Source organism: Rhodoplanes elegans (genome assembly GCF_016653355.1).
GTDB classification, from domain to species: domain Bacteria; phylum Pseudomonadota; class Alphaproteobacteria; order Rhizobiales; family Xanthobacteraceae; genus Rhodoplanes; species Rhodoplanes elegans.
The window spans coordinates 1-46,183 of record NZ_NHSK01000149.1; the positions used below are offsets into that span (position 1 = coordinate 1).

Consider the following 46,183-nt stretch of genomic DNA (forward strand, 5'->3'; position numbering starts at 1 on the left):
CGCGGAAACCATCTTGGCCAGCGGCCGCGAGTGGCCGCACCGACAGGCCGAACATATGGACGCAAGCGATCCGATCCGTTCTGAAAATCTCTTGCTGCACGGGGGCCGTCCACATATGGGTCCCGGGCTCGGCGCTTGCGCGCCGCCCCGGGACGACGGCCGTTGCGGAGTGGCGCTGCCTACCGCGGCCTTACGGCCGAGCGTACCGGCGTCGGCACGGCGCGGCCGTCGCCCTTCGCCGCCGCGCCGGCCGGCGTGTCGCGATACAGATCCGCCCGGGTCGGCGGCAGGCCGGAGGGGCCGCGGCGGCGTTTTGAGGCGAGCGTCTGATAGAGGCCGACCGTGTTGCGCTCGAAGGCGATCGCGCAGGCCGCCAGATAGGCGATCCACATCCGGGTCTTGACCTCGCCGACCTCGGCGACCGCGGCCGCCTCGTTGGCGACCAGGCGGTCGTGCCAGAGCTTGCAGGTCTTCCAGTAGTGCTCGCGCAGCTGCTCGACGTCGTGCACCTCGAAGCCGTGCCGCTCCAGCATCGTCACCGTGTTGCCGATGTGGTCGAGCTCGCCGCCCGGGAAGATGTACTTGGTCAGCAGCGCGAACTCGGCGCGCTTCTTGCGGAACGTCTTGTCGTCGCGCTTGGCCGGACGGGTGATGGCGTGGTGCAGGAACAGCCCGCCCGGGACCAGCACCCGGTTCACGGTGTCGTAATAGGTCGGGTAGTTGTCGATCCCGATATGCTCCTGGATGCCGATCGCCGCGACCTTGTCGTACTGGCCGTCGACCGTCGAATAGTCGCGCAGCTCGATCTTGACCCGGTCCTCGAGCCCGAGGCGGCGGACCTTCTCCTGGCCCCAGGCGACCTGCTGCTCGGACAGCGTGACGCCGTGCGCGATCACGCCGTAGTGCTGCGCCGCGTAGCAGGAGAGCGCGCCCCAGCCGCAGCCGACGTCCAGGAGCCGCTCGCCCGGCTTCAGCCGCAGCTTGCGGCAGATGTGCTCCAGCTTGTCGCGCTGGATGGTGTCGACGTCGTTGTCCCAGTCGGTGCAGTAGCCGCAGGTGTAGACCATCTCGCGGTCGAGCCAGAGCGCGTAGAAGGCGTTCGAGACGTCGTAGTGATAGGCGATGTTCTTCTTGTTCTCGGATGGCGCGCCGCTGCTCGGCGCCTCGTCGGGCGTCTCCTCGAGCGGCCACGGGCCGCCGCGCGACACGGTGAAGAAGCGCGCCGCGGTCGTCAGCGTCAGCGTCTTGTCGAGGGTCTTCAGGAAGTCCTTGGTGCGCACCTTGGGGCGCTGCTTGACGAGATCGAAGATCGTCCCGTTGACGAGCGCGATGCGCCCCGCCGCCCACAGGTTGGCGAGCGTCTCCAGGTTCGGCCGGCGCACCAGCGCGGCGACGACGCCCTCGTCGGCGATCCTGACCGCCAGCGCCTCGGGGGCGAGCTCGGCCGGCACCCGGACGCCGTCCCAGAGCACGAAGCCGATGTCGAGCGCAAGCCGCTCGCGCGCATGGGCGAGGAGCTTTCCGAAGCTGTCGAGGCGCCGTGCGGCCGCGTCCATGAACCCTACTCCCACGCCATCGCCCGGCGGCTCCGGGCGGGGGGATATTGCAGAACCGCGGCCGCCATGGAATAGCCTGCCGGCCCGACGGCGGCCCCCGGCGCCCCGAGGCTCGTGCAACGGGTTGACGAACAAGACATGATCATCGCCATCGACGGGCCGGCGGCGTCCGGCAAGGGGACGCTCGGCAAGCGCCTCGCCCGCCACTACGGGCTGCGCCATCTCGACACCGGGCTCCTCTACAGGGCCGTCGCCCACGCGGTGCTGGCCGCCGGCCACGCCCCGGACGACCGGGCGACGGCGGCGGCGGCCGCGCAGGCGCTCGACCCGACCGGCTTCGACGAGACGGTGCTGAAGAGCCAGGCGGTCGGCGAGGCGTCGTCGATCGTCTCGGCGATCCCGGAGGTGCGGGCGGCCCTGTTCAACTTCCAGCAGGAGTTCGCGGCGACGCCGCCCGGCGCCGTGCTCGACGGCCGCGACATCGGCACGGTGATCTGCCCGCATGCCGACGTGAAGATCTTCGTCACCGCCTCACCCGAAGCGCGCGCGCGTCGCCGCTGGCTGGAGTTTTCCGCGCGGGGGCAGGCCATCGCGGAGGCCGAGGTGCTGGCCGACATCCGCCGTCGCGACGAGCGCGACTCGGGCCGCGCCGTCGCCCCGCTGGTCGCCGCCGCCGACGCGCATGTCCTCGACACGACCGAACTCGACGTGGAAGCCGCCGTGGCCGCCGCGATCGCGCTGGTCGAGGCGAGGCGGAGCTGACCGCGCCGCCTGTTCCCTCTCCCCGCTGCGCGGGGAGAGGGTGGCTCGCCGCGAAGCGGCGAGTCGGGTGAGGGGGCGCCTCCGTAAAGCTCAGACTCGCGGATACGCCCCCTCACCCGACATCCGCGCTGAACGCACGAATGTCGACCTCTCCCCGCACGCGGGGAGAGGTGATCCTCGGTGTCCTCACTCCACCTCGTCGGTGATCACCGTGAAGTTGGCGAGATCGGCCCGGCCGAACGAGGTCGAGATCGCGACGTCGGTCGCATCGCGACCCCGGGCGACGAGAATCCGGCCGATGCGCGGCACGTTGTGGCGGGCGTCGAACGTGTACCAGCGGCCGCCCAGATAGGCCTCGAACCAGGCGGAAAAATCCATCGGCTGCGGGTCCTTCGGCACCCCGATGTCGCCCAGATAGCCGGTGCAGTAGCGCGCCGGGATGTTCATGCAGCGGCAGAACGTGATGGCGAGATGGGCGAAGTCGCGGCACACGCCGAGCCGCTCGGAATGGCCTTCGGCGGCCGTGCGGGTCGAGCGCGCCTGCATGTAGTCGAAGGTCAGGTGGTCGTGGACGTAGTCGCAGATCGCCTGCACCCGGGCCCAGCCCGGCGGCGTCCCGGCGAACAGCGACCACGCCTGCTCGGCGAGATGCTCGGTGTCGCAGTAGCGGCTGCCGAGCAGGTAGACGAGCGTGTCGTCGGGCAGGTCCTGGACGGCGACCTGCGGCGCGTCGGGGACGACCTCGTCGGGCCGGCCGGTGTCGCTCACCAGGAAGTCCGCCGCGAACCGCACCCGGCCGGCGGGCGCGACGATGCGGGTGCAGGCATTGCCGAACGGGTCCTCGTAGGTGCGGGTCGGCAGCGGCGGGTCGAAGGTGATGTGCTGCGGGCTCAAGAGGTCGCCGATGCGCGAGGCGTGCACCGACACCAGCAGGATCATCGGGGTGGGCTGCGGACAGTCGAAGGCGATGTCGTAGCCGGCACGGATTTTCACGCGAAGGGCACTCCGGTTGCGGGGCACGGTCGTCTCGACGAGAAAAATGCAAGCGGGGTGCCAACGCCGAGCCCGCGGCTGCCCCCTCCCTGTCCCTCCCCCGCAAGCGGGAGAGGGGACGCTGGAGCCGCTACGCCGTGGCGATGCGGAAAGTTCCGATTGTTTCGGGCCTAGCCGTGCCGCGGGCGGCTCCCTCCCCCGCTTGCGGGGGAGGGTCGGGGAGGGGGCGCCCCGAGCACGGCACCGGCGCGAGCGGGCATGCCTCCCCGAAATTTCCGCCCCCGTGTCGGGATCGGCTAGGCTCGGCCGTCCTCGGATCACGGAGGGAGCCCCCGGATGCTGTACGCCATTCTCTGCTACCATCAGGAAGACGTCGTCTGCTCCTGGAGCAAGGAGGAGGACGACGCCGTGATGGCGCGCCTCGCGCCGATCCAGGAGCGGCTGGCGCGCCAGGGCAAGCTCGGCCCGGTCGCGCGGCTGATGCCGACCACGGCGGCGACGACGCTGCGCAAGGATCGCGATCCGCCGCTCGTCATCGACGGACCGTTCGCCGAGACGAAAGAGCAGCTTCTCGGCTTCTACATCGTCGATTGCGCGTCGCTCGACGAGGCCCTGGAGATCGCCCGCGAGCTGGGCGCGGCCAATCCGGGCGGCGCCTACGAGCTGCGGCCAGTCGCGCTGTTTCATCCCGCCACGTCTCCGCCGAGCGCGTCTCCGCCCGCCACGTCTCCTCCCGCGAAGGTCACGGCCTGATGGATGTCGACTGGATTGGCGCGACCCTTCATGCGGCGCGGCCGCAGGTGCTCGCCGCGCTGACCCGTGCGTTCCGGGATCTCGACCTCGCCGAGGAGGCGCTGCAGGAGGCGTCGCTGCGCGCGCTCAAGACCTGGCCGAAGAACGGCCCGCCGCGCGACGCCGCGGCGTGGCTGGTCATGGTCGGCCGCAACGCCGCGATCGACGCGGTGCGGCGCAAGCGCCGCGAGGCGCCGCTGCCCGACGAGGAGGTCTTGTCCGAGCGCGACGACGCCGAGGCGGCGCTGGCCGAGGAGCTCGACGAGAGCCACTATCGCGACGACATTCTGAGACTGCTGTTCGTCTGCTGCCATCCCGACCTGCCGGCGACCCAGCAGATCGCGCTGGCGCTGCGCATCGTCTCGGGCCTGTCGGTCGGCGAGATCGCGCGGGCGTTCCTCGTCAGCGAGGCCGCCATGGAGCAGCGCATCACCCGCGCCAAGCGACGGGTGGCGAGCGCGAACGTGCCGTTCGAGGCGCCGAGCCCGCCGGAGCGCGCCGCCCGCGTCGCCACCGTGGCGGCGACCATCTATCTCCTGTTCAACGAGGGCTATGCGGCGAGCGGCGGCGAGGCGCATGTGCGCCACGGCCTGTGCGACGAGGCGATCCGGCTGGCGCGCCTGCTGCTCCGCCTGTTCCCGACCGAGCCCGAGATCATGGGCCTGACGGCGCTGATGCTGCTCCAGCATTCGCGCGCCGCGGCACGGCTCGACGCCGATGGTGACATCGTGCTGCTCGACGATCAGGACCGCAGCCGCTGGGACCGGCGGCTGATCGACGAGGGGCTCGCGCTGCTCGACAAGGCGATGCGGCATCGAGCCCCGGGACCATATCAGGTCCAGGCGGCGATCGCGGCCCTGCACGCGCGCGCCGCCCGGCCGCAGGATACCGACTGGGCCCAGATCGAGATTCTCTACGGCGTGCTCGAGCGGCTGACGCCCTCGCCGGTGGTGTCCTTGAACCGCGCCGTGGCGACCTGGAAGCTGCGCGGCGCCGAGGCGGCGCTCGCCGTGATCGGGCCGCTGGAGGCGGATCTCGCCGGCTACTTCTACTTCTTCGGCCTGAAGGGTGCGCTGCTCGACGCGCTCGGGCGCACCGGCGAGGCGCGCACCGCCTTCGACCGCGCCATCGCGCTCGCCCACTCGCCGGCCGAGGCCGCGCATATCCGCCGTCAGCTCGATCGCCTCGCCACGGCGCCCGTGACGACTGCGACGTCCTCCTGAAATTACCTCCCGCAAAAAAAGATTCGCGTCACTGTCGGGGTCCCGCCGCGCCGTCCGTCTTCAGGGCGTGACGGGAGACGAGACAGGAGAGGAGGACCCCCGATGGAGATGCTGGGCAAGTATGTCGACGGCTATGTGCTGCCGGTGCCGACCGCGAAGCTCGATGCCTATCGCGCGATGGCCCGGGAGGCCGGCCGGGTGTGGCGCGATCACGGCGCGCTCGCCTTCGTCGAATGCGTCGCCGAGGACGTGAAGCCCGGCACCCACACGTCGTTCCCGCAGGCCGTCAAGCTCGAGCCGGACGAGACCGTGATCTTCTCGTGGATCGTCTTCGCCTCGCGGGCCGAGCGCGACCGTATCAACGCCGCCGTGATGGAGGACGAGCGCATCAAGCAGTGGCACGAGCGCGAGCCGGTGTTCGACGGCAAGCGGATGTTCTGGGGCGGCTTCGACGTTCTGGTCGAAGCCTGATCCGACATCCAAACAAAGAGGGAAGATCATCATGAAGGTCATGGTTCTGGTCAAGGCGAGCCAGGCGTCGGAAGCCGGCGAGATGCCGTCCACCGCGCTGTTCGAGGCGATGGGCAAGTACAACGAGGCGCTGGTCGAGGCCGGCATCATGCTGGCCGGCGAGGGCCTGCATCCGACCTCGAAGGGCAAGCGCGTGCGCTTCGACGGCGCGAGCCGCACCGTCATCGACGGCCCCTTCGCCGAGACCAAGGAGCTGGTCGCCGGCTACTGGCTGTGGAACGTCGCCTCGATGGAGGAGGCGGTCGAGTGGCTGAAGCGCTGCCCCAACCCGCACGAGGAGGCCGGCGAGGTCGAGATCCGCCAGGTCTTCGAGATGGAGGATTTCGGCGAGGCCTTCACGCCCGAGCTGCGTGACCGCGAGGCGCGCATGCAGGAGCGCATCCGCGAGAAGACCGGCGGGTGACGACAGGCTCCGCAGCGGACGGCGTCCGTGTCCCGGGCGCGGCGCGCCGCGCCGTGACCCGGGACCCAGGGGCGACGGGACGATGCGCTCGTCGAGCCGCTCGTCGTGCGGCTCCTGGGCCCCGGCTCTGCGGCGCATCGGGCCGTTGGCCCGACGCGCCGCAGAGCCGGGGCACGAGCGAAGCAACACGCCGGACCTGATCATAATCTCGCAAAGGAACCCCCGATGAGCACCATGGTCTTCCTCAACCTGCCGGTCGCCGATCTGCCGCGATCGATGCGGTTCTTCGAGACGCTCGGCTGGACGTTCAACCCGCAGTTCACCGACGACACGGCGGCCTGCCTCGTCATCTCCGACACCATTTACGCGATGCTGCTGACCCACGAGAAATTCCGGCAGTTCACCGACAAGGCGATCGCCGACAGCCGCACCACGGTGGAGGTGATGACCTGCCTGTCGGCGGAGAGCCGCGAAAAGGTCGACGCGCTGGTCGACACCGCCGTCAAGGCCGGCGCCGCCGAGCCGCGTCCGGCGAGCGACTACGGCTTCATGTACTACCGGGCGTTCGACGATCTCGACGGCCACACCTGGGAGATCATGTGGATGGATCCGGCGCATGTGCAGACGGCGCCGGCCGAAGCGGGTGCGGCCGCCTAGGTCATGCCCCGCGTCGTCTTCACCCAGAACATCCAGCGCCACGTCGCCTGCCCGGAGATCGAGGTCTCCGGCTCCACCGTGCGCGAGGCGCTGGACGCGGTGTTCGCGGAGAACCCGCAGGCGCGCGGCTACGTGCTCGACGATCAGGGCGCGCTGCGTCGCCACATGAGCGTGTTCGTCGACGGCACCTTGGTGCGCGACCGCACGCGGCTCGCCGAGCCGGTCGGCCCGGCGAGCACCATCCATGTCTTCCAAGCACTCTCCGGAGGCTGATCAGATGAGCGACGTGATTCTCGTGTCCACGCGAAAAGGTCTGTTCACGGTCGCCCGCAACGGTGGCGGCTGGGAAATCGCCGACGTGGCCTTCCTCGGCGACAACGTGACGCTCGCGATGACGGACCCGCGCGACGGTCGCCGCTACGCGGCGCTCGATCACGGCCACTTCGGCGTCAAGCTGCACGCCGCGCTCCCGGGCGGTGCCTACACCGAGATCGCGACGCCGACCTATCCGGAGAAGCCGGAGGGCCACGAGGAGCTCGACATGTGGGGCCGGCCGCTGCCGTGGAGCACGGTGCGGATCTGGGCGCTGGCGCCGGGCGGCGCCGACGAGCCGGGCACGCTGTGGTGCGGCACCCTGCCGGGCGGCCTGTTCAAGTCGACCGACCACGGCGCGAGCTGGTCGCTGGTGCGGTCGCTGTGGGATCACCCGCTGCGGCAGAAATGGATGGGCGGCGGCGCGGATCTTCCCGGCCTGCATTCGATCTGCGTCGATCCGCGCAACTCCCGCCACGTCTCGATCGCGGTGTCGACCGGCGGCGTGTGGGCCACCGAGGACGGCGGCGACACCTGGACGCTGCGCGGCGAGGGCATGCGGGCCGAGTACGCCCCGCCCGAGCAGGCGCACGAGCCGCTCGGCCAGGACGTCCATTGCCTGGTGCAGTGCCGCGGCGCGCCGGAGCGCATGTGGGTGCAGCATCACAACGGCATTTTCGTCTCCTCCGACGGCGGCCGCCGCTTCGCCGAGATCGAGAAGGCCGGCCCGTCGACCTTCGGGTTCGCCGTGGCGGTGCATCCGAAGGAGCCCGACACCGCGTGGTTCGTGCCGGAGATCAAGGACGAGAAGCGCATCCCCTGCGACGGCCGCCTGGTCGTCACCCGCACCCGCGACGGCGGCCGCTCGTTCGACGTGCTGACCGAAGGGCTGCCCCAAAAGCACGCCTACGACGTCGTCTACCGCCACGCGCTGGCGCTCGACGACACAGGCGAGCGCCTCGCCTTCGGCTCGACCACGGGCGGCCTGTGGGTGAGCGAAGACCAGGGCGACCGCTGGACCTGCATCAGTCACACGCTGCCGCCCGTCTACGCGGTGCGGTTCGGCTGACCGGAGAGACGCGATGACCCGCCCGACCACCCCGAGCACCGTCGTCCCGACGCTGCGCTATCGCGACGCGCCCGCCATGATCGACTGGCTGTGCGCCGTCCTCGGCTTCACGCGGCACGCCGTCTACGAGGACGGGGCGGGCGGCATCGCCCATGCCCAGCTCACGCTCGGCGGCGGCATGGTGATGCTCGGCTCCGCCCGCGACGACGACTTCGGCCGCCTGCAGGCGACGCCCGCGGTGCTCGGCGGCTGCAGCCAGAGTCCCTATGTGGTGGTGGCCGACGCCGACGCGGTGCATGCCCGCGCGGTCGCGCACGGGGCCGAGATCGTGATGCCGCTGCGCGACGAGAGCCACGGCGGCCGCGGCGTCTCGTTCCGCGATCCCGAAGGGCATCTGTGGAACGTCGGCACCTACGATCCGTGGGCGACGAGCTGAACCGGGACGCGTTGATCTGAGCGACGAACCGTCAGCACGGCACGGCCTGCTCTCTCCCCCACAAGGGGGGAGGGAACGCTGGAACCGCAAGCTCCCGACGTGGGGCACGGCTCCACGAAAAAGTATCGAGCATGCAGTGCCGAGCCGCGGCGCCCGGCGGTGGCGGCGCCCCCGGCAGCGGGGCGCGGGCGAGCCCGCCCCGCTGCCGCCATCGTCTGTGCTATGGTGCCGGCCGAAGGGCGGCACATCCGAGGGCACGGCATGACGATGCGGGATCCGGAACGGCGGCCGATCCATTACGCGAACGGTACCGACGGGAACGGCATGCAGCAACGCTCTTCCGGCAACCTCGAACGGTTTCTCGGCGGCTCGCCCGGTGCGGTCGCCGTGCGGCTCGTCCTCCTGTCGATCCTGGTCGGCGTCGTCCTCTCCGCGGTCGGCCTCGATCCGCTCAACATCATCCACTCGATCGAGCGGCTCCTGCGCAGCGTCTGGGACATGGGCTTCGACGCGATCGTCTGGCTGTGGCGCTACTTCCTGCTCGGCGCCGTGCTGGTGATCCCGATCTGGCTGATCATCCGGCTCGGCAAGGGCGGCCGCTGAGGCCGCTCCCGGGCCGCGACCCGGCGTCGCCGGTCGGCCCCGCGGCGCCCCGTGCGCATTCCGCTTGGCAGACCCAGGCTAAAATTCCTATACTGCTCCGAATCCACCGTGGCCCCGGCGTTCCGCAGGAGGTCCCATGCTGACCCATGCCCAGATCTGGACGGCGATCGACCGGCTGGCGGCGCGCGCCGGCCTGTCCGCGTCCGGGCTCGCCAAGCGCGCCGGCCTCGATCCGACCACCTTCAACAAGTCGAAGCGCATCACCCCGGACGGGCGTGCCCGCTGGCCGTCGACCGAGTCGGTGGCGAAGTCGCTCGCCGCGACGGGCGTGACGATCGACGACTTCGTCAAGCTGATCACCGACGACGGCAGCAATGCCGAGCAGGCGGTGCCGCTGATCGGCTTCGCCGAGGCCGGCACGGGCGGCTATTTCGACGACGGCGGCTTCCCGGTCGGCAAGGGCTGGGACGAGATCCCGTTCCCGGCCGTCGAGGACGAGCACGCCTATGCGCTCGAGATCTCGGGCGACTCGATGCAGCCGGCCTACCGGGACGGCACCGTGATCATCGTGTCGCCGCTGGCGCCGATCCGGCGCGGCGACCGTGTCGTGGTGAAGACCCGCGAGGGGGAGGTGATGGCCAAGGAGCTGCGCCGCAAGACGGCGAAGACGCTCGAGCTGCGCTCGCTCAACCCCGAGCACCAGGACCGCGTGCTCGCCGCCGAGGAGGTGCTGTGGGTCGCCCGCATCGTCTGGGCGAGCCAGTAGGCCGTTCCGGATAAAAGCCTCCGGGTCGCCGGAAACGATTTCTCGACCGTGCTTCGTGGCTCACGGCGTGGTGTCTTGCGACCGTCGCCGGCCTCCCGGTAAGAGCGAACCGTCAATCTGGAGCGAGGGATTCGCGCGCCGCGGCACGGGTCGCGCCCGCCCCTTGCCGCATTGCACGGAGGCGTCATGAAGCTCGATCGGCGTAACACCCTCAAGGCCCTCGCGGGCCTCGCGCTCTGCCCGCTCTGCGCCCCCTCGGGCTTCGCGGCCGAGACCGGGCATCCCCACTGGGGCTACGAGGGCGCCGGCGGCCCGTCGCACTGGGGCGATCTCGATGCCGCCAGCAAGGTCTGCTCGGTCGGGGCGCAGCAGTCGCCGATCGACGTCGACCACACGATCCGGGCCGAGCTGTCGCCGCTCGACATCCAGTGGGGACGCGACGTCGCCGCGATCGTCAACAACGGCCACACCATCCAGGTCAACGTGGCGCCGGGCTCGATCCTGACGCTCGACGGCAAGCCCTACAAGCTCCTGCAGTATCACTTCCACCGGCCGAGCGAGCACACGGTGGGCGGCAAGAGCTTCCCGATGGAGGTGCACTTCGTCCATCAGAACGACGCCGGCGGCCTCGCCGTGGTCGGCGTGCTGATGGCCGAAGGGGCCGCCAATTCGGCGTTCTCGCACGTGGTCGCCGGCATGCCGCAGCACGAGGGGCCGCCCGTCCCGGTGTCAGGCTCCTGGCCGTGGAAGACCGCGACCGCGCCCGGGATGGATCCCAACGCCTTTCTGCCGAAGGGTCGCAGCTACTATCGCTACACTGGCTCGCTGACCACGCCGCCGTGCAGCGAGACGGTCGAGTGGCTGCTGATGGCCGAGCCGGTCGAGGTTGCGGCCGCCGACGTCGCCGCCTTCGCCAAGCTCTACGCCATGAATGCCCGGCCCGTGCAGAATCTGAACCGAAGGTTCATTCTTCGCGCCGGGTGAGGCGAAATTCGAATAAATCACGTCGCGGGTCATTCCGGGTTCGCGGCTTCGCCGCGCCCCGGAATGACGAGGCTCATCGCACCGGCGGGCCGCCGCGGCAGGCGGCGTAGCCCCAGGTCGGAATATCGCATTTCGAGCAGCCGGCGAGCCCGAGACCCAGGCCGACCACCAACAGAATCGCCACGGTACGCATAGCCTCGCAAACCCCTGCGAACCCGATCCGTGTCCCCCGCCGAAGACTAGGCGGGGCCTAGTCCGCTGCGCCAGAGGTCTTTACGCTCCGTTTACAATCCGTCGAAGGAGTGTGGCCGCGGCGCCGCACCGCGCGCCGGTACCGCTCATCGCGTCGGCGGCCTGCGACTAGCATTCTTGCTCCGCAGCTCTCACGGTCCGTCTTGGCCGGGCTCGTCCCGGCCATCCACGGTCTTGTGCTGGCATTGTCTCGAAGGTCGTGGATGCCCGCGACGAGCGCGGGCATGACGGAGCGAGGCGCAAAAGGCTTCGTGAGATGCGTGCGAAAAATCAGCCGCCGAGCACCAGCGCGCTGCCGCGGGCCAGGTAGACCACGCCGATGGCGAGAATGATCCAGCGCGTCCAGGCGCGGAACCCGTGGTCGGTCATCCGCTCGAGCACCAGCACGGCGAGCGACGTGCCGGCGATGCTGAGCAGGAAGGCCGGCGCCAGCGCCCACCACGGATCGATCTGGGCGGCGCCCGCGAAGGAGGCGAAATAGGTCGCCCGCAGCACGTGGCTGAAGGTCTGGCTCACCGCCTTGGTGGCGACCGTGGTCTTGCGGTCGATCATGCTCTTCTGGAAGAACATGTCGAGGAACAGCCCGCCGACGCCGGACAAGAGCTGCACCACGGTCGTGATCAGGCCGGCCAGGAACGGCATGCCGCGCCACTCGATATTGGGCCGCGCGGACTTCGGCAGCAGCTCGACCAGGAACGGCATGGCGCCGAGCGCCAGATAGACGGTCGCCTTGTCGGGGATGAAGGCGACGAGCCGCATCGCGCCGAAGGCGGCGAGCGCGCCGAGAGCGTACCACCAGAAGATCGGCCAGCGCACATGCGCCCGCCACATCACGGCGCGCCAGCCGTTCGCCGCGAACTGGATGATCGAGAACAGCACCATGGCGGTGGCGACGTCGTAGAGCGTCAGCAGCACGCCGAGCAGGATCATCCCGCCCGCCATCCCGAAGATGCCGGAGACGAAGGACGAGCCGACGATGGTGACGCCGATCAGGGCGTAGGCGGCGAGAGTCATGCGAGGGGGCTTATATAACGAGCGGGCCGGCGCCGTCATCGGCCGCCCCGCTGTTCCGAGTCATGCCGCGACGGATCGCAGTGACTCGCCCCTCATGGTGAGGAGCGATCCGGGCGCTCGCGCCCGGATCGCGTCTCGAACCATGCGGCCCCGGGTCGACGCGGCGGCGGCGCAGTCTGTGGCCGCCCTCGCCCTTCGAGACGCGGCCTTCGGCCGCTCCTCAGGGTGAGGGCGGAACGAGAGACTCGCCCCGCGGTGACACGAACCCGGTCGTCGTCAGGCCGAGCGCGCCAGCGCGCCGTCGATCATGTCGACCGTGTTCTTCAGTCCGTAGATGGCGACGAACGAGCCGAAGCGCGGGCCCTTCTCCTGGCCGAGCAGCACCTGATAGAGCAGGTTGAACCAGTCGAGCGAGACGCCCGGCTTGCCGTCCTTGCCCTTCTTCTTCTCGTCCAGGAAGGGCGGCCGGCGGCCGACCTCGTAGACGACCTCCTGGATCGCCTCGGCGGTCGCGTCGTCGGCGAGCTGCGAGAGCGCGTCGCGCAGATCCATCAGGGCCGCGCGCTCACCGTCGGTCGGCTCGCGGAAGCGCTTCGCGGGCAGCACGAAGTCGCGGAAATAATGGATCGCGTATTCGACCTCGCGCTGCAGCCGCGGGTGCGACTGCGGCGTCACGCCCGGCCAGTAGCGGCCGATGAAGCCCCACAGCGTCTCGGCGTTCTCGGCGTTCGACGCCGAGACGAGGTTGAGCAGCATCGTGAACGAGATCGGCACGCTCGTGTCGGGCGGCGTGCCCGCATGGATGTGCCACACCGGATTGGTCAGGCGCTGCTTGCCGTCCTGCCGCTTGTAGCCGTCGAGGAACTGGGCGTACTCGTCGACGTTGCGCGGGATCACGTCGAAGTACAGCCGCTTCGCCGCCTTCGGCTCGCGATACATGAACAGCGACAGGCTCTCCGGGCTCGCATAGCGCAGCCATTCGTCGATGGTGAGCCCGTTGCCCTTCGACTTCGAGATCTTCTGGCCCTTGTCGTCGAGGAACAATTCGTAGGTGAAGCCCTCGGGCGGGCGGCCGCCGAGCACCCGGCAGATCTCGCCGGAGAGCTTGACCGAGTCGATCAGATCCTTGCCGGCCATCTCGTAGTCGATGCCGAGCGCCGTCCAGCGCATCGCCCAGTCGGCCTTCCACTGGCACTTGACCATGCCCTTGGTGACCGCGGTGGTGACGCGCTCGCCGGTCTCCGGATGCTCGTACGTGACGGTGCCGCGCTTGGCGTCGCGGGCGACCATCGGCACCTGGAGGACGACGCCGGTGCGGATGTCGACGGGCAGGAACGGCGAGTAGGTGGCGCGCCGCTCCGGCCCGAGCGTCGGCAGGATGATCTCCATCACGGCGTCGTAGTGCTCGAGCATCGCGAGCAGCGTCGCGTCGAAGCGGCCCGACTTGTAGTACTCGGTCGACGAGGCGAACTCGTAGTCGAAGCCGAAGGCGTCGAGAAACGCGCGCAGCCGCGCATTGTTGTGCTCGCCGAAGCTCGGATGCGTGCCGAACGGGTCGGGCACCCGGGTCAGCGGCTTGCCGAGATGGGCCGCCACCAGCTCCTTGTTGGGGATGTTGTCGGGCACCTTGCGCAGCCCGTCCATGTCGTCCGAGAAGGCGATCAGGCGGGTCTTGATCCTGTCGTCGGTCAGCACCCGGAAGGCGTGGCGCACCATCGTGGTGCGCGCCACCTCGCCGAAGGTGCCGATATGCGGCAGGCCGGAGGGGCCGTAGCCGGTCTCGAACAGCACCTCGTCCTTCGGATGCTGCTTCAGCCGCGCGACGATCTTTCTCGCCTCCTCGAACGGCCAGGCCGTGGAGGTTTCGGCGAGCGCCCGCAGGGCGGCGGGATCGAGGGCGGCGGCGGGATCGGACATGCGTGGTCTCCGGCAGGGCCGGGGCGCGCAAGCCGCGTCGGGGCGGCGCAGCGGAAAGCCCGGCCCGCCTCGTCTAAGGACCGGGGCGCCCGGGGTCAATTTCTTTGCCCGGCAGGGGCGCCCGCCGAGGCGCGGCGGCGCGGTGCCTCAAAACGGATTGATCGGGAAGTATTTCAGCCAGAGGTCGGCGAACTTGCCCTTCTCCCACAGCCGGAACAGCGCCCAGTTCATCGCCATGCGGAGCTGGTCGTTGCCCTTCTTCACCGCGATGCCGACGCCCTCGCCGAAATAGCGGCTCTCGACGAACGGGCCGCCGACGAACGTGCAGCAGCCGCCCGCGTCGGCGCCGTTGAGCCAGAAGGCGAGGCCGTAGCCGTCGCCGAACAGGAGGTCGACCTCGCCCTTCTGCAAAGCCGCCCGGGCGTCCTCCGCGGTCGGGTAGGGCTTCAGCTCGGCCTCGGTGAACAAGGCCTTCAGATACGCCTCGTGCGCCGTGCCGGCGACGACCGCGATCTTCTTGCCCTCCACCCGCTCGGGCAGGACCGTGTCGAGCCCCGCGCCGCGCCGCGCCGCGAAGCGCGCCACCGGCCGGTAATAGGGATCGGAAAAGTCGATCTTCTTGCGGGTCTCCGGCATCACCGCGATCGACGCGATGGCGGCGTCGCCGCGGTTCTCGGTGAGCGACTCGACCAGGGTGTCGAAGCGGCGCATCTGGATCGTGCAGGCGATCTTCAGCTCGTCGCAGATGGCACGGGCGAGATCGATGTTGAAGCCCGCCGGGTTGCCGTCCGGCCCCGCATAGTTGAACGGCGGGTAGTCGACCTCGCTCATGAAGCGGATCAGGGTGAGGCGCAGGTCGGGACGCTCGGGACGGCGCTTCGGGTCCCAGAAGCCGGGGATCGGCAGGCCGGGCGACGCCGTCTGGGCGTGCGCCGTGGCGGGTGCGAGCGGGCCGGGGCCGCCAATCGCGCCGACCAGCCCGGCCGCGAGCCCGGCGAGCAGCGCAATCTTGACGCGCTTTTGATCGAGCGTTCGTGCAATCTGTCGCAACCTTGACGTGCTTTGGCTAGTCTGTCGTCGCATCCGGCCGTCCGGGGATTGAGCGCGCGAGGATCGCGGGCCGCCCTTATAGACGAAGTTCCGGGCCGGAGCAGCGTCGAAGTCGCAGAAGAAGTCGAACGTGCAGCCTCGGTTTAAGTGGCGTGCCGGACCGGCCGGCCCGGAGGCGTGATGCTCGATCGCGGCGAGGACCCGCGGCCGCGGGAGGGGGGTCTTGGACGGGCCGGGGCTGTCGTGCCGCGGCCTGCGGCCGCCGAGTCCCGGCTCGACCCGTCCCGGTTCGGCGACCCCGGCCTGGTCCGGCTGGCGAACGGCGTGCCGCGGCCGACGCTGCGCCGAGCCCGGAGTGCCTGCCCGGAGCTCGACTGCGTCCGTGACCGCCTGTCGCCCGGCGATCTCGCCTTCGCCGAGCGGCGCGCCCGCGCGATCGGCACCACGGCGGACCGGGTGCTGGTCGCCGCCGGCCTGCTCGGCGACGACGACTATGTCCGGGCGCTGGCGCGCCATCTCCGCGTGCCGTTCGAGCCGCTCGACGAGATCCCGCGCGCCGCCGTTCCGGTCGACGACGACGCCCTGATCGCCGCGGCGGCGGGCGGGATGCTGCCGCTCGACACCGGGCTGCGCCGCGAGACCGTGGTGGCGCCGCAGGGGGCGGCGGCCCGCCGCCTCGCCGAGCTCGCCGGGTCGCCCGACGCTCCGCGCGGCATCCGGCTCACCACCGAAGCCCGCCTGCGCCGCTTCGTGGCCCGCGCGGCCGACACGGCGCTCGGCCGCCGAGCGGCCTTCGGGCTCGCGGCCGCGCATCCGGACCTCTCGGCGGCGCCGCGCCGGCTGGCACCGGCCCGCGCCATCACCGCGATGGCGGCCGCGATCCTGGTCGGCGTGACGTGGCCCGGGGCGAGCGCCATCGCGCTCGGCGTCGTCCTGGCCGTGCTGTTCCTCGCCTGGACGGCCTTGCGGCTCCTCGCCGTCGCGACCCCGCCCCAGCGCCCGCCGTTTCCCCCGTCGCGCGACGCGGACGAGACGCTGCCCGTCACCACGATCGTGGTCGCGCTCTATCGCGAGGCGGCGACCGTGCCGCAGCTCGTCGCCGCCCTCGACGCGCTCGACTGGCCGCCCGAGAAGCTGCAGATCATCGTCGCGCTGGAGGCCGACGATGCCGCGACACGGCAGGCCTTCGCAGCCGAGCGCCTAAAACCCCATTGGGAGCTGCTGACCGTTCCGCTCACTGGTCCGCGTACAAAGCCGAAGGCGCTTAACGCCGCCCTGCCGTTCGCCCGCGGTGAATTTCTCGCGGTGTTCGACGCCGAGGACCGGCCCGAGCCCGACCAGCTCCGCCGCGCCGCCGCGGCCTTCGCGCGCGGCCCCGAGCGGCTCGCCTGCGTGCAGGCGCGCCTCGCCATCGACAACACGCGGGACAGCCTGCTCACCGCGCTGTTCACGGCCGAGTATGCCGGACTGTTCGACGTGTTCCTGCCCGTGCTGGCGAAGCTGCGGCTGCCGCTGCCGCTCGGCGGATCGTCGAATCACTTCCGCACCGCGGCGCTGCGCGCGGTCGGCGGCTGGGATGCGTTCAATCTGACCGAGGACGCGGATCTCGGCGTGCGGCTCGCCCGCTTCGGCTTCGCGACCGACGTGATCACGTCGACCACGCTGGAGGAGGCGCCGGCGAGGCTCGGCCCCTGGCTGAGGCAGCGCCGGCGCTGGTTCCAGGGCTGGATCCAGACCTTCGTCGTGCACATGCGTGCGCCGCGTAGCGCGCTGCGCGATCTCGGAGCGTCTGGCTTCGCGACGCTGCATCTCGTGGTCGGCGGCACCGTGCTGGCGGCGCTCGTCCATCCGGTGTTCACGACCACGCTCGTCGTGAAGCTGGTGCGCGAGCGCGGGCTCGTGCTCGACGATCCGGCCGCGCTCGCGCTCGCCGGGCTGTTCGGCCTCACCGCGGTGGCCGGCTGGGCCGCCTCGCTACTGCTCGGTCTCGTCGGCCTGATGCGCCGCGGCCTGCTCCGTTTCGCCTGGGTGCTGGCCCTGGTGCCGGTGCACTGGATCCTGCTGTCGGTCGCGGCCTGGCTGGCGCTGATCAAGGTGTTTCGCGATCCGTATCGCTGGGACAAGACCGAGCACGGGCTGGCCAAGACCTCGCGCAGCGGCGCGCGCACGGCGGCGCGTTCTGCCGTTCAGCGCGGCGCCGTCTCGGCGGTCGGCGGATCGGCCGGGCGGCTGCGCCACGGCTTGAAGAAGCCCGATGTCGTGCCGGCGACCAGCCAGTAGGCGAGGCCGGCCGCGATTCCGGCGGCGACCAGACTGATCGGTGTGGAGAGCATGCGCATGCCGCCCTCGGTCGCCGCCAGCGACCAGCCGACCGCGGCCGCGAGCCCGCCGTTCGCGGCATGGAAGACGAACGAGCGCACCGCGAACACCTCGGCGATCAGCACGCCGACCGTGGCGACGGCGAGCGCATAGGTCGCGGTCGCGGCCAGCATCATCATCAGTTCGGGGGCGGCGCTCACGAAGGCGACGAAGAAGTCGCCCTGCTGCTCGGGTGCTGCGGCGGCGAGTGTCTGCACGGCGTTCCAGTTCGCCGCGACCACCACGGCGATCGCGACCAGGAGCGCGACCAGGGCGCCGAGCGGGACCAGGAGAAAGCGCAGGACCAGGCGGCCGACATCGTCCATGGGGCAATCCTATAGCGCGACGCCTGGCAGAGACCCAGGTCCTCATCCTGAGGTGCCCGGCGCAGCCGGGCCTCGAAGGATGTGGCCCGGGCGCTCGGATCGCTCTCGGGCCGTCGCCCTTCGAGGGCCGCGCATCGCGCGGCCACCTCAGGGTGACGGTCGAGGAGACGTGGCCCGCCTTACTCCGTCATCGCCATGGCGCGCAGCGCCATGCGCTCGCGCGCCGAGAGTTTTTCGGTCGCGCTCTTGAGCTGGCCGCAGGCGGCGAAGATGTCGCGGCCGCGCGGCGTGCGCACCGGCGAAGAGTAGCCGGCGTCGAACACGAACTCGGAGAACTTCTCGATCTGATCCCAGTCCGAGCACTCGTATTTGGTGCCGGGCCACGGGTTGAACGGGATCAGGTTGATCTTGGCCGGGACGCCCTTGAGGAGCTTCACCAGGGCGCGGGCGTCGGCGAGCGAGTCGTTGACGCCCTTCAGCATCACGTATTCGAAGGTGATGCGGCGCGCATTGTTGAGGCCCGGATAGTTGCGGCAGGCCTCCATCAGCTCGGCGATCGGGTACTTGCGGTTCAGCGGCACCAGCTCGTCGCGGATGTCGTCGCGCACCGCGTGCAGCGACACCGCGAGCATCACGCCGATCTCGTCGCCGGCCCGCACGATGTTCGGCACGACGCCCGAGGTGGAGAGCGTGATGCGGCGCTTGGAGATGCCGATGCCCTCGCCGTCGGCGACGACGAGCAGCGCGTCGCGCACCGCCTCGAAATTGTAGAGCGGCTCGCCCATCCCCATCATCACGATGTTGCTGATGAAGCGGCCGCCGTCGGTCGGCACGAGGCCGTCGGCCGGCGGCGTTCCCTCCGGCCAGTCGCCGAGCCGGTCCTTCGCCACCAGCACCTGGCCGACGATCTCGCCGGCCGTGAGGTTGCGCACCAGGCGCTGCGTGCCGGTGTGGCAGAATGCGCAGGTCAGCGTGCAGCCGACCTGGCTGGAGACGCACAGCGTGCCGCGGTCGGTCTCCGGGATGTAGACGCACTCGACCTCGTGCGGCCGGCTCTCCGCGCCGGTGGCGCCGTCGCCGGGCAGGCGCAGGAGCCACTTGCGGGTGCCGTCGGTCGACACCTGCTCGGCCACCACCTCGGGCCGCGCCAGGGTGAAATGCGTCGCCAGCCGCGTGCGCAGATCCTTCGACACGTTGGTCATCGCGTCGAAGTCGCGGGCGCCGTGCACGTAGATCCATTGCCAGAGCTGCTGGACCCGCATCTTGGCCTGGCCGGCCGGCACCCCGATGCCGACGAGCGCGTCGCGAAGCGCCGTCCGCGACATCCCGACCAGCGACGGCCGGGCCGGCGCCACATAGGTCTCGAGCGCGGTTTTCTCCAGCGCCTCCAGAGGCATGGTGGTCGCGGCGGAGGACGGGGCGGGGGTCGGGTCGAGCGAAATTGTCATGGTCTCGTCGGGCGGTTCTTTACGGGCGTCGCCCGGATTTTTCGGAGGTCCGTCCGGGCGCGACCGCCCGGAACGCCCCGTTATGTAGGCGTTCGCGCGCGAGATGTCCAAACCGCAGCCTGCACGGCTCTCCTGCGGAGGCGGGGCCGGACCACGGCCCCACCCCTCCCGGACGTCAGTGTGCGGATCCCGATAGCCCGTTCAGCGCGGCCATCGCGTCGTCCGGCAGGTGCAGCGCCGCCGCGGCGAGGTTTTCGCGCAGATGGGCGAGCGACGAGGTGCCGGGGATGAGGAGAATGTTGGGCGCGCGGCGCAAGAGCCAGGCGAGCGCGACCTGCATGGGCGTCGCCCCGAGCTGCTTCGCCACGGTGTCGAGCGTCGAGGACTGCAGCGGCGTGAAGCCGCCGAGCGGGAAGAACGGCACATAGGGAATGCCGTCGCGGGCGAGCGCGTCGATCAGGGCGTCGTCGGCGCGCTGCGCCACGTTGTACATGTTCTGCACGCAGACGATCGGCACCATCTTCTGCGCGTCGGCGATCTGCTTCGCCGTGACGTTGCTCAGCCCGATGTGGCAAATCAGCCCCTTCTCGCGCAGCTCGGCCAGCACCGTGAGTTGCGGCTCCAGCGAGCCCTCGGCCGGGCCGTGGACATCGAGCATGCTGCGGAAGTTGACCACCTCCAGCACGTCGAGGCCGAGGTTCTTCAGGTTGTCGTGCACGGCCTGGGTCAGCTCCGCCGGCGACATCGCCGGGATCCACGAGGCATCGGCGCCGCGCCGGGCGCTCACCTTGGTGACGATGACGAGATCGTCCGGATAGGGATGCAGGGCCTCGCGGATCAGGATGTTGGTGACGTGCGGGCCGTAGAAGTCGGACGTGTCGATGTGGGTCACGCCGCTCGCCACCGCCTCGCGCAGCACGGCGCGGGCCGTGTCGGGGTCCTTGGGCGGCCCGAAGACGCCGGGCCCGGCGAGCTGCATGGCGCCGTAGCCGAGGCGCCCGACGGTGCGGTCGCCGAGCCGATAGGTGCCGGCGGGGGTGAGGTCAGCCATGGTCGATCTCCTGTTCGGGACGCCCCATAGCTACGCCGCGCGAGAGCGTTCGAGAACCGGGATCAATTTGGACGGGCCGTGCGAAATTTCGAACAGTCGATCGCCGAGGCCGTCGGCCTCACCCGAACGTCCGCGGCGCGGCGGAGAGGACCTCGCCGCCGGCCGTGGTGACCTTGAGGACGGCCAGCCCGCGCTGGTTGGTGCCGTCCTGGCGGAACCGGAAGACGCCGTCGATGCCGGCGAAGCCGGACGGGTTGAGCAGCATCTCGTCGGTGATGCGGCCGCCCCCTTGCGCCTTCAACAAAGCGGCGACGAGCGCCACGGCGTCGTAGGCGAGCGTCGCGGTGCGCACCGGGTCTTGGCCGTAGCGGATGCGGTAGCGGCCGGCGAAGCCGCGGAAGCCGGCCGAGTCGGGCGCCGCGAACCAGCCGCCGTCGAGCGCCGGGTCGGAAAACACCCGCTGGTCGTCCCACAGGCCGGTGCCGAGGAGCTGCAGGCGCTTGGGGTCGACGCCGGCGCCCTGCAGAGCCTGCACGACGCGCGGCAGCGCGTCCCCCGAGTCGGCGAGGAACAGGGCGTCGGAGCGGTTCGCGACGTCGGCGACCTGGCGGACTGGCCCCTGCGCCGCCTCGCCCGGCTTGTAGCGCTCGACCGCCGTGACCCGCCCGCCCTTTCGCGACACCGCCTGCTTGAAGGCCGCCTCGACCACGCCGCCATAAGGGTTGTCGGGCAGGAAGGCCGCCATCGAGCGCTTCCCCTGCGAGACCGCGTATTCGACGATCCGGTCGACGTCGGACTCGGGCAGGAAGCTCAGAAGATAAATGCCGCGCGACGCGACATTGGCGTCGGTCGAGAAGGCGATCACCGGCACTTTTCCGCGCGCCACCTGCGCGGTCGCCCCGACCGCATGGGCGAACAGCGGCCCGAGGATCACGACGGCGCCTTCCTCCAGCGCCTGACGGGCGGCGGCCTGGGCGCCCTGCGCCGTGCCGGCGTCGTCCTTCACGTCGAGTATCACGTCGGGATTGTTGAACTCGGCGAGCGCCAGCTCGGCGGCGTTCTTCATCGACTGCGCGGCAGCGCCGGCATTGCCGCCGGCCGAGAGTGGCAGGATCAGCGTGACGCGGGCCTGGCCCGGCGCACCGGGTGCGCCGCCGGGACCGGCGCCGGGTGGCGGCAGCGGTTCGGCCGAGACGCCCGGTGTGGGGGAGGGCGCCGGTGGCGGCGCATCGGGCGAACGGCCGCCACCGCCGCCGCCGAGATCGAGCCCGGCGCAGCCGGCGACCAGCGCCGTGCCGCCGAGCCCGAGCACCCGCACCACGCCGCGCCGTGTCGGAGCCTTCGAGACTGCCATCCGCCCAACTCCCCCGCGCCCGTCGCGGGCCCGAAAATCCCGGCGCGGGCGAGACCGCCCGGCGCGACGACGACATGGCGGCAACAGCGCCACAGCGCAACCGCCCGGTCAATCCTCGCGCACGCGACGCCGCGTCTCCGGCGGGGCTTCCGGCGCCGGGCGCGGGGCGATAGAACCGCCGCATGAGCGCCGCACAGGATCACGATCAGCAGGGCGACGACCGTCGGGACGACGCGGGGCCGGATGGGCCGGAGCACCTCGATCCGGCGGCGGCGGCCGAGGGCGAGCGCAGCGTCGTGCTGTTCGGCGCGCCGCGCCGGGCGCCGCCGCTCGCCGGCGGGCTGTTCGTGGTGGCGACCCCGATCGGCCATCTGGAGGACGTGTCGCTGCGCGCCCTGTTCACGCTGGCGGCCGCCGACCTGATCGCCTGCGAGGACACGCGGGTGACCCGCAAGCTGCTCGCCCGTTACGGCATCGCCCGGCCGCTGACCGCCTATCACGAGCACAATGCCGCCCAGGCGCGGCCGAAGATTTTTGCCAGGCTCGCCGCCGGCGAGTCGGTCGCGCTGGTGTCGGACGCCGGCACGCCGCTGGTCTCGGACCCGGGCTTCCGGCTGGTGCGCGAGGCGCGCGAGGCGGGATTCCCGGTCACCGCCGTGCCGGGTCCCTCCGCCGTTCTCACCGCGCTCGCCATCGCCGGCCTGCCGACCGACCGGTTCTTCTTCGAGGGATTTTTGCCGGCGCGCGGCGGGGCGCGAAAAAGCCGGATCGCGGAGATCGCCGCGATTCCCGCGACCCTGGTGTTGTTCGAGACCGGCCCGCGGCTCGCCGAGGCGCTCGCCGATCTCGCCGAAGGGCTCGGCCCCCGCGAGGCGGCGGTGTGCCGCGAGCTGACCAAGCTGCACGAGGAGGTGCGGCGCGGCGATCTCGCCGGGCTCGCGAAGGCCTATGCCGAGGGCGCCGAGACGCGCGGCGAGGTGGTGCTGGTGATCGGCGGGCCTGCCGCCGACGCGCCCGTCTCGGGCGAGGAGATCGACCAGAAGCTGGCCGCGGCGATGCGCACCGCGTCGCTCAAGGACGCGGTCGCGGCCGTCGCGGCGGCGACCGGCGAGCCGCGCCGCACCGTCTATCAGCGCGCGCTGGCGCTCGGCCGGGAGACTTCCGATGAGCCGTGACGACGATGGTCCGCCCGACGCTCCGCCGAAGCGCAAGCCGGTCCGCGCGGTGCCCAGCAGCGTCGGCCCCGCCGGCGCGCCCGGCCGCACCCTGAAGCGCGCCGGCGAGATCGGCCCGGCCAAATCGCCGGTGCGGGCCGGAGCGCCCTCGCCGCTCGCCCCCGGGGCGGCGACGATGCGACCCGTCGCCGTGTTCAAGACCGGGTCGTTCGACGAGCCGCCCGACGTCGCGAAGCAAGGTCCGGCGCCGAAGCGTCAGGCGGCCCAGAAGCTCGGGCTGTCGGCGGAGAGCAAGGCGGCCGCGTTCCTGTGGGCCAAGGGCTACCGGATCGTCGATCGGCGCTACAAGACGCCGGTCGGCGAGATCGACATCGTGGCGCAGCGCAAGGGCACCATCGTGTTCGTCGAGGTGAAGGCGCGCGCCTCGCTCGACGCCGCCGCCGAGTCGGTGTCGATGCGCCAGCGCGGCCGCATCCTCGATGCGGCGAAGCATTGGCTCGCCGGCCACCCGCAGGTGAGCGGCCTGCCGCTGCGCTTCGACGTGATCCTGATCGCACCGGGCCACCTGCCGCAGCACCTGCAGGGCGCCTTCGACGCGAGCGAGTGACGCCGGCGGTTCCAATCTCCGGTCGTCCCCGCGAAGACGCCCCGCGATGCATACATCGCGGGCCACGCATGAGAGCGTCATGCGCAGGCTCGACCCGCGCATCCATCACCTTAACCAGATAGCGTTCTATCGCAGAGAGATGGGTCGCCGGGTCGAGCCCGGCGACGACGGCTGTGGGCGTCGCTCCGCCTCACGCCGCGCGCGACTGGCCGCCGGACGACGGCTGACCCGACAGCTGCTCCTGTCCGAGGCGCTCGAAGAAGTCCTGGATCGACCCGGCGAGCGATTCGGTGTCGCGGGTGAGGCCCCCGATCTTGTCGAGCACGCCGGCGGCGGAACGGCTGGTCTCGTCGATCGCCCCGGTGACGCCGGCGATGTTGCCGACCAGGCTCGAGTTGCCGTGCGCCGCCAGCTGGGCGCTCTGCGAGATCTCGCGCGAGGCGAGGTCCTGCTGCTCGACCGCGGTGGCGATGGTGCTGGTCACCTCGGAGATCCGGCGCATGGCGGTGCCGATCTCGGCGACAGCGGTCGCGGCGCTGCGAGTCGAGGCCTGGATGGCGCCGACCTGCTCGGAGATCTCGGTCGTCGCCTTGGCGGTCTGGCCGGCGAGCGTCTTCACCTCCTGGGCGACGACGGCGAAGCCCTTGCCGGCCTCGCCGGCGCGCGCCGCCTCGATGGTGGCGTTCAGCGCCAGAAGGTTGGTCTGGGCGGCGATCGCCTGGATCAGCTGGACGACGTCGCCGATCCGCACGCTCGCCGTGGCGAGCCCCTGGATCTCGCCGACCGACCGCTCGGTCCGCTCCGACGCATCGGCCACGATGGCGGTCGCCTGGCCGACCTGGCGGCCGATCTCGCCGACCGAGCTGGACAGCTCCTCGGCGGCGGCCGCGACGGTCTGGATGCTGCCCGACGCCTGCTCGGTCGCCTGCGACGCCGCGGCGGCCTCGCGGGCGGCGTCGCCCGCCATGCCCGTGATGGTCTCGGCGGCGGTGCGCATCTGTGCGGCGTCGTTGGTCACCGACCTCAGGATGTGCTCGACCGACCCGCGGAACGCCTCGATCGCCTCCTGGATGCGCCGGTTGCGGCCGGCCACCGCCTCGCCCTGCGCCTTGACCGCGATGCCGAGCTCCTTGTTGCGGGCCATCGCCTTCTGGAACACGGCGACGGCGCGCGCGAGCGCGCCGATCTCGTCGCCACGGTTCAGGTGGGGGAGGTCTCCGGCATGGCGGTCCTCGGCCACCGCCTCGATGGTCCGGGTCATCGCCGAGAGCGGCTGCGCGACGGCACGCCAGATCACCAGCATGCCGACGACCGCGAAGCCGAGGCCGAGCACCGCGATGGCATCCTGCAGGAGCTGGCTCGCCTTGGTGCTCGCCTCCAGGTCGCGGGCCTTGTCGGCGCGCGCCGCATAGACCTTGGCGATCTCCTCGAGGTCCTTGTTGAGCGCCTGGCGGACCGCCCGGTTGGCGTCGTTGTCACCCCATTCGCGGCCGGCGGCGGGTGAGATCTCGTTGGCCCGCCGCACCAGTTCGGCGCGGAACTCGCGGAACTGCTGGACCCGCTTGGCGAGCGTCTCGAACTGGGCGCGATCGTCCGCCCGGACGATGTCGCGCCACTCCTTCATCACGCCGTCGATACGGTCGTTGAAGCGCATCAGCCCGTCGCCGTAGCGCTTCACCACCTTCGGATCGGTCGACATGTAGATGCCGCGCGACTCCATCACCACGGCGTAGACGAGGCTGTTGACCCGCTCGATGTTGCGGGCGCCGCGCGCCGCGGCGTCCATCTCGGCGGCGAGCTCGGCCTGCAGCGAGGCGCTACGGTTACCCACGATGGCGAGCGCCAGGAGCGTGACGCCGAGAATGGCGAAGATGGTGTAGAGCTTCGCCGCAATGGACACTCGTGAAAACGCGTGCAACACGGACATGGCCTCCGGGAAGATTTAGGCGAACTGTCGCCATCCTCGCGACGGGCCGTTAAGTAACCGTTGTGCCACCTCCAGAATTGGTGCCTCGACATGAAATATCGCGTGGCCGTGCAGATGGATCCGATCGATCGGATCAATATTCGGGGGGACTCGACCTTCGCCCTGCTGCTCGAAGCTCAGGCCCGCGGCCACGATCTGGCCTACTACACACCAGAAAGACTTATACTCCGAGATGGTGATATTTTCGCTCGGACTAATCCATTGTCCGTAAGGGACGAGCCCGGGAACCACTTCACGCTGGGCGAGGAGCGACGCGAGGCGCTGTCGTCCTACGACGTGATCCTGATGCGGCAGGACCCGCCCTTCGACCTCGGCTACATCACGGCGACCCATCTGCTCGAGCGGCTGCACCCCAAGACCTTCGTGGTCAACGACCCGGCGCATGTGCGCAACGCCCCGGAGAAGGTGTTCGTCACCGAGTTCCCGGACCTGATGCCGCCGACGCTGGTCACCCGCGACCGCGCCGAGATCCAGGCGTTCCGGGCCGAGCACGGCGACATCGTGATGAAGCCGCTCTACGGCCACGGCGGCGGCGCGGTGTTCCGGGTGACCACCGACGACCTCAATTTCGGCTCGCTCTACGACATGTTCTCGGTGACGTACCGCGAGCCGTGGGTGATCCAGAAGTTCCTGCCGGCGGTCGCCAAGGGCGACAAGCGCGTCATCCTGGTCGACGGGGTGTTCGCCGGCGCCGTCAACCGCGTGCCGGCGGCCGACGACCTGCGCTCCAACATGGTGCGGGGCGGCGCCGCGCAGGCGACCGAGCAGACACCGCGCGAGCGGGAAATCTGCGAGCGCATCGGGCCGGCGCTGCGGGCGCGCGGCCTCCTGTTCGTCGGCATCGACGTGATCGACGGCTACCTCACCGAGATCAACGTCACCTCGCCGACCGGCATCCGCGCCATCAAGAATTTGGGCGGCCCCGACATCGCGGCGCTGATCTGGGACACGATCGGAAAGAAGCGGGGCGGGTAGGGGCGCCCGGGGCGGCCGATCACCACGCCGCTGCGATCGTTCCGAAATCGGCTATGATGGGTCCGGCGTTTCTCGAACCCGTCTCGTCGTCATGCGCACAGCCCCTGCCGTCGATCGCCGCCGCGAGACTCTCGACGATCTCGCGCACCGCTACGTCTGGTGGTCGAAGGACGCCGGGACGGGCGACGACGTGATCGTCTCCCAGGTGATGAATCTGGGGACCTATGACGACATTCGCCGGCTGGAGGCCGTGATGGCGCCGCAGGAGCTGCGCGCCGTGATGCTGCGGGCGCGCGCCGGCTGGATCGACGCCCGGTCGTGGGCGTTCTGGCGCGGCCGCCTGCTGGCGCAGGGCTGCGCCGACATCCCCGACGCGCCGCCGAAACGGGCGTTCCATGCCGACCTGCTTTGAGCCGCGGCTCGAGGTGCTGCCGCCGGCCCAGCGCCGGCTGTGGCCGTCGCTCGCGCCGGCGCCCGGACTCGGCTTCGTGCTTTACGGCGGCACGGCCGTGGCGCTCTATCTCGGCCACCGCACCTCGGTCGACTTCGACTTCTTCCGGGCCGAGCCGCTCGACAAGGACGAGATTCACCGAGCCTTCCCGCGCGTCGCCGACGGGGCGATCCTGCAGGACCGCGTCGACACCCTGGTCGCGTCCGTCCCGACACCGGACGGCGCCGTGAAGCTGTCGTTCTTCGGCGGTCTCGACATCGGCAGGGTCGCCGAGCCGCTCCAGACGGCTGATGGCGTCTTGCTCGCGGCCTCACCGCTCGATCTTCTGGCCACCAAGTTGAAGGCGATTCTCGACCGGGCCCAGGCCCGCGACTACCAGGACATCGCGGCACTGCTCCGTGCCGGCGGGTCACTGGCGAGCGGCGTCGCGGCCTTCCGCGCCCTGTTCGCCGGAGAGCCGGCGACGGTGCTGCGGGCGATCGGCTATTTTGCCGACGTGCCGGCTGTCTCGGCAGCCGACCGGGACACTCTGACGGCCGCCCGCGATGCGGTCTGCGAGCTGCCGGCCGTCACCGCGACGCCCGGGCGCCTCGCCGTCCCGGTCGGTCCGTGCGACGCGATCGTGGACCCGTTCCCGCGCTGAGCTGTCCCTCACCCCAGCGAGAACAGGTCCGGCTTGGCGGCGTCGCGGCCGTAGGGGAGGCGGTACCAGGCGCGGTCCGATCCCTTCACGCTGTCGAGCAAAGTTTCGATGTCGCAGGCCGAGGCCTGCGCCTCCAGCCGCGCCTTGCGGGCCTGCTGCAGTTCGAGTCGAAGCGTGCCGATGTCCACCATGTCCGGGCTCCGGGAGATGCGATGCCCGTCACCATAATGTGCTCGATCTGTTCCGTAAATGTTCTTTCTGCTCGATTTCGGGTTGTATCGGGTTGTAATCGGACTGGAATCGTTCTCGTCGGCGGGCGGCCGACCCCCTCTACCGGGCCGTCGGCGCCGCCTTCTCGGCCTTCAGCTTGTCGATCGCGGCGCGGATCGGGGCGAACGGGCCGTACTTGTGCTGCTCGGTCGTGAAGCCGTCCGCATAGGGGCCGTAGGGCGTGTCGACCGGCTTCGACAGGAGATCGGGAAAATCCTTGTCGAGCCCGGCCCGCTGCGGCCGGGGCTGCGAGATCATGTAGGCGGCGATGTCCCAGGCGTCGGCGACCGAGAGTTGCGGGTCGAGATAGTCGGTGCCGTGCGGCATGTTGAAGTGCAGGAAGTTGGCCGCCGTGATCAGGCGCGCCATGCCGGCGCCGTCGTTGAAGCTGTCCGGGCCCCACAGCGGCGGGATCATGTAGCCGAGATCCGTGGTCGGCAGGCTGCGGCGGATGCCCTGGCCGTCGGTGTTGTGGCAGTCGAGGCAGGTCTTGGCGTAGAGCGCCTTGCCGCGCACCGGGTCGGCGGCGCGGTCGAGCTCCGGCATGGCGCCGGCGCCGAGCCCCGTCACCGGCTGGCCGGGCCGGTAGCCTTCGGACAGGAACTTCACATAGGCGACGAAGGCCGCCATCTCGGGCGAATCCTTCGGCAGCGACCGGCCGTTCATGCTGCGCGTCATGCAGCTCTCGATGCGGTCCTCGATCGTCACCTCGGCGCCGGCCCGGGCGCTGTATTGCGGGAATTTCTCGAACAGGCCGTAGATCGGCAGGCCGAACTTCTTGGTACCGGCGTGCAGGTGGCAGTTGCTGCAGGCGAGGTTGTTGCCGGCGAAGCGCTTGGCCGGGTCGGCCACCTCCGGCCCGATATGGGCGTAGGTCGCGGTGAACAGGTCGCGGCCGCGGCGCACCAGGCGGGCCGGCGGATCGTCGGGCAGGGCGCCGATCTCGGGGGCGGTCAGGATGCGGTCCGGCCCGGCTGGAGGTGCGGACGGGGCGGCGGACTGGGCGAAGGCGAGCCCGGCCGCCGTGACGGCGACGAGCGGCAGCGACAGCACGGCGAAACGGCGCATCGGGGGCTCCGGGGGTCGACCGGCAGGGCCGGCGGTGCGCCAGTGTGGCCGATCCCGCCGACGAATGCACCAGGTCCGGCGGCATTCGAGGATGACCCAGCGCCGTCATTCCGGTCCGCGTGCCGGAGGCGCGCGGACCCGGAATCCAGCCCGGGCTTCCGCACGTGTCGCTGGATTCCGGGTTCGCGCTTTCAGCGCGCCCCGGAATGACGGGTCACAGCGGCGGGTCGTAGGCCTCCGACTTGCAGGCGATGCTCGCCTCCTCGAGGTCGAGCTCGCGCTCGATGCGACGGCGCGATTCGTCGGTGATCTCGCCCTCGCGCTCCAGCTTGTGGAGATGTACGCGCTCCGCCTCGATCAGCTCCAGCCGCAGCCTGGCGCCGAGCTTGGCCGTGGCGAAGTCCTCGTCGTCGAGGCTGCGCGGCACCACCCGGGTGCGCTGGTCGTTGCGCGCCTCGAGCAGGGCCGAGACATCGTCGTCGATCGTCAGGCCGTCGCGTCCGGCGATCGCCTCGAGCCGTGCGTGGGCGGCGGCAGCGGCGGAGTGGCGGGCGCGCAGCTCCTGCTCGCGGATGACACGGGCCTCGGCCGTGCCGACCGCGGCGAGGCCGAGCCAGCGCATGACCAGCGGCATCATCAGGCCCTGGCCGACCAGCGTGATGACGATGACGCCGAACGTCACCACGACGATGAAGTCGCGATACGGAAACGGCGCGCCCGACTGCAGGGCGAAGGGCAGCGCCAGCGCGGCGGCGAGCGAGACGACGCCGCGCACGCCCACGAAGGCGATCATGAACGGGCGCTGCCATTCCGGCGAGGGGTCGCGGGCGCGCAACGACGGGATCAGCCAGCGCGGCAGATAGACGGCCGGGAACACCCAGACGAAGCGGGCGACGATGCAGATCGCCGTGGTGACGAGAATGCCGGCGACAATCTCGGAGAGCGAATGCGACTGGATGCGCTCGATCAGGGCGCGCGCCTGCATGCCGGTGATCAGGAAGATGAAGCCTTCCAGCAGATAGACGAACAGGTCCCAGAAGAACACGCCCTGCAGGCGGGTCGCCGAGGAGATCAGCAGCGGCCCGTTCCAGCTCACATAGAGGCCGGCCGCGACGGTCGCGAGCACGCCGGAGCCGCCGAGATGCTCGGGCACCCAGTAGCAGAGATACGGCGTCATGATCGACAGGGTGATCTCGACCCGCGGGTCGCGCGCCCAGTGGCGCAGCCGCAGGCTGATCCAGCCGACCGCGATGCCCCAGAAAACCTCGCCGACCACGATGGCGCCGAAGGTTCCGGCGGCCTGCGGAAACGAGAACACGCCGGTGCTCACCGCCGCGACGGCGAAGCGGTAGAGGATCAGGGCGGTCGCGTCGTTGGCCAGCCCCTCGCCCTCCAGCACGACGAGGACGCGGCGCGGCAGGCCGAGCCGGCGGGCGACGGCGAGCGGCGCCACCACGTCGGGCGGCGACACGATGGCGCCGAGCACGAAGGCGACCGGCCAGGGCAGGCCGATCAGGTAATGGGCGCCGGCCGCCACCGCGATCGTGGTGAAGACCACGCAGCCGAAGGCGAGCAGCGAGATCGAGCGCAGGTTGAAGCGGAACTCGCGCCAGCTCATGGCGACGCCGGCCAGATAGATCAGCGGCGGCAGCACGACGAGCAGCACGAATTCGGGGGCGAGCTCGATGGCCGGCAGACCCGGCACGAAGGCGAGCGCGACGCCGGCGATCACCAGGATGATCGAGGGCGCGACGTTCAGCCGGCGGGCCAGCACGGCGACCGCGACGAGGACGGCGAGGAGGAGCAGGAAGGTCTGGATGATCGCGGTCATGGCGCGGGAAACTGGTCGAGTTTTTCCGCCCGTGCAAGGACGCGGCCGGCGCGGCCGGCTAAGATGCCCGCATGAGCCCTACGATCGCACCGAGGCGCTGGCTCGCCCGTCCCGCCGGCTGGCGCGGCTGGCTGATGCTCGCCGTCGTGGTCGTGCTCGTTCTTCTCCTGCTGCCCTATGTGCTGACGCCGTTCCTGCATTTCGGCCGGCCGGTGTCGACCCTGATGCTCGGCCGTTGGCTCACCGGCCAGCGGGTCGAGCGGGTGTGGGTGCCGCTCGCCGACATCGCTCCCGTCCTGCCCCGGACCGTGATCGTCGCCGAGGACGCGCGCTTCTGCGGCCATCGCGGCGTCGACCTCGCCGAGATCCGCGACGCCATCGAGGACGACGGACTCCTGGGGGCGCGCGGCGCCTCGACCATCTCGCAGCAGCTCGCCAAGAACGTCTTCCTGTGGCCGGGCCGCAGCTTCGTGCGAAAGGCTTTGGAGGCGCCGCTGGCCGTCTGGATGGACCTCGTGCTCGGCAAGCGCCGCGTGATGGAGCTCTATCTCAACGTCGCCGAATGGGGGCCGGACGGCGAGTTCGGCGCCGAGGCCGGCGCGCGGCGGGCTTTTGGGCGCTCGGCCCGCGACCTGTCGGCCGGCCAGGCCGCCCTGATGGCCGCGATGCTGCCCGACCCGCACCGGCGCAACGCCGCCAAACCCGGCCCCGGCCTGCGCCGCCTCGCCGGCATCCACGAGCGCCGCGCCGCCAAGGCGCTGGCGGCTTGCGTGGTGGCGCGGAGGTGAATCGCCTTCTCCAGTGGAGCAACGCGAGGGATGCGACAGCTCTCCCGATGCTCGGGCGCGTGCCCCGGACAAGGCGCGTCAGGCCGAAGGCCTGATGCGCCGCAGAGCCGGGGCCGCACGACGGGCGCCTCGCTTGAACGCCCCTGGGTCCCGGTTCGCGGCGCACGGCGCCGCGCCCGGGACACGAGACCTCCACCGCGGCAGCGCAACGCGCGGGCCGACGTTCACCCCTCCCCGTCCGCCGGCGGCGCCGCCATCCCAGCGACCAGGAACGGCATCGCGTAGCGCAGCGCGCCCTCGCCGTCGGAGAGGCTGAAGCCGGGGCCGAACAGGTGCTCCAGGCGGCCGTTGTCGGCCCGGATGTACATCATGGCGCCGTACACGCAGGCGATCCGCCAGAACAGCTCCTCCTTCGAGAGATCCGGGCAGGCGGCCGTGGCGGCGTCGACGAAGCGGCGGCCGACCTCGTCGTAGACGGCGAAGACGAGGCGCCGGACCTCCGGGCTCGGATCGGTCGACGAGCGCCCGGCCAGCAGGTTGAAGCGATGGCCTTCCTCGGTCGCACCCATCCGCAGGGTCGGCGCGACGAAGGCCTCGAGCACCGCGGCGACCGCAGGCGGCCGCCCGGCCGCGGCGGCCTCGGCCAGGCAGACGTCGAGCAGGCGCGTGCGCTCGGCGTTGACGGCATCGAGCCGGCGCCGGAACACCGCCTCCAGCAGCGCTTCCTTGGAGCCGAAGTGATAATGCGCCGCCGCCGGGTTGGCGCGCGCCGCCTCGGCGATGTCGCGGGTCGAGACGTTGCTGTAGCCGTGCGCGGCGAACAGGGCCTCGGCGGCGTCGAGCAGACGCTCGCGGGTCTCGTCGCCCGGGACGGTGGCGCGGCGGCGGCGGGGGGCAGGGCTGGTCAAGGCTTGTCTCGGTTCTTCAGGATGTTGGATTAAAACTCAAGCAGTCGCTTGAAGCAACCGCTTGACTGCCGGAGAAGGCCGTGGTGTCGTGCCGTCACCCCGCCGTCCGGCGCTTGCGCGCCGGCCTCTGCCGATCCCCGCCCCGGCGTTCGCTCCATGCCTCAGCGCATCATCGATCTCTCCATCAGCATCGACACCGACGTGCCGAGCGATCCGCCGATGGCCCGCCCGAAGGTCACCTATCTGGACCACCGGCAGACCTTCGGGCGCCTCCAGACCTTCTTCCCGGGCCTGACGCCGGACCGGCTGCCGGACGGTGCCACCTGGGCGATCGAGAAGGTCGAGCTGACCACCCACAACGGCACCCATCTCGACGCGCCCTGGCATTACCACCCGACCATGAACCACGCGCTGGTCGCCGGCGGCGAGCGCGCCGCGACCATCGACGAGATCCCGCTGGACTGGTGCTTCAAGCCGGGCGTGAAGCTCGACTTCCGCCATCTTCCCGACGGCCACGTGGCGACGGCGGCCGAGGTCGAGGCCGAGCTCGCCCGCATCGGCCACGTCTTGAAGCCGCTCGACATCGTGCTGGTCAACACCGCGGCCGGCGACCGCTACGGCACGTCCGACTATCTCGACGCCGGCTGCGGCATGGGCCGCGAGGCGACCCTGTGGCTCACCTCGCGCGGCGTCCGCGTGGTCGGCACCGACGCCTGGTCGTGGGACGCGCCGTTCGGGGCGACCGCGAAACGCTTTGCCGAGACCGACGACGCGTCGCTGATCTGGGAGGGCCACAAGGCGGGCCGCGAGATCGGCTACTGCCATCTGGAGAAGCTGCACAATCTCGAGCTCCTGCCGGCGACCGGGTTCACGGTCGCCTGCTTCCCGGTGAAGATCCGCGCCGCCTCGGCCGGCTGGACCCGCGCCGTCGCGATCCTCGACGACTGACGGCGCCCGGGTCGCGGGGTCGCCCGCGCGCCGGACGACGATCGCTCCACGACCGCATCGCTCCTCAAAGACAAGAAGGACCATCATGGGACGAACGCACGCCACCCTCCTCTCCGGCTCCCTCGCCGCCCTCGCGCTCGGGCTCGCCGCCGCTTCTGTGCCGGCCCAGGCCCAGACGGCGGGCGAAAAATGGGCCAACCGCCCGATCGAGCTGATCGTGCCGTGGACGGCCGGCGGCGGCGTCGACATCGTCGCCCGCGCCATGGCGCAGGCGATGTCCGGCGACCTCGGCCAGAACGTCTTCGTCACCAATCGCGAGGGCGCCGGCGGCACGCTCGGCTTCCGGGCGCTGCTCGCCGCGACGCCGGACGGGCACGTGCTGGCCGGCGGGCCGGCGACGCCGGTCACCAACGCGCCCTATCTGGTGAAGGGCGTCAGCTACGATCCGGAGTCGTTCGAGTACATCTGCCAGTACTTCGAGAACGTCTTCGCGCTGGTGGTGCGGGCCGACTCGCCCTACGCCACCGCCAAGGACCTGATCGCGGCGGCCAAGAGCGCGCCGGCCCCGCTCACCTATGGCAGCCCGGGCGTCGGCTCGATCGGCCATCTGTCGGCCGAGAACGCCGCGGCGGCCCTCGCCATGAAGGTGCAGCACGTGCCGTTCCGCGGCGACGCCGCCGGCCTGCCGGTGCTGCTCAAGGGCGACATCGACTTCCTGGTGCCGGCGATCTCCTCGGTGCGCGGCCAGAACGTCCGGGTGCTCGCGGTGTTCTCGGAGGAGCGCCATCCGAGCCTGCCCGACGTGCCGACTGCCAAGGAGCTCGGCGTCGCCCGCTCGCTGTCGCAGGGGCTCAACGGCCTGTTCGCCCCGAAGGGCATCCCGGCGCCCGTCAAGGAGTCGCTGGAGAAGGCCTGCGCGGCGGCGGTGAAGTCCGAGCCGGTCGCGGCGGCGCTGAAGAACACCGGCCAGGTCGCGGCCTATCTCGACAGCGCGGCGTTCCGGGCCCGCATTCTCGACGACTACAAGCTGAAGGGCGAGCTGATCCGCCGGCTCGGCCTCGAGGACAAGTGAGCGATGGCTGACAGCAAGACGTCCGGCGGCGCGGCCGCCGGCGCGACCTCGGGCAAGCGGCCCGTGATCGTCACCTGCGCGCTGACCGGCGGCGGCGACACGGTCGGCAAGAACCCGGCCGTCCCGGTGACGCCCGAACAGATCGCGACCTCGGCGCTCGACGCCGCCAAGGCCGGCGCCGCGGTCGTCCACATCCACGTGCGCGATCCGGCGACCGGGAAGCCGTCGACCGATCTCGCGCTCTATCGCGAGACGGTCGAGCGCATCCGGGCCGTCGACACCGACGTGATCATCAACCTGACGACCGGCGCCGGCGCCCGCTTCATCCCGTCCGACGCCGACCCGCGGGTCGGCGCGCCGGGCTCGACGCTGGCGCCGCCGGAGGCGCGGGTGCGCCACGTCGAGGCACTGCGCCCCGAGATCTGCACGCTCGACATCACCACGATGAACTTCGGCGAGTTCGTCTTCGTCAACACGCCGGCGCATCTCCGGGTGATGGGCCGCGCCGTGGCGGCGGCCGGCGTGCTGCCCGAGCTCGAATGCTTCGACAGCGGCAATGTCCGGCTCGCCTTGCGGCTGATCGAGGAGGGCGTGCTGCGCGAGCCCGCCATGTTCCAGCTCTGCCTCGGCGTGCCGTGGGGGGCGCCGGCGACCCCGGAGGCGATGATGTTCATGCGCGACATGCTGCCGAAGGGCACGTTCTGGACCGGCTTCGGCATCGGTCCGGCCCAGTTCCCGATGGTCGCCCAGGCGATCCTGCTCGGCGGCCATGTCCGGGTCGGGCTGGAGGACAGCCTCCACATCGAGAAGGGCGTTCTCGCCCCGAGCAACGCCGCTCTGGTCGAGAAGGCGGTGCGGATTCTCCGCGCGCTCGACACCGAGCCGGCGACCCCGGCCGAGGCGCGCCACATCCTGGGGTTGCCGCGCGGGCCCGCGTGATGCCGGCTCGTGTCCCGGGCGCGGCGCATCGCGCCGTGACCCGGGACCCAGGGCCGCAGGACGAGGCCGTCCGCGGTGGTCTTCCCGTGCCGCCCCTGGGTCCCGGCTCTGCGGCGCGTCAGGCCTGCGGCCGGACGCGCCGCAGAGCCGGGACACGCAACCATACGCGGGGACGAGCGGCAGGATTGCGTCCCAAAAACCGCTCTAGCCAGCCCGTGGCGCTTGCTCTATAAGCCCCACTTTCCGGAAAACCGGGCATCGGCGCGTCCTCGCTGCCGGCCCCTGTCGAGGAGACCGCACCCATGGCCGTGCCGAAACGAAAGACCTCGCCCTCCCGCCGCGGCATGCGCCGCTCGGCCGACGCCATCAAGGCGCCGACCTATGTGGAGGACAAGGACTCGGGCGAGCTGCGTCGTCCGCACCACGTCGATCTGAAGACCGGCATGTATCGCGGCCGGCAGATCTTCACCAAGAAGTCCGAGGACTGAGCGGCCCGGTCCGGTTCGCCGGACCTCGTCGTCGCCCGCCCGCCGCGACCGAAAGGTCGCGGACGACGTCCGTGCGCCCTGCGCCCGGGCGTTTTCGGCGTTTGGCGCCGGGCAATCGCGGCGTCACTGGACGGCCACGGTCGGCGCGTCTAAGAGGCGGGCCATTCCGCCGCCGGCCGTTTCGAGGACCTTCTCCATGTTCATGCTCGGCTTTCCGCTGCTGCTCGTCCCGTTCGCGATCTACAACATCGTCGCCTTCCTGCTGCGCGGCTTCGTGTGGACCGACCCGGTGTTCCAGGTCCGGATGATCTCGCAGGCCGAGTTCGCCTTGAGCTGGGGCGACGCTCTGGTCGTGGTGGGGCTGGTGTTCCTGTTCCTGGAGATCGCCAAGGCGACCCGGATGTCGCGCCGCAGCGTGGTCGACCACGTGCTGTCGCTGCTCCTCTTCATCGCCATGCTGATCGAGTTCCTGGTGGTGCCGGAGACCGCGACGGCGACCTTCTTCCTCCTCCTCGTCATCGCCTTCGTCGACGTGATCGCCGGCTTCACGGTGTCGCTGCGCACGGCGCAACGCGACGTCTCGCTGGAGACGGTGCGCAGCGCCGACTAGATGATCTATCTCGCCGGTCCCGACGTCTTCCTGCCCGACGCCGCGGCGATCGGGCGGCGCAAGGTCGCGCTATGCGCCCGCTATGGCCTGCCGGCCCTGTATCCGCTCGACAATGCGCTGGGGCCTGACCCCGCGTCGGACGCGATCTTCGCCGGCAATCTCGCCATGATGGACCGGGCTGCCGCCGTGATCGCCAACCTGACGCCGTTCCGCGGTCCGAGCGCCGATGCCGGCACCGTGTTCGAGCTCGGCTACATGGCGGGGCGCGGCAAGCTCTGCGTCGGCTACTCCAACGACCCGCGTCCCTATGCGGGCCGGGTGCCCGAGGACGGCCACCTGATCGAGGACTTCGGCCTCGCCGACAATCTGATGATCGCCCACGCGCTGGATCGCTTCGGCGCTCCGATCGTGGTGCCGAAGGCCGCCCCGGCCGATCCGTGGCACGATCTCGCCGCCTTCGAGACCTGCGTGCGGCTGATCGCCTCGCGTCTCGCCCCGCATCGCTCCGTCTGAGTGTCGCCGCGGCTCGATCCTGTCGGCGTCAGCTCTGGTGCAGGTCCAACGAGGCGTCGCGCGCGGGCCGGTCGTGGTGGCGTGCTTGCGGCCGGCCAAAAAAAGAGGCCCCGACACAAGGTCGGGGCCTCCCAGCGGAAGGAGCGGTGCCGGGTCTCCGCTCCTCCCGTATCGGGCCGCGAGGCGCGCCCCGCAGGGTGCGCATCGCGGGTGAGACGGGTCTCACATGTTGTAGGCGCGCTCGCCGTGGTCGGCGAGGTCGAGGCCCTCGCGCTCCTGCTCGGCGGTCGGCCGCAGGCCGACGACGAGGTCGACGATCTTGTAGAGGATCGCCGAGCCGACACCCGACCACACGATGGTCAGGCCGACGGCCTTGAGCTGCGAGATGAGCTGCGCCATCTGGTCGAAGTCGGCGACCTTGGCGGCGACGTAGTCGTAGACGCCGGTGCCGCCGAGCGCCGGGTTGACCAGGATGCCGGTGCCGATGGCGCCGATGATGCCGCCGACGCAGTGGATGCCGAACACGTCGAGCGCGTCGTCGTAGCCGAAGGCATTCTTCACGACCGAGCAGAAGAACAGGCAGACGATGCCGACGATCAGGCCGAGCACGATGGCGCCCATCGGGCCCGCGAAGCCGGCCGCCGGGGTGACGGCGACGAGACCGGCGATGCAGCCCGACAGCGCGCCGAGGAGCGACGGCTTGCCCTTCACGATCCACTCCGCAAACATCCACGACAGCGCGGCGGCGGCGGTGGCGACGAAGGTGTTGACCATCGCGAGCGCGGCCGAGCCCGAAGCCTCCAGCGCCGAGCCGGCGTTGAAGCCGAACCAGCCCACCCACAGCAGGGCGGCGCCGATCATCGTCTGGGTCAGCGAGTGGGGAGGCATCAGCTCCTTGCCGAAGCCGATGCGACGGCCGACGATCAGGGCGCCGACGATGCCGGCGATGCCCGCATTGATGTGCACCACGGTGCCGCCGGCGAAGTCGAGCGCGCCCCACGAGAAGATCTGGCCGGCGTCGGCCATCACCTCGTCGAGCTTGGCCTGGGCGGCCGCCTTGGCGGCGGCGTCAGTGGCCGCGGCGACGGCGGCGGCGGCGTCGGCGATCGCGTCCGGGCCGGCCCAGTACCAGACCATGTGGGCGATCGGGAAGTAGATCAGCGTGACCCACAGCGGGATGAACAGGGCGAGCGCCGAGAACTTCATGCGCTCGGCGAAGGCGCCGACGATCAGGGCGGGCGTGATCGCCGCGAAGGTCATCTGGAAGCAGACGTAGATCAGCTCGGAGATGTTGGCGCCGACCGAGAAGGTCGCGGCCTTCGTCTCCGGCGTCACGCCGGCCAGGAACAGCTTGGAGAAGCCGCCGATGAAGGGCGAGCCGCCCGTGAAGGTGACGCTGTAGCCGTAGATGGCCCACAGCACGACGCAGATGCAGACCGTGTAGAAGACGTGCGCCAGCACCGACAGCATGTTCTTGGAGCGCACCAGGCCGCCGTAGAACAGCGCGAGGCCCGGGATCGTCATCAGCAGAACGAGCACGGCCGACGTCATCATCCAGGCGTTGTCGCCCTTGTTGACGGTCGGCTCGGCCGCGAAGGCCGTGCTCGCCGCCAGCATCGCGACCGCGAAGGCCGCGATGCCCGCACGATACGGATTCTTTGTTGTCATCATGTCACTCCTGTCCGTTGGGTGCGGATCACAGCGCCGCATTGTCGGTTTCGCCGGTCCGGATGCGGACCGCCTGATCGATGCCGACGACGAAGATCTTGCCGTCGCCGATCTGGCCGGTCTTGGCGGCGCCCGAGATCGTCTCGATCACCTTCTCGACCTGATTGCTCGGCACCGCGATCTCCACCTTCACCTTCGGCAGGAAGCTCACCGCGTATTCGGTGCCACGATAGATTTCGGTATGGCCCTTCTGACGCCCGTAGCCCTTCACCTCGGTCACGGTCATGCCGTAGACGCCGATGGAGGTGAGCGCATCGCGGACCTCGTCGAGCTTGAATGGCTTGATGATGGCCATGACGATTTTCATAGAATCGATCCCCGCTGGAGCCCCCTCTGGCCGAGGCGGGCTGAAATAACGGCTCGGCGCGCGAGATCGCCCCCCGCAGGCTTAGCCGACGGGACCCGAATCAAACCGCGTGCCAACCCGGGTTCCTTTCGGCGGCCCCATGATTCCGCGGTGCTTTGTCGCGTGGCCGTCGAAGCCGGGCGGCGCCGGGTGCGGCGGAGCGGGTGAAAAGGCGGGCAGTCGCGGCGCGACGGCGCGTCGCTGCGCAATCGGCAGGCGTTATCTGCCTAATTCGTGGTCAGGGAGGTCTCGGATCTTACCGGGACATAAACGGCGGGCTACGAAAGTATGAGACCCGGGGCGGGGCGCCGGCGAGCCGCCGCCGGCTCAGGGTGCGCGGATGCGGAGCCGCCTACGGACCCGTCATCCCGGGGCGCGGACCACAGGTCCGCGAGCCCGGGATCCATACTCCCGGTATCGGTGGCTCACGACAGGCAGGGTGTATGGGTCCCGGGCTCGGCCCTTGCGGGCCGCCCCGGGACGACGGCGCGCTTCTGCAAAGCTCCGCGCGGGCGCGGCGACGGCTACAGCGCGTCGGCGTCGGACTCGCCGGTGCGGATGCGCATCGCCCGGTCGACCTTGGTGACGAAGATCTTGCCGTCGCCGATCTGGCCCGTGCGGGCGGCGGCGCTGATCGCGTCGATCACGGCGTCGACCCGGTCGGCCGGCACGACGACGTCGATGCGCACCTTGGGCAGGAAGCTGACGGCGTATTCGGCGCCCCGGTAGATCTCGGTGTGGCCTTTCTGGCGGCCGTAGCCTTTCACCTCGGCGACCGTCATGCCGGTGACCCCGATGCGGGTCAGCGCCTGGTGCACGTCGTCGAGCTTGAACGGCTTGATCACCGCGATCACGAGCTTCATGGCGGCCCCCTCTGTCGTGTTCGGCGACCCGCGGCCGCCGGGCGGTGCCGTGCCCGGCTCGGCCGACGGCACCGCGATGGACGAAGCGTGAAAAAGGCGTCCGTGCGCCGAAAAAACCGCGCCGACGCCGGAAGAGCGAGCCCTCACACTACGCCAAGGAAACGCCGCCGTCAGCCGCCCTGTGGGCCGCCCGGTGCCGGCTCAGCCGTGGCGCGGCCGCACCACGCCCTCCTGCGCCACCGAGGCGACCAACGTGCCGTCGCGCGCGAAGATCAGGCCGCGACCGAGCCCGCGCGCGCCGTGCGCGTTGGGGCTGTCCTGGCAGTAGAGCAGCCACTCGTCGGCCCGGAACGGCCGGTGGAACCACATCGCGTGGTCGAGGCTCGCCGCCATGATGTCCTTCTCGAACAGGGTGCGGCCGTGCGGGATCATCGAGGCGTCGAGCAGCAGCATGTCGGATGCGTAGGCGAGCACGCAGCGGTGGATCGCCGGCTCGTCGGGCAGCCGCCCGGTGGTGCGGATCCACACATGGAAGCGCCCCTCCGGGTGCGCCTTGCCGAGATAGCGCTCGAACTCGACCGGGCGCAGCTCGATCGGCCGCTCGCGCTCGTAATAGCCGCGCACCGGGTCGGGCATCAGCGGCAGGATGCGCTCCTTCAGCTCGAGCTCGCTCGGCAGGTTCTCGGGGCCGGCCACGTCGGGCATCTTGAACTGATGCTCGAAGCCCTCCTCGGGGCGATGGAACGACACCATGGCCGAGTAGATCGGCCGGCCGTGCTGGATCGCGGTGACGCGCCGGGTCGTGTAGCTCTTGCCGTCGCGCAGCCGCTCGACTTCGTAGATGATCGGCACCTTGGGGTCGCCGGCGAGCAGGAAGTAGGCGTGCAGCGAATGCGGCGGCCGCTCGGCGATCTCGTCGACGGTGCGGCAGGCGGCGACCAGCGCCTGGCCGATCACCTGGCCGCCGAAGACGCGCTGCCAGCCCGACTGCGGCGAGCGTCCGCGAAAGAGATTCACCTCGAGCGGCTCGAGATCGATGACGGACAGAAGGTGCTGGACGGCGGACGCCATGAGTTCACGACCTGTCGTTTCGCTGGGATGTCGCAGTGACGCCGGCGCACCGCACAAAGTCAAGGCGCCGGTGTCGTGCCCGCTCGTGATCGCCGGCCGGCGCGAACACTCATTCTCTCGTCGTCCCGGGGCGCGAACCGCAGGTTCGCGAGCCCGGAATCCATACGCCCGGTGGCGGTGGCTCACGAGAAACCGGGCGGGGCACAGGTCGCATGGCCGCCGCCGCACCGGCGATGCTATAGCTCGCGGCGGGATCGCGCCGGGGTGCCGGCGCGGCCGAAGCATGCGGTGACGAGATGACGGTCGAACGAACCAATGTGGTGATCGCGGGTGGCGGCTTCGCCGGGCTGGCGCTGGCGCTGGCGCTGCGCCAGTCGCTCGGGCCGCGCTTCGGCGTCGTGGTCGCCGATCCGGCGGTGGCGCGGCCGGCCGTCGACGCGCGCGCCTCGGCGATCGCGGCGGCGACCCGGCGCATGCTGGAGACGCTCGGTGTGTGGCCCGCCGTGGCGGCGAGCGCCCAGGACATCCTCGACATGGTGATCACCGACAGCCGGCTCGACGACGCCGTGCGGCCGGTGTTTCTCACCTTTGCGGGCGAGGTGGCGCCCGGCGAGCCCTTCGCCCAGATGGTCGAGAACGGCGTGCTCCTCAAGGCGCTGCTCGACCGCGCCGAGGTCGACCAGCTCGATCTGCGCGCCACGACCGTCACCGGCTACGAGACGACCCCCCAGGGCGTGACCGTCACGCTCGGCGACGGCGCCGTCGTTCAGGCGAGCCTGCTGGTCGCCGCCGACGGCGTGCGCTCGCGGCTGCGCGACCTCGCCGGCATCACGGTGGTCGGCTGGGAGTACGGTCAGTCGGCGATCGTCACCACGGTCAAGCACGAGCGCGATCACGGCGGCCGCGCCACCGAGCACTTTTTGCCGGCCGGGCCGTTCGCGATCCTTCCGCTCACCCAGAACCGCGCGTCGCTCGTCTGGGTGGAGACGACCGAGGAGGCGAAGCGGATCGTCGCGCTGCCGGACGCCGACTTCCACGACGAGCTGGAGAAGCGCTTCGGCCTGCATCTCGGTGCGCTCGAAGCGGTCGGGCCGCGTAAGCACTATCCGCTCGGCCTCGGCGTCGCCCGCGCCTTCGTGGCCGATCGCCTCGCCCTGATCGGGGACGCCGCGCATCGCGTCCATCCGATCGCCGGACAGGGGCTCAATCTCGGGCTTCGCGATTCGGCGGCGCTCGCCGAGGCGGTGGCCGACGCGGCGCGGCTCGGCCTCGACATCGGCGCCCCGGACGTGCTGGAGCGCTATCAGCGCTGGCGGCGCTTCGACACCATGACGATGGGCATCGCCACCGACGGCCTCAACCGGCTGTTCTCGAACCGCTCCGACGTGCTGCGCCTGGTGCGCGACCTCGGCCTCGGCCTGGTCGACCGCGCCCCCGTGCTCAAGCGCGTCTTCGTCCGCGAGGCCGCCGGCCTCTCCGGCGAGGTGCCGAAGCTCCTGAAGGGCGAGGCGCTTTAGAGGGGCACCGTCATTCCGGGGCGCGCCGAAGGCGCGAACCCGGAATCCAGCGGCGAACTCGACAGTCTGGGCTGGATTCCGGGTTCGGCGCGGCGCGCCGCCCCGGAATGACCCGTGCTGATCGGTCGGTTCCCGGCCTCACACCATCGGAATGGACGCGACGTGCTGCTGGAAGGCGGGACGCAGGTCGATGGCGCCGTACCAGCGCTCGAGATTCGGCATCGCCGGCCGCTCCGGCACCAGCTCCAGGAAGCGCCGCGCCATGATGGCGAGCGGGATGTCGCCGTAGGAGAAGCTGTCGCCGGCCAGATAGGCGGACTGCCCCAGCGCCGCGTCGGCGATGCCGAAGGCCGCGATGCTCTTCTCCTTGCCGGTCGCGATCGCCGCCGCGTCGCGCTTCTCCGGCGGCGTGCGCACGAGCTGCCAGAACACCGGGATGATGGCCGGCGCCGCCACGGTGAGCTGCCAGTCCATCCACTGGCCGGCGCGGGCGCGGCCGCGCGCATCGGCCGGCTCCAGCGGCTCCGGCCCGTGGGTCGCGGCGAGATGCCGGACGATCGCGTTCGACTCCCACAGCACGAAGCCGTCGTCGTCGCGCATGGTCGGGATCAGGCCGTTGGGGTTCAGCGTCAGATATTCGGGATCCCGGTTGCCGCCGAACGGCCCGCCGAGATCGATGCGCTCGTGCGGCAGCCCGAGCTCGCCGATCGCCCACATCACCTTCTGCACGTTGGACGAAGTCGTGCGGCCCCAGATCGTCAGCATTCGTGTCCCCCCGGCTTCCGCGTTCCGCTCCGGTCCTCCGGTGCGCGGGCGATGGCCCGCGAACTCGGACTTCAGAGGCAACGCCTGTGATCTGCGCTGGAGTCCGGGTTCGCGCTCGTCGCGCGCCCCGGAACGACGGAGTAGGGCCGCGCCTCAGTCGAGGCGGCGGGCCTCGTCGACCAGCATGATCGGGATGCCGTCGCGGATCGGATAGGCGAGGCGGGCCGCCCGCGACACCAGCTCCTGGCGCTCGGCGTCGTATTCGAGCGGCCCCTTGGTCAGCGGGCAGACGAGGATATCGAGGAGCTTCGGGTCGACGGCGCCGGCGGCTCGGTCGGAAGTCGTCGAGGTCATGCGGTCAATCCGTTCGTGAACGTCCTTCGTCGACGGAGTCGGTTCGGCCCAGCCGGACAGGCGGGAAGGCACCATACGCTCGGGCTCGCGGAGCGCCAACGCCTCGGGAGGTGCCGGGTTCCCGCGCCCGTCACCGTGCGCCCTCACTGCAGCGGCGCATCGCCGGAGTTGCGGCCCTTGGCCAGCTCGATCTCGGTGACGGCGACGAGGATCTCGGCCCGCGTCTTCAGGTCGGGCGCCTCCAGGAGGGCCTGCTTCTCGGCCGGGCCGTAAGGCGACATCATCGCCAGCGCGTTGACCAGCGCCTCGTTGGGGGCGCTCTCGATGCCGTCCCAGTCGGCCTTCAGCTTGTTGGCCTCGAGGAAGTCGCGCAGCGCCCGGAGCAACGACGCGCGGTCGACTGCCTTCTCGCCCTTGCGGGCGACGAAGTCGTCGGCGAACGGCGCGTAGGAGACCAGGCACTGGCGGTAGGGCGTATCGACGGCGAGCTCATGCTCCAGCCGGAACCGCGACACCCCGGTGAGCTGTAGCAGGTAGCGCCCGTCGCCGCTCTCGGCGAACTGGGTGATGCGGCCGACGCAGCCGACCCGGAACAGGGTCGGCTTGTCCTCCGGACCCGGATGGGCGCTGTCCGGCTGGATCATGCCGATCAGCCGGTGGCCGCTCTTGAGCGCGTCGTCGACCATCGCGAGATAGCGCGGCTCGAAGATGTTGAGCGGCATCTGGCCGCGCGGCAGCAGCAGCGCGCCCGGCAGCGGAAACACCGGAAGGGTCGAGGGCAGGTCCGCCGGGCCCCGATACGATGCGTTCATGGGCATGGCCGATCTCCGGGTCCGGTCCGGCGCGCCGGATCGACCGGCGGCGGACCGGGCGTGAACACTCAGGCGAACAGGATCGAGGACAGGCGGCGGCGGCCCGAGACCGTCGACTCGTCGGTCGGACCCCAGGCCTCGAACAGCTGGACGAGCTGCTTGCGGGCGCCGTCGTCGTTCCACTTGCGGTCGCGCCGGACGATCTCCAGGAGATGGTCGACCGTCTCGGCCTTGCGGCCCTTGGCGGCGAGCGCGAGGGCGAGGTCGTAGCGCGCCTGGTGGTCGAGCGGGTCGGCCGCGACCTTCTTCTCCAGCTCGACCAGCGGCCCGAGGGCGGCGGCCTGCTCGGCGACCTCGAGGGCGGCCGCGGCGGCGGCGACCGGCTGCTGGGCGCGCTTGGCTTCCGGCACCATGGCGAGCGTCTGCCGGGCCTGGTCGAGCGCGCCGGTCTCGACATAGCAGCGCACCAGGCCCGCCATGGCGTGCAGGTTCTCCGGATCGTGCTGGAGCACCTGGGCGTAGATCTGCGCGGCCGAGCCGGCGTCGCCGTCGACCAGGGCGGCGTCAGCCGCCTCCAGGGCCTCGGCGACCGGGTCGCCCTCGGGCGCCGCGCGGCCGCGGGTCAGCCGGTCCAGGAAGGCGACGATCTGGCTCTCGGGGAGCGCGCCCATGAAGCCGTCGGCGATGCGGCCGTCGGCGAAGGCCAGCACGGCCGGGATCGACTGGATGCCGAGCTGCTGCTGGAGCTGCTGGAACACGGCGCGATGCTGCTCGATGTTCAGCTTGACCAGCTTCACCTTGCCGCGGGCCGCCTTGACCAGCTTCTCCAGCACCGGCGTGAGCTGCTTGCAGGGCTGGCACCAGTCGGCCCAGAGGTCGAGGAGCACGGGCTGCCGGCGCGACTCCTCGATCACGTCCTTGGCGAACTCTTGCGTGGTCGTGTCCTTGATGAGCCCGTCCGCGGCCACCGCCGCCCCGCCGTCCTGAAGCATCTGGAGTGTCCTTGTATCCGGGTGCCGCCGCCCCCATCGAGCGACTAGATGGGGAAGCACGGAACTCATTGCAATCGCGTCGTCAACCGGGCGCGTCGTCAATCCGGCGAGGCGCCGCCCGAGACCGTGAGGAGGCGTGGCTCGTGACCCGTGTGGCGCAGGAAGCGCAGGAGGTCGGCGGGCGCGATCGCCGTCGTCATGGTGTTGACCAGCGGATGATAGTTGAGCGGGTCGTGCGCCAGCATGGGCTCGTCCAGCACGACGGTGACCCGCAGGGCGGTGTCGTTGATGACGGCGAACGGGGTCACCGAGCCGGGCGTCACCCCGAGGACCTCCTGCATGAGCTCGGCCGAGCCGAACGAGAACCGGCCGGCATCCAGCCGCCGGTGCAGGCCCTTGAGGTCGATCACGGCGTCTTCGAGCGCCACCACCAAGTACAGCGTGCCCCGCTTGTCCTTGAGAAACAAGTTTTTCGTGTGCCCGCCCGGGATCGTGCCGCGCAGCGCCTGCGATTCCTCGACCGTGAACAGCGGCGGATGCGACACGGTGCGGTGCGCGACGCCGAGCCGGTCGAGGCAGGCGAACAGGTCGTCGGGGGTGGCGGG

At 70.8% G+C, this 46,183-nt stretch carries 49 protein-coding genes; 26 read left to right on the top strand and 23 right to left on the bottom strand.

All coding sequences use genetic code 11. From position 1 onward, the window contains the following. Positions 1 to 179: 179 nt before the first annotated feature. Positions 180 to 1,556 carry an SAM-dependent methyltransferase gene (locus CCR97_RS18385; RefSeq protein ID WP_111360458.1) on the bottom strand — a complete coding sequence of 459 codons (1,377 nt, stop codon included), beginning with the start codon at positions 1,554 to 1,556 and terminating at the stop codon, positions 180 to 182. Between the two features lie 138 nt (positions 1,557 to 1,694). On the opposite strand from CCR97_RS18385, the gene cmk reads away from it, so the two are divergent. Next, positions 1,695 to 2,318, top strand: a complete 624-nt coding sequence (gene cmk, locus CCR97_RS18390) for a (d)CMP kinase (protein ID WP_111360459.1) — start codon at positions 1,695 to 1,697, stop codon at positions 2,316 to 2,318. Between the two features lie 186 nt (positions 2,319 to 2,504). Here cmk and CCR97_RS18395 read toward each other — a convergent pair whose 3' ends face one another. Continuing rightward, complete coding sequence (locus CCR97_RS18395; protein WP_111359830.1) at positions 2,505 to 3,311, bottom strand: transglutaminase-like domain-containing protein; 807 nt, start codon at positions 3,309 to 3,311, stop codon at positions 2,505 to 2,507. A gap of 336 nt (positions 3,312 to 3,647) precedes the next feature. Between CCR97_RS18395 and CCR97_RS18400 the strand changes: the two genes are divergently transcribed. From CCR97_RS18400 to CCR97_RS18450, 11 genes are all read left to right on the top strand, one after another. Continuing rightward, positions 3,648 to 4,064, top strand: a complete 417-nt coding sequence (locus CCR97_RS18400; RefSeq protein ID WP_111360247.1) for a YciI family protein — start codon at positions 3,648 to 3,650, stop codon at positions 4,062 to 4,064. Next, positions 4,061 to 5,326, top strand: coding sequence for an RNA polymerase sigma factor (locus tag CCR97_RS18405; RefSeq protein WP_111360251.1), 1,266 nt, complete (start codon positions 4,061 to 4,063; stop codon positions 5,324 to 5,326). Before CCR97_RS18400 ends, CCR97_RS18405 begins: the two co-directional genes overlap by 4 nt. A gap of 102 nt (positions 5,327 to 5,428) precedes the next feature. Then, positions 5,429 to 5,797 carry a DUF1428 domain-containing protein gene (locus CCR97_RS18410; RefSeq protein WP_244670546.1) on the top strand — a complete coding sequence of 123 codons (369 nt, stop codon included), beginning with the start codon at positions 5,429 to 5,431 and terminating at the stop codon, positions 5,795 to 5,797. A 31-nt stretch (positions 5,798 to 5,828) separates the two neighbouring features. After that, positions 5,829 to 6,260 (top strand): YciI family protein, encoded by a 432-nt coding sequence (locus CCR97_RS18415; protein WP_111360246.1) that lies wholly within the window; start codon positions 5,829 to 5,831, stop codon positions 6,258 to 6,260. Between the two features lie 225 nt (positions 6,261 to 6,485). Further along, entirely contained in the window at positions 6,486 to 6,917 is a 432-nt protein-coding gene (locus tag CCR97_RS18420; RefSeq protein WP_111358232.1) for a VOC family protein, read from the top strand. Positions 6,918 to 6,920: 3 nt separating this feature from the next. After that, positions 6,921 to 7,190 carry a MoaD/ThiS family protein gene (locus CCR97_RS18425; RefSeq protein WP_111358233.1) on the top strand — a complete coding sequence of 90 codons (270 nt, stop codon included), beginning with the start codon at positions 6,921 to 6,923 and terminating at the stop codon, positions 7,188 to 7,190. Between the two features lie 4 nt (positions 7,191 to 7,194). Then, on the top strand, positions 7,195 to 8,298 hold the full coding sequence (locus tag CCR97_RS18430) for an exo-alpha-sialidase (protein WP_111358234.1): 1,104 nt from the start codon (positions 7,195 to 7,197) through the stop codon (positions 8,296 to 8,298). Positions 8,299 to 8,311: 13 nt separating this feature from the next. Next, positions 8,312 to 8,734 (top strand): VOC family protein, encoded by a 423-nt coding sequence (locus CCR97_RS18435; protein ID WP_111358235.1) that lies wholly within the window; start codon positions 8,312 to 8,314, stop codon positions 8,732 to 8,734. 324 nt (positions 8,735 to 9,058) lie between these two features. After that, positions 9,059 to 9,337: a DUF6460 domain-containing protein gene (locus CCR97_RS18440; protein WP_111358241.1), complete on the top strand. Its 279-nt coding sequence runs from the start codon at positions 9,059 to 9,061 to the stop codon at positions 9,335 to 9,337. Between the two features lie 136 nt (positions 9,338 to 9,473). Then, positions 9,474 to 10,103 carry a S24 family peptidase gene (locus tag CCR97_RS18445; protein WP_111358236.1) on the top strand — a complete coding sequence of 210 codons (630 nt, stop codon included), beginning with the start codon at positions 9,474 to 9,476 and terminating at the stop codon, positions 10,101 to 10,103. A 186-nt stretch (positions 10,104 to 10,289) separates the two neighbouring features. Further along, on the top strand, positions 10,290 to 11,087 hold the full coding sequence (locus CCR97_RS18450) for a carbonic anhydrase (RefSeq protein ID WP_111358237.1): 798 nt from the start codon (positions 10,290 to 10,292) through the stop codon (positions 11,085 to 11,087). 522 nt (positions 11,088 to 11,609) lie between these two features. Here CCR97_RS18450 and CCR97_RS18455 read toward each other — a convergent pair. From CCR97_RS18455 to CCR97_RS18465, 3 genes are all read right to left on the bottom strand, one after another. Continuing rightward, the gene (locus tag CCR97_RS18455; RefSeq protein ID WP_170145920.1) at positions 11,610 to 12,353 is read right to left on the bottom strand and encodes a TSUP family transporter; all 744 of its coding nucleotides are present in this window, start codon (positions 12,351 to 12,353) and stop codon (positions 11,610 to 11,612) included. A 276-nt stretch (positions 12,354 to 12,629) separates the two neighbouring features. Next, positions 12,630 to 14,270, bottom strand: coding sequence for a lysine--tRNA ligase (locus tag CCR97_RS18460; protein WP_111358239.1), 1,641 nt, complete (start codon positions 14,268 to 14,270; stop codon positions 12,630 to 12,632). Between the two features lie 147 nt (positions 14,271 to 14,417). Continuing rightward, positions 14,418 to 15,320, bottom strand: a complete 903-nt coding sequence (locus tag CCR97_RS18465; RefSeq protein ID WP_244670547.1) for a transporter substrate-binding domain-containing protein — start codon at positions 15,318 to 15,320, stop codon at positions 14,418 to 14,420. Between the two features lie 243 nt (positions 15,321 to 15,563). Between CCR97_RS18465 and CCR97_RS18470 the strand changes: the two genes are divergently transcribed. Continuing rightward, a complete protein-coding gene (locus CCR97_RS18470; RefSeq protein WP_201159748.1) occupies positions 15,564 to 17,600 on the top strand; it encodes a glycosyltransferase family 2 protein in 2,037 nt (678 codons plus the stop codon). Here the strand turns inward: CCR97_RS18470 and CCR97_RS18475 are convergent. The 4 genes from CCR97_RS18475 to CCR97_RS18490 form a co-directional block, all read right to left on the bottom strand. Next, positions 17,507 to 18,004: a hypothetical protein gene (locus CCR97_RS18475; RefSeq protein WP_111359463.1), complete on the bottom strand. Its 498-nt coding sequence runs from the start codon at positions 18,002 to 18,004 to the stop codon at positions 17,507 to 17,509. The genes CCR97_RS18470 and CCR97_RS18475 overlap by 94 nt on opposite strands. Positions 18,005 to 18,183: 179 nt before the next feature. Beyond that, positions 18,184 to 19,401 (bottom strand): dual-specificity RNA methyltransferase RlmN, encoded by a 1,218-nt coding sequence (rlmN, locus tag CCR97_RS18480; RefSeq protein WP_111359465.1) that lies wholly within the window; start codon positions 19,399 to 19,401, stop codon positions 18,184 to 18,186. Between the two features lie 226 nt (positions 19,402 to 19,627). Continuing rightward, positions 19,628 to 20,503, bottom strand: coding sequence for an aldo/keto reductase family oxidoreductase (locus CCR97_RS18485; protein WP_111359462.1), 876 nt, complete (start codon positions 20,501 to 20,503; stop codon positions 19,628 to 19,630). A 118-nt stretch (positions 20,504 to 20,621) separates the two neighbouring features. Further along, positions 20,622 to 21,857 (bottom strand): penicillin-binding protein activator, encoded by a 1,236-nt coding sequence (locus CCR97_RS18490; RefSeq protein WP_201159749.1) that lies wholly within the window; start codon positions 21,855 to 21,857, stop codon positions 20,622 to 20,624. Between the two features lie 182 nt (positions 21,858 to 22,039). Here CCR97_RS18490 and rsmI point away from each other — a divergent pair, with 182 nt between their 5' ends. Together rsmI and CCR97_RS18500 are read left to right on the top strand one after the other, a co-directional pair. Next, entirely contained in the window at positions 22,040 to 23,032 is a 993-nt protein-coding gene (gene rsmI, locus CCR97_RS18495; RefSeq protein ID WP_111357546.1) for a 16S rRNA (cytidine(1402)-2'-O)-methyltransferase, read from the top strand. Then, the gene (locus CCR97_RS18500; RefSeq protein ID WP_111357545.1) at positions 23,022 to 23,639 is read left to right on the top strand and encodes a YraN family protein; all 618 of its coding nucleotides are present in this window, start codon (positions 23,022 to 23,024) and stop codon (positions 23,637 to 23,639) included. Before rsmI ends, CCR97_RS18500 begins: the two co-directional genes overlap by 11 nt. Positions 23,640 to 23,829: 190 nt before the next feature. On the opposite strand, the gene CCR97_RS18505 is transcribed toward CCR97_RS18500, so the two are convergent. Further along, positions 23,830 to 25,566 (bottom strand): methyl-accepting chemotaxis protein, encoded by a 1,737-nt coding sequence (locus tag CCR97_RS18505; protein ID WP_111357544.1) that lies wholly within the window; start codon positions 25,564 to 25,566, stop codon positions 23,830 to 23,832. A gap of 90 nt (positions 25,567 to 25,656) precedes the next feature. Here CCR97_RS18505 and gshB point away from each other — a divergent pair, with 90 nt between their 5' ends. The 3 genes from gshB (at position 25,657) to CCR97_RS18520 (ending at position 27,695) form a co-directional block, all read left to right on the top strand. Continuing rightward, on the top strand, positions 25,657 to 26,601 hold the full coding sequence (gene gshB, locus CCR97_RS18510; RefSeq protein WP_111357543.1) for a glutathione synthase: 945 nt from the start codon (positions 25,657 to 25,659) through the stop codon (positions 26,599 to 26,601). 91 nt (positions 26,602 to 26,692) lie between these two features. Beyond that, positions 26,693 to 27,013: a hypothetical protein gene (locus CCR97_RS18515; protein WP_111357542.1), complete on the top strand. Its 321-nt coding sequence runs from the start codon at positions 26,693 to 26,695 to the stop codon at positions 27,011 to 27,013. Beyond that, positions 26,997 to 27,695 carry a nucleotidyl transferase AbiEii/AbiGii toxin family protein gene (locus CCR97_RS18520; RefSeq protein WP_111357541.1) on the top strand — a complete coding sequence of 233 codons (699 nt, stop codon included), beginning with the start codon at positions 26,997 to 26,999 and terminating at the stop codon, positions 27,693 to 27,695. Before CCR97_RS18515 ends, CCR97_RS18520 begins: the two co-directional genes overlap by 17 nt. A gap of 8 nt (positions 27,696 to 27,703) precedes the next feature. Here the strand turns inward: CCR97_RS18520 and CCR97_RS18525 are convergent, their stop codons facing one another. From CCR97_RS18525 to CCR97_RS18535, 3 genes are all read right to left on the bottom strand, one after another. Further along, positions 27,704 to 27,886: a hypothetical protein gene (locus CCR97_RS18525; RefSeq protein ID WP_111357540.1), complete on the bottom strand. Its 183-nt coding sequence runs from the start codon at positions 27,884 to 27,886 to the stop codon at positions 27,704 to 27,706. Between the two features lie 139 nt (positions 27,887 to 28,025). Then, positions 28,026 to 29,033, bottom strand: coding sequence for a c-type cytochrome (locus tag CCR97_RS18530; RefSeq protein ID WP_111357539.1), 1,008 nt, complete (start codon positions 29,031 to 29,033; stop codon positions 28,026 to 28,028). Positions 29,034 to 29,247: 214 nt separating this feature from the next. Beyond that, complete coding sequence (locus tag CCR97_RS18535) at positions 29,248 to 30,864, bottom strand: Na+/H+ antiporter (RefSeq protein ID WP_111357538.1); 1,617 nt, start codon at positions 30,862 to 30,864, stop codon at positions 29,248 to 29,250. 134 nt (positions 30,865 to 30,998) lie between these two features. Here CCR97_RS18535 and mtgA point away from each other — a divergent pair, with 134 nt between their 5' ends. Then, positions 30,999 to 31,652 (top strand): monofunctional biosynthetic peptidoglycan transglycosylase, encoded by a 654-nt coding sequence (gene mtgA, locus CCR97_RS18540; RefSeq protein ID WP_420826085.1) that lies wholly within the window; start codon positions 30,999 to 31,001, stop codon positions 31,650 to 31,652. A 224-nt stretch (positions 31,653 to 31,876) separates the two neighbouring features. Here the strand turns inward: mtgA and CCR97_RS18545 are convergent, their stop codons facing one another. After that, positions 31,877 to 32,560, bottom strand: a complete 684-nt coding sequence (locus CCR97_RS18545; protein WP_170145854.1) for a TetR/AcrR family transcriptional regulator — start codon at positions 32,558 to 32,560, stop codon at positions 31,877 to 31,879. Between the two features lie 156 nt (positions 32,561 to 32,716). On the opposite strand from CCR97_RS18545, the gene CCR97_RS18550 reads away from it, so the two are divergent. The 6 genes from CCR97_RS18550 to CCR97_RS18575 all read left to right on the top strand — a co-directional run bounded on the left by CCR97_RS18550 (position 32,717) and on the right by CCR97_RS18575 (position 37,130). After that, entirely contained in the window at positions 32,717 to 33,508 is a 792-nt protein-coding gene (locus CCR97_RS18550; RefSeq protein WP_111357535.1) for a cyclase family protein, read from the top strand. Between the two features lie 85 nt (positions 33,509 to 33,593). Then, on the top strand, positions 33,594 to 34,580 hold the full coding sequence (locus CCR97_RS18555) for a tripartite tricarboxylate transporter substrate binding protein (RefSeq protein ID WP_111357534.1): 987 nt from the start codon (positions 33,594 to 33,596) through the stop codon (positions 34,578 to 34,580). 3 nt (positions 34,581 to 34,583) lie between these two features. Next, positions 34,584 to 35,519 carry a beta-keto acid cleavage family enzyme gene (locus CCR97_RS18560; RefSeq protein WP_201159750.1) on the top strand — a complete coding sequence of 312 codons (936 nt, stop codon included), beginning with the start codon at positions 34,584 to 34,586 and terminating at the stop codon, positions 35,517 to 35,519. Positions 35,520 to 35,821: 302 nt separating this feature from the next. Next, positions 35,822 to 36,007, top strand: a complete 186-nt coding sequence (rpmF, locus tag CCR97_RS18565; protein WP_111359959.1) for a 50S ribosomal protein L32 — start codon at positions 35,822 to 35,824, stop codon at positions 36,005 to 36,007. A gap of 196 nt (positions 36,008 to 36,203) precedes the next feature. After that, on the top strand, positions 36,204 to 36,617 hold the full coding sequence (locus tag CCR97_RS18570; protein ID WP_111359960.1) for a hypothetical protein: 414 nt from the start codon (positions 36,204 to 36,206) through the stop codon (positions 36,615 to 36,617). Continuing rightward, entirely contained in the window at positions 36,618 to 37,130 is a 513-nt protein-coding gene (locus CCR97_RS18575) for a nucleoside 2-deoxyribosyltransferase (RefSeq protein ID WP_111359961.1), read from the top strand. Positions 37,131 to 37,352: 222 nt separating this feature from the next. Here CCR97_RS18575 and CCR97_RS18580 read toward each other — a convergent pair whose 3' ends face one another. The 4 genes from CCR97_RS18580 to tesB form a co-directional block, all read right to left on the bottom strand. Continuing rightward, positions 37,353 to 38,798: an ammonium transporter gene (locus tag CCR97_RS18580; protein WP_111359963.1), complete on the bottom strand. Its 1,446-nt coding sequence runs from the start codon at positions 38,796 to 38,798 to the stop codon at positions 37,353 to 37,355. Between the two features lie 28 nt (positions 38,799 to 38,826). After that, positions 38,827 to 39,165, bottom strand: a complete 339-nt coding sequence (locus CCR97_RS18585) for a P-II family nitrogen regulator (protein WP_111359962.1) — start codon at positions 39,163 to 39,165, stop codon at positions 38,827 to 38,829. A gap of 563 nt (positions 39,166 to 39,728) precedes the next feature. Next, positions 39,729 to 40,067: a P-II family nitrogen regulator gene (locus tag CCR97_RS18590; RefSeq protein ID WP_111358920.1), complete on the bottom strand. Its 339-nt coding sequence runs from the start codon at positions 40,065 to 40,067 to the stop codon at positions 39,729 to 39,731. 201 nt (positions 40,068 to 40,268) lie between these two features. Continuing rightward, the gene (tesB, locus tag CCR97_RS18595) at positions 40,269 to 41,138 is read right to left on the bottom strand and encodes an acyl-CoA thioesterase II (RefSeq protein ID WP_111358921.1); all 870 of its coding nucleotides are present in this window, start codon (positions 41,136 to 41,138) and stop codon (positions 40,269 to 40,271) included. Positions 41,139 to 41,434: 296 nt separating this feature from the next. On the opposite strand from tesB, the gene CCR97_RS18600 reads away from it, so the two are divergent. Further along, positions 41,435 to 42,655, top strand: a complete 1,221-nt coding sequence (locus CCR97_RS18600) for a ubiquinone biosynthesis hydroxylase (RefSeq protein WP_111358922.1) — start codon at positions 41,435 to 41,437, stop codon at positions 42,653 to 42,655. Positions 42,656 to 42,793: 138 nt separating this feature from the next. Here the strand turns inward: CCR97_RS18600 and CCR97_RS18605 are convergent, their stop codons facing one another. The 5 genes from CCR97_RS18605 to CCR97_RS18625 form a co-directional block, all read right to left on the bottom strand. After that, positions 42,794 to 43,420 carry a glutathione S-transferase family protein gene (locus CCR97_RS18605; RefSeq protein WP_111358923.1) on the bottom strand — a complete coding sequence of 209 codons (627 nt, stop codon included), beginning with the start codon at positions 43,418 to 43,420 and terminating at the stop codon, positions 42,794 to 42,796. A gap of 153 nt (positions 43,421 to 43,573) precedes the next feature. Further along, positions 43,574 to 43,774 (bottom strand): Trm112 family protein, encoded by a 201-nt coding sequence (locus CCR97_RS18610; protein WP_111358924.1) that lies wholly within the window; start codon positions 43,772 to 43,774, stop codon positions 43,574 to 43,576. 143 nt (positions 43,775 to 43,917) lie between these two features. Continuing rightward, complete coding sequence (locus CCR97_RS18615; RefSeq protein WP_111358925.1) at positions 43,918 to 44,592, bottom strand: LON peptidase substrate-binding domain-containing protein; 675 nt, start codon at positions 44,590 to 44,592, stop codon at positions 43,918 to 43,920. Between the two features lie 62 nt (positions 44,593 to 44,654). Beyond that, complete coding sequence (locus tag CCR97_RS18620) at positions 44,655 to 45,578, bottom strand: thioredoxin family protein (RefSeq protein ID WP_111358926.1); 924 nt, start codon at positions 45,576 to 45,578, stop codon at positions 44,655 to 44,657. A 98-nt stretch (positions 45,579 to 45,676) separates the two neighbouring features. Next, positions 45,677 to 46,183, bottom strand: a 507-nt coding sequence (locus CCR97_RS18625) for a prolyl-tRNA synthetase associated domain-containing protein (protein ID WP_244670548.1), incomplete at its 5' end; no start/stop codon positions are given.

What these genes read in the sequence shown, in the direction of transcription:
- CCR97_RS18580 (WP_111359963.1), bottom strand. Translation starts at nt 38,798, where the DNA reads ATGACAACAAAGAATCCGTATCGTGCGGGCATCGCGGCCTTCGCGGTC.
- CCR97_RS18600 (WP_111358922.1), top strand. Translation starts at nt 41,435, where the DNA reads ATGACGGTCGAACGAACCAATGTGGTGATCGCGGGTGGCGGCTTCGCC.
- CCR97_RS18425 (WP_111358233.1), top strand. Translation starts at nt 6,921, where the DNA reads ATGCCCCGCGTCGTCTTCACCCAGAACATCCAGCGCCACGTCGCCTGC.
- CCR97_RS18535 (WP_111357538.1), bottom strand. Translation starts at nt 30,864, where the DNA reads ATGACCGCGATCATCCAGACCTTCCTGCTCCTCCTCGCCGTCCTCGTC.
- CCR97_RS18475 (WP_111359463.1), bottom strand. Translation starts at nt 18,004, where the DNA reads ATGGACGATGTCGGCCGCCTGGTCCTGCGCTTTCTCCTGGTCCCGCTC.
- CCR97_RS18515 (WP_111357542.1), top strand. Translation starts at nt 26,693, where the DNA reads ATGCGCACAGCCCCTGCCGTCGATCGCCGCCGCGAGACTCTCGACGAT.
- CCR97_RS18605 (WP_111358923.1), bottom strand. Translation starts at nt 43,420, where the DNA reads ATGCTGACGATCTGGGGCCGCACGACTTCGTCCAACGTGCAGAAGGTG.
- cmk (WP_111360459.1), top strand. Translation starts at nt 1,695, where the DNA reads ATGATCATCGCCATCGACGGGCCGGCGGCGTCCGGCAAGGGGACGCTC.
- CCR97_RS18420 (WP_111358232.1), top strand. Translation starts at nt 6,486, where the DNA reads ATGAGCACCATGGTCTTCCTCAACCTGCCGGTCGCCGATCTGCCGCGA.
- CCR97_RS18570 (WP_111359960.1), top strand. Translation starts at nt 36,204, where the DNA reads ATGTTCATGCTCGGCTTTCCGCTGCTGCTCGTCCCGTTCGCGATCTAC.
- CCR97_RS18525 (WP_111357540.1), bottom strand. Translation starts at nt 27,886, where the DNA reads ATGGTGGACATCGGCACGCTTCGACTCGAACTGCAGCAGGCCCGCAAG.
- tesB (WP_111358921.1), bottom strand. Translation starts at nt 41,138, where the DNA reads ATGGCGTCCGCCGTCCAGCACCTTCTGTCCGTCATCGATCTCGAGCCG.
- gshB (WP_111357543.1), top strand. Translation starts at nt 25,657, where the DNA reads ATGAAATATCGCGTGGCCGTGCAGATGGATCCGATCGATCGGATCAAT.
- CCR97_RS18435 (WP_111358235.1), top strand. Translation starts at nt 8,312, where the DNA reads ATGACCCGCCCGACCACCCCGAGCACCGTCGTCCCGACGCTGCGCTAT.
- CCR97_RS18590 (WP_111358920.1), bottom strand. Translation starts at nt 40,067, where the DNA reads ATGAAGCTCGTGATCGCGGTGATCAAGCCGTTCAAGCTCGACGACGTG.
- CCR97_RS18440 (WP_111358241.1), top strand. Translation starts at nt 9,059, where the DNA reads ATGCAGCAACGCTCTTCCGGCAACCTCGAACGGTTTCTCGGCGGCTCG.
- CCR97_RS18410 (WP_244670546.1), top strand. Translation starts at nt 5,429, where the DNA reads ATGGAGATGCTGGGCAAGTATGTCGACGGCTATGTGCTGCCGGTGCCG.
- CCR97_RS18610 (WP_111358924.1), bottom strand. Translation starts at nt 43,774, where the DNA reads ATGACCTCGACGACTTCCGACCGAGCCGCCGGCGCCGTCGACCCGAAG.
- CCR97_RS18445 (WP_111358236.1), top strand. Translation starts at nt 9,474, where the DNA reads ATGCTGACCCATGCCCAGATCTGGACGGCGATCGACCGGCTGGCGGCG.
- CCR97_RS18520 (WP_111357541.1), top strand. Translation starts at nt 26,997, where the DNA reads ATGCCGACCTGCTTTGAGCCGCGGCTCGAGGTGCTGCCGCCGGCCCAG.
- CCR97_RS18550 (WP_111357535.1), top strand. Translation starts at nt 32,717, where the DNA reads ATGCCTCAGCGCATCATCGATCTCTCCATCAGCATCGACACCGACGTG.
- CCR97_RS18455 (WP_170145920.1), bottom strand. Translation starts at nt 12,353, where the DNA reads ATGACTCTCGCCGCCTACGCCCTGATCGGCGTCACCATCGTCGGCTCG.
- mtgA (WP_420826085.1), top strand. Translation starts at nt 30,999, where the DNA reads ATGCTCGCCGTCGTGGTCGTGCTCGTTCTTCTCCTGCTGCCCTATGTG.
- CCR97_RS18505 (WP_111357544.1), bottom strand. Translation starts at nt 25,566, where the DNA reads ATGTCCGTGTTGCACGCGTTTTCACGAGTGTCCATTGCGGCGAAGCTC.
- CCR97_RS18485 (WP_111359462.1), bottom strand. Translation starts at nt 20,503, where the DNA reads ATGGCTGACCTCACCCCCGCCGGCACCTATCGGCTCGGCGACCGCACC.
- CCR97_RS18415 (WP_111360246.1), top strand. Translation starts at nt 5,829, where the DNA reads ATGAAGGTCATGGTTCTGGTCAAGGCGAGCCAGGCGTCGGAAGCCGGC.
- rpmF (WP_111359959.1), top strand. Translation starts at nt 35,822, where the DNA reads ATGGCCGTGCCGAAACGAAAGACCTCGCCCTCCCGCCGCGGCATGCGC.
- CCR97_RS18560 (WP_201159750.1), top strand. Translation starts at nt 34,584, where the DNA reads ATGGCTGACAGCAAGACGTCCGGCGGCGCGGCCGCCGGCGCGACCTCG.
- rlmN (WP_111359465.1), bottom strand. Translation starts at nt 19,401, where the DNA reads ATGCCTCTGGAGGCGCTGGAGAAAACCGCGCTCGAGACCTATGTGGCG.
- CCR97_RS18530 (WP_111357539.1), bottom strand. Translation starts at nt 29,033, where the DNA reads ATGCGCCGTTTCGCCGTGCTGTCGCTGCCGCTCGTCGCCGTCACGGCG.
- CCR97_RS18585 (WP_111359962.1), bottom strand. Translation starts at nt 39,165, where the DNA reads ATGAAAATCGTCATGGCCATCATCAAGCCATTCAAGCTCGACGAGGTC.
- CCR97_RS18615 (WP_111358925.1), bottom strand. Translation starts at nt 44,592, where the DNA reads ATGCCCATGAACGCATCGTATCGGGGCCCGGCGGACCTGCCCTCGACC.
- CCR97_RS18460 (WP_111358239.1), bottom strand. Translation starts at nt 14,270, where the DNA reads ATGTCCGATCCCGCCGCCGCCCTCGATCCCGCCGCCCTGCGGGCGCTC.
- CCR97_RS18430 (WP_111358234.1), top strand. Translation starts at nt 7,195, where the DNA reads ATGAGCGACGTGATTCTCGTGTCCACGCGAAAAGGTCTGTTCACGGTC.
- CCR97_RS18500 (WP_111357545.1), top strand. Translation starts at nt 23,022, where the DNA reads ATGAGCCGTGACGACGATGGTCCGCCCGACGCTCCGCCGAAGCGCAAG.
- CCR97_RS18450 (WP_111358237.1), top strand. Translation starts at nt 10,290, where the DNA reads ATGAAGCTCGATCGGCGTAACACCCTCAAGGCCCTCGCGGGCCTCGCG.
- CCR97_RS18490 (WP_201159749.1), bottom strand. Translation starts at nt 21,857, where the DNA reads ATGGCAGTCTCGAAGGCTCCGACACGGCGCGGCGTGGTGCGGGTGCTC.
- CCR97_RS18400 (WP_111360247.1), top strand. Translation starts at nt 3,648, where the DNA reads ATGCTGTACGCCATTCTCTGCTACCATCAGGAAGACGTCGTCTGCTCC.
- CCR97_RS18555 (WP_111357534.1), top strand. Translation starts at nt 33,594, where the DNA reads ATGGGACGAACGCACGCCACCCTCCTCTCCGGCTCCCTCGCCGCCCTC.
- CCR97_RS18620 (WP_111358926.1), bottom strand. Translation starts at nt 45,578, where the DNA reads ATGCTTCAGGACGGCGGGGCGGCGGTGGCCGCGGACGGGCTCATCAAG.
- CCR97_RS18575 (WP_111359961.1), top strand. Translation starts at nt 36,618, where the DNA reads ATGATCTATCTCGCCGGTCCCGACGTCTTCCTGCCCGACGCCGCGGCG.
- rsmI (WP_111357546.1), top strand. Translation starts at nt 22,040, where the DNA reads ATGAGCGCCGCACAGGATCACGATCAGCAGGGCGACGACCGTCGGGAC.
- CCR97_RS18385 (WP_111360458.1), bottom strand. Translation starts at nt 1,556, where the DNA reads ATGGACGCGGCCGCACGGCGCCTCGACAGCTTCGGAAAGCTCCTCGCC.